Raw genomic sequence first — 56284 nt, forward strand, 5'->3', positions numbered from 1 at the left:
GCCACGCACCGCTCTCGCGGCCAGAAGTCGTGGCCCATCATGAAGCAGGTGAGCACCTCCACCTTCTCCAGGCGGGGGTCCGGGGCCAGATCGCGTACGTCCGCCTTCTCGCGTGGGCGATCAGTTCTCAAAGACCAGCGGCAGGTGTGCCGGGCCACGCATGATCAAAGACGGTGCGAACAGGACACCGCTCCGGGGGACGGCCAGCGACATCCTCGAAAACCGGTCCAGTGTCCTGCTGACGACGATCTTCGCCTCCAGGCGTGCCAGCTGTGCTCCCACGCAGCGATGAATTCCGTGCCCGAACGCCAGGTGGCGCTTGTCCTCCCGCGATATGTCGAAACTGTCGGGAGACGGATAGTGGGCGGGGTCCCGGTGCGCCGATCCGACCAGCAGCAGGATCGGCTCACGCGCCGGTATCGTGACCCCCGCGATCTCCACGTCGGTGGTGGGAAAACGCCACATGGGCGACGCGGTGGGACCGTCGTACCTGAGCACCTCCTCGATCGCGGAATCGATGAGCGTGGGATCCCGACGTAGCAGCGAACGCTGTTCCGGGTGGTCCAGCAGGGCCAGGAAGGTGCTTCCGACCAGGCGTATGGACGTTTCGTATCCGGCCACGATGATCCCGAACACCGTGGTGAGCAGCTCGTCCTCGTCGAGCGCCCCGGGAGTCCGGCTCGCCCGTATCAGATCGGACAGCAGGTCGGCGCCCAGGTTGTCCTTCTTCCGAAGGATGAGGTCGCCGGTGTACTCGAGCATGGACTCGATGGCGCCGTGCGCCAGGTGACGTTCGGCCGGGTCGGCCGTGAACATCAGGTCTCCCCATTCCCGCAGCCTCGCGCGGTCGCCGGGCGGGGCGCCCACGACATCGCAGATCAGCCCGACCGAGAGCGGGGTGGCGAGGTGGTTCATGACGTCCACGGGCTCGCCCGTCGGCACGGTGCCCAGGAGGGTGTCCGTCATCTTCTCGATGGCCGCCTCCCACTGGGCGACCCTCCGGCCGCTGAAGGCCGCGGTCGCCGGCTTCCGCAGCCTCGTGTGGTCCGGTGGGTCCAGATTGACCATGGAGCGTTCCGCGACCGTCCCTGAGCCGAAGGCCAGCGAGGCCTCGGTGAAAGCGGGGGACGCGTTTCGGTAGTCGCTGCTGAGGCGGGCGTCCGTGAAACCCTCCCTGACGTCCTCGTACCTGCTGACCAGCCACACGCCGACATCGGTGAACGGAATGGTCGTCCGGAAAACGGGATGGTTCTCTCTGAGCCATCTGTAGGTGGGATAAGGATTCTGGAAGAAATCCGGTGTGAAAACAGGGGGTGTGGTCATCCTGCCGGGTCTTTTCTATACGGTCGTGCGGTACGGGATTTTCGCGACGAACGCTCGATATGAAGCCGTGCCGATCAACCGGAAATGGCCGAGGGTTCGGCCGGTCGGCCTCGAATCGTGCGGGGAGTTTTGTTCGTCAGGGCTTCCGGAGGGATTATCCGCTGCTCCGGCTGGAGCGGCGAGACGCATCATCTCACCCTGCGCCGCCTTTGTGTCAATCCCTTGACTTCGAATACGGCCTATGTCGCGACGGGGTCGTCAACGCTGATTTCTTCCCCTTCGGGGCCTGGCTGGAGGATGCCAAGACATTTTTAAGTCGATGCCAACTTTGAGCCCGGACCATGTTGCCCATATATGAGAAGGCGGCGCCTGGAAAGGAAACCGCGGAAAGGCCGCTAACTCGATTCGCCGTGTCCCGCCGGCCGCCGCGCCGGCGTGCCCTGTCGGCCGCCGGCGCCGAGCGTCCCCGTCGGCCGGGAGTGTGCTCAGTCCTGACCGAGCCAGAGGTCGGGGCCGAAGACCTCGTAGTGGACGTCGCGGGCGGGCACCCCGTGGCGGAGCAGGTCCGCGCGCACGTCGCGCATGAACGGCAGCGGGCCGCACAGGTAGGCGACGAGGCCGTCGGGCAGGTCGATCGCGGAGAGGTCGGCGTACCCGATACGGGGCGCGGGGTCGCAGGAGCACGCGCCCGCCTTCTCGTACCAGCGGTGCAGGGTCGCGCCGGGCAGCTCGGCGACCAGCCGGACGAGCTCCTCGCGGTGGGCGTGGTCGGCGGGGCTCCGGTCGGCGTGGACGACGACCACCTGGCGGGTGGAGCCGGTGGCCACGAGGTGGTCGAGCATCGACAGTATGGGGGTGATCCCGATCCCGGCGGAGGCGAGCAGCAGCGGGGCGTCACCCGGGGCCAGGGTCAGGTCGCCGTACGGCGCCGAGATGGTGAGCTCGTCCCCGGCCTGGACGTTGGCGTGCAGCCACCCGGAGACCTCGCCGTCGGGCCCCGAGCCGCGGACCCACCTGACGGTGATCCGCCAGTCGTCGCGCTCGGGGGCGCACGACAGGCTGTACTGCCGGATCTGCCGTGCCCCGTCGGGCAGGGGGACCGCGACGCTGACGTACTGCCCGGGGGCGAAGGTGAGCGGGATCGAGGGGGCGAGGGTGAAGGAGACGGTGTCCGGTGTTTGGCGCCGCCGCTCCAGGACCGTCGCGCGCAGCCAGGGGTCGCCGGGCTCGCGCAGCAGCCGCGCCTCCAGCGCGATCAGCGCATTGGCCATCAGCCAGTAGACCTCGTCCCAGGCCGCCGCGACCTCGGGGGTGACGGCGTCGCCGAGCACGTCGACGATGGCGGCGAGGAGGTACTTGTGCACGATCTGGTACTGGTCGGGGGTGATCCCGACCGAGGCGTGCTTGTGCGCGATGCGGGCGAGCATCGCGTCGGGCCGCTCGTCGGGCCGGTCGAGCAGCAGGGTGGCGAAGGCGGCGATCGACCCGGCCAGTGCCTGGCGCTGTACCCCGCTGGCCTGGTTGCCCCGGTTGAAGAGGTTCTTCAGCAGGTCCGGGTTGTCGGCGAACATCGTCGTGTAGAACCGCCCGGTGATCTCCCCCAGGGCCTGATGGACGGCGGGCAGGGTGGCCCGGACCGTCGCCGCCGATTCAACAGAGAGCATGTCTCCTCCAAATTGGTAAATGATCTTCGTATTAAAGTGCGTGATGACGGAAGGGGTTCGGGAGGGAGTGGTCAGGAGAGAGTGACCAGCACGGGACCGGTCGGCGAGCGGACCAGGTCGTCCACGGTGAGCGGGTCGAGCGCCGCGTAGAAGGCCCGCTGGGCCTCGCGCAGCGCGCCGCGCAGGCGGCAGGCCGCCCGCAGCGGACACGGTGTGTCGCCCTCGCAGGCAACCACCTCCTCCTCGCCCTCCAGCTCGCGGACCAGCCATCCCAGCGAGGCCTTACGCCCGAAACCGGTCATTTCCAGCCCGCCGCCGCGCCCTCGGCGGGCGTCCACCACACCCAGATGCTGCAGGCGTGCGATGGCCTTGGCCGTGTGGGTGTAGGGGATGGCCATGGCGTCGGCCACCTGTCTGGTGGTGAGGACCGTCCCGGGTTCGGCGACCGCCAGCCGCATGGTCACCCGGAGTGCCAGATCCGTGAACTTCGTCAATCGCACATTAGGACCGTAACAAACATGAATCTCAGGTACCAATTCAGGGGGCGCCTAGGAGGGGGCGGCCCGCAGGGGAGAACGGTCGTACGGTCTGTGCCCGGCCGGCATTCCCCCCACGGCCAGGTGTCTCCGACTTCCAAGTGAGGCACAAGTGGGCCCTGTGATCCTGAACATTTGGCGTTGAGCCCGCATGAGATCTCACGTGGGTGCCCGTGACGTGAAGGAGGATGTCGTCATGCCGGACCTTGCGTCCCTGCGGCCCGGGGACCCAGAGAAGGTGCGGGAGTACCGGCTCACCGCGCGCCTGGGCGAGGGCGGTCAGGGGACGGTGTACCTGGGTGTCGCCCCCACCGGGGCCGAGGTCGCGGTCAAGCTGCTCCGTCGTGACCTGGCCCAGAACAGGGAGGCACTGGAGCGCTTCGTGCGTGAGGTCGACACGGCCCGGCGGGTGGCGCCGTTCTGCACCGCCGCGGTGATCGAGACCGGGGTGGACGAGCAGCGGCCCTACATCGTCAGTGAGTACGTCAAGGGGCCGACGCTCGACCATGTCGTCGGCGCCGAGGGCCCCCGCGAGGGCGCGTCCCTGCAGCGGCTGGCGATCGGCACGGTGACCGCGCTGGTGGCGATCCATCAGGCCGAGATCGTGCATCGCGACTTCAAGCCGACCAACGTGCTGCTGGCCGCCGACGGCCCCCGGGTGATCGACTTCGGCATCGCCAAGGCACTGGACCGCACCTCCTCCCTGACCTCGACGGCGATCGGCACGCCCGCCTACATGACTCCCGAGCAGCTCGCGGGGCGGGCCGCGGGTCCGGCCGCCGACATGTTCGCCTGGGCGGGCACGATGGTCTTCGCGGCCACCGGGCAGCCGCCGTTCGGCGCCGACAGCCTGCCCGCGATCTTCAACCGGATTCTCAACGTCGATCCGGACCTGTCGGGGATCGCCGATCCGGCGCTGCGCGACCTGGTGGGGCGGTGTCTGGCCAAGGACGAGAGCCTGCGGCCGACGGCGGGTGAGGCGCTGATGCGCCTGCTGGGCCACGCCGGCACGGGCGCGCAGGACGGACTGGGCGGTCCGGGCGCGTCGCCTCTCGCCTCGGCCCGGGGCATGCTCGCCGAGGGCGTGGCCGTCGCGGCCCAGCAGACCGATCCCGAGCATCATCCCTACCCGGGCGGACCACAGACCGGGGCGCCGCACCGGACGGGCCCTGAAGGCCACCCACCCCACCAGGCCGGACCGGGCGGGTACGCGCCGCACTGGACCAGTCCGGGCGGACAGCCGCACCAGGTCGATCCAGCCGGATATCCCCCGCACCAAACCAGACCAGGCGGGTACGCGGCTCACCATGCCGGGCCGGGCGGATACCCGTACCAGGCCGGACCGACCGGGTACCCGCCGCCGTACGGGACCACGCCTCAGGGAGCGGTCCCTCCGGCCGCGCCGGGGGCGCAGCCGCTCCCCGGCCGGAAAAGGCGGGTGCGCCGGGTCTGGGTCGTGTCCGGCGCCGGGCTCGCGCTCACGCTCGTCGCGGTGACGATCACAGTGGTGGTCTGGAACGGAACCACCCCCGGAACGGGCACCGGCTCGCGGGCGGCCGCCACTCCCAACGCCACTCCCACCGTCACTCCCGGTGTCACTCCCGCCCAGGCCCTTTCCGTGGTCCCGCCCGCGGACCGGAAGATCAAACTGCCGGTCAGCTCCATCACGATCCACGAGAGCGACAAGGACCCGATCAAGCTCACCTCCTACCACGTGTGGAAGGGGGACGTGCGCCATGACTACACGCGCAAGGCCGGTACCGACGAGTTCGTCGAAAACGAACTGCACGCCTACTACAGGCTGAACCCCTCGGGCACCCACGCCCTCGCCATGAAGCGGTACTACAGCTCGGACGACTACGAGGTCGCCTCGATCATCGACCACAAGACCGGGGCGAAGAGCGATATAAAGATCGTCAAGAGTCCCAGCATCGGGCTCTACCCGCGTTGGTCACCGGACGGCACCAAGGGGCTGGTCACCCTGTACGGGCCGAGCAAGGGCGAAACCGCTTCGCGGGTCTACGGTTACGCGATCATCGACATCGCCACGAAGAAGGCCTCGGTCGTCCGGGTGAAGGAGAAGGACATCGGGACTTGGGGCTACTTCTGGCGGAGTGACAGCCGGGCGGTCGGCAGCTGGGCGGTCACCGAGGACACCGGTCGCATCCGCTTCTACGACCTACAGGGCACCGTACTGCAGACCCTTGCGGACGCGGGCGATCCGGTCTGGGTCGAGGGTGACCATGTCAGCCCGTCCGGCACGCTGATGATCACGTACTGCGCGGAGACCGCGGAGGTCTGTCTCCGGTCCACCGCCGCCGACGCGAAGCTGGAGGTTCGGATCCCGTTCGCGACCGATCGGGTCCTCGGCTGGTACGACGACCAGCACGTCGTGGCCTGGCGGAAGCAGAGCTTCGGCTACGAGGCGTTGGTGGTCGACTTCAAGGGCAAGGTGAAACGGGTGCTCGCCGCCAGCACCGACGACGAGGAGTACAAGGACCAGTCGCTGAGCTACACCATGGCCGGCGGCTGATCGGACGGACGCCGCGCCTGGACGCTCGCCGGGCGCGGTCGGCTGCCCGGCCCGAAGGTCAATGGAAGCGCCGGCACCTGGGAAAGAGGAAGGGGCACGGCCCGCGCCATAGGCGGGCGCGGGCCGTGCGTCCTGGTCACGCGGGCAGGGATCTCAGGGGTTGGGCACGGTGTCGACCCAGGAGGTGGAGGCGGAGCGGTAGCCGTTGACCCGGTTCAGCACCTCGGCGGGAGCGACGACCTCGTTCTCGGCGTGGTAGAACCAGTCGACCTGCTGGACGTAGTCGCGCGGGGTCGAAGCGCCGACCAGTCCGCCGCTGATGAACCAGAGGTTGAAGTTGACCGACTGCACCGTCTCCGGGTAGTAGACGCCGCCGTGCTCGGCGAAGAGGGCGCCGTCGATGTAGTACCTGATCTGGCCGCCGGAGACCTGGAGGACCAGGTCGTGCCAGCCAGCGTAGCTCTGCCTGACCTCGGTGTGCACGTTCACCGCCTCCCAGGGCTCGTTGCGGTACGTCTCCCACGACGTGGTGTACATGATGTTGCCGGGCTCGCCCCAGCCGCCGTTGGGCAGGTACTCGAAGTCCTGCTCGCTGTAGTCGGGGTCCATGTCGAAGGCCAGCGGCGTGATCGTGAAGAAGGTCTGCACGACGTGGTCACCGTCGGGGCCGCTGACCGGGGCGTCGGAGAACTTCACCCGGGCCGCGTAGGTGCCTTCGAGGAACTTGCGCTGGTGCAGCACCTCCGACTGCCGGGTGCCCGCACCGGTACCGTCGGTGACCGCCTTGAGCTGCAGCGCCTTGTTCGTGCCGGAGACCGTGGGGAAGGTCACGTTCTGCTTGGGCCAGCTCGCGCCGGGCACGCCGGGACCGCCGCTGTTGGTGCGCACCGTCCAGTTGTGCGCGGTGAGGCTGGGATCGTCGGCGTCGCCGTACGAGAAGTCGTCGAACACCACCCCGCCGCCCCCGGGGTTGGTGGGCGTGACCGACGGGGTCGGTGACGGGTCGCCGCCCGTGGGAGAGGTGCCCCAGACCAGGGCGCCGTTCTGGTGGACGGTCACCTTGGTCCAGTCGCCGTAGGTGGTGCGGGCCGGGCCGAAGGAGTAGTCGTCGCTCTGGGTGATCCGCTGCCAGTCGGACCGGTAGAAGCGCAGCTGCAGGTCACCGGTCTGCGCCCCGACCGCGAGGTTCCCCGAGGTGAAGCCCACCTCCAGGTAGCGGTCGGCGGTCGCCGCTGGGGCTGAGAGCGTGCCGAAGGCCCCGGTGACCGTGGAGCAGGAGACCACGGCCCACGAGCACGCGAAGCGGTACTGCGTCGCCCCCGGGTCCGCCTTGAAGTAGTAGCGGATCTTCACGCCGCTCAGCGGCACGGCCGAGGTGCCGCTGTTGACCAGGTTGAACCACGGCTCGACCTGGTCGGCGGCCGCGCCGGTGGCACTCGTCTTGTACTGGAGCCTGAGGGACTGCTGGGCGCTGGCCGGGTTCGCCGCGACGCCCACCAGGGCGAGCAGCACGGCGGACACGAGCCCGCCGAGTAACAGCTTTCTGCGCACGTGTTTTCCTTTCCTGGTGCTTTCTGGGGCCTGGGGGGTTTCCAGGATCGAGGTGTTCCGGGGCCGCTGGACGCCGGTGTCCCGCGGGGGTCAGGGGATGAGCGGCCCGCCCCGGACGCCCTGGGCGCTGAGCCGGGCGAGGTGCGGGCCGAGCCGCCGGAGGAAGTCGGGGTAGTCGCCGGGCGAGCCCCAGGCGACCTCGGCGAAGGCGCACATCCTGGGCAGGGCCATGAACTCGACCCGCTCGGGCGTGGGCATGTACTCGGTCCACAACTGGCACTGCACGCCCCGCGCGGCCGGGTCGGGTGCGAACGCGTAGGTGTCGGCCAGGGTGAGGACCCGCTCCTGGGCCGTCGGTGAGTCCGACCCGGCCGGCTGCTCGTCGAAGGGGGCGGCCGAGGGGCGGTAGTCGAAGTACGTCCGGGTGTGCGGTGCCAGGATGATCTCGTTGTCACCGCGGTCGGCCTGTTCGTCCCGCCAGACCATGACCGTCGTGCCGGGCGTCGGCGCGCGGTCGGGCTCGTCCCAGCAGACCAGCCTGCGCGAGTGTTTCTCCAGGTGGGCGGCCATCCGGCCGATGAACCAGGCACACGCGTCCCGCGGCCCGGCCAGCCCCAGCTCGGCCAGCCGCCGCCGCGCCGCGGGACTGCGCTCCCACTCGACGGTGGGGCACTCGTCCCCGCCGACGTGCACGTACGTGCTGGGGAAGAGGTCGCAGACCTCGTCGAGCACGTCCTGGCAGAAGCGGACCGTGGACTCCTCCAGGTTGAGGACGTGCTCGCTGATCCCCCACTCCGACCAGACCTCCAGCTGGCGGGACGGGTCGTTGCCCAGCCTGGGGTAGGCGGCGATGGCGGCCTGGGCGTGGCCGGGCATCTCGATCTCGGGCACCACCGTGACGAAGCGCTCCGCCGCGTAGGCGACGATCTCCCGGATGTCCTGTCGCGTGTAGAACCCCCCGCGCCGGGCGCCGACCTCGGTGAGCCTGGGATGGCGCTTGATCTCCAGCCGCCACCCCTGGTCGTCGGTCAGGTGCAGGTGCAGCACGTTGAGCTTGTGCTCGGCGAGCAGGTCGACGAGGCGCAGCACGAACGCCTTGGGCATGAAGTGCCGGGCGACGTCCAGCATCACCCCGCGCCAGGCGAACCTCGGCCGGTCCTCGATCGTCCCGTACGGTACCTCGGGCCCCAGTTGGGCGAGGGTCCGCGAGCCGTAGAAGCGGCCGGCCGGGCCGCCGGCGGTGAGCTCGACGCCCGAGGGGGAGACGTCGAGGCGGTAGCCCTCCTCATCGAGGGACGGATCGTCGGGCATCAGCCGCAGCAGGTCCCGCCGGAACGCGCCGGAGCCCCCGTCGACGGCCACCTGCCGCGGCCTCGGAATGATCACGTTGGTCTTCCCTTCACGGCACCCCTTGAGGGCGCGCCTGTGGACGGACGGTGGGACCTATCCCTTGACGGCGCCGGCGATCATCCCTGAGGTGACCCTGCGCTGCAGGACGAGGAAGATCAGCAGCACCGGCAGCATGAAGAGGGTCGAGGCGGCCATGGTGGCGCCCCAGTCGGTGCCGAAGACGTTGCCGAAGGAGGAGAGCCAGACGGGCAGCGTCCGGTCGTCCTGGTTCTTGATGATCAGCGCGTTGGCGAAGGCGAACTCGTTCCACGCGGTGATGAAGCCGAACAGGGAGGTGGACATCAGGCCGGGGGCGAGCAGCGGCAGGACCACTTTGCGGAAGGCGGCCGCCCTGCCGCACCCGTCCATCAGCGCCGCCTCCTCCAACTCGGGAGGGATCGAGGCGAGGAACCCGCGCAGGGTCACGATGGTGAACGGCAGCGTCGTCATGAAGTAGATCAAGGTGAGCATCGACAGCCTGTCGAGCATCCCGGTGTCGCGGGCGATGATGAACATCGACACCAGCAGCGCCTCCCAGGGAGCCATCTGGGCGATGAAGACCATCAGGACGAACGCCCTGCGCCCGCGCCAGCGCATCCGGGCCACCGCGAACGCGGCGAGCAGCGCGACCACCAGCGCCAGCAGCACCGCGCTCGCGGTGACGGTGAGACTGTTGCCGCAGAACGTCCAGAAACCGTCGGCGCTCACCGCGGTCGCGAAGTGCTCCAGGGTGGGGTGGGCGGGCCAGAAGGTCGGGGTCTGCGACTGGATGTCCCTGGTGGGCTTGAACGCGGTCAGTACCATCCAGTAGACAGGGAAGATCGAGACGGCCAGCGCGGCCAGGGCCGCGAGGTTCAGCGGTACGCGGCGCAGCGGGACGGTCACAGGTGCTCTCCCTCGTGCTTGAGCATCCGCCGGAGATGGGTGATCAGGAGGGCGACCAGGATCAGCACGGTCAGGCTGGAGATCGCCGAACCGAGGTCGTACCTGTGCAGTGACTGCGCGACCTGGAACGCGTAGACGGGCAGGGTGGTGGTGGCCTCCTCCGGGCCGCCCCTGCTGATCGCCCAGATCTGGGCGAAGCACTTGAACACCCAGATCACCTCCAGCGAGGTGATCAGGCCGAAGAGCGGCCGCAGGATGGGGAAGGTGACGGTGGTGAAGACCTGCCGCCCGCTCGCGCCGTCGATCCGCGCGGCCTCGTACAGCTCGGCGGGGACGGTGGTCAGGCCCGCGTACAGGGTGAGCGCGGCGAACGGCACGGACTGCCAGACGACCAGGGCGACCAGGATGGCGAAGGTGGAGGTGCCGTGGGCGAACCAGGTGTAGTCCCTGAAGGACTCTAGGCCCACGGTGACCAGCAGCCAGTTGACCACCCCCAACCGCGACTGGAAGAGCCACTGGAAGATCGTGGTGGCGGCGAGGACGGGGGTCGCCCAGGTGAGCACCAGGCCGCCCATCACGGCCAGCCGCATCCTGCGGCCCAACCGGGCGATCATCAGTGCCACCGCGGTGGAGACGACCATGATCAGGACGACGTTGACGGCGGTCCAGAGCAGGGTCCTGCGCACCACGGCCCAGAACTCCGCCCCGCCGAGCACCCGCGCGTAGTTGTCCAGGCCGACGAACGCCGCTCCGCCGCGGATCAGCTCGCCGGTCCTGAAGTGCTGGAAGGAGATGACGACGCTGCGGACCAGCGGGTAGAGCAGCAGGTAGGCGGTGCCCGCCAGGGTCGGCGTGATCAGCAGGTAGGGCCAGAGGCCGTTCAACCGGGACGGCCGCGCGCCGGGTCGTGACGCGGGCGGCGCGGGCGCGGTGGTGTCCCGGTCACGGGCACGCCGCCGGGGCGGGGCCTGGGAGGCAGCGGGCATGGCACTCCTCGGAACGGAGGGTACGGGGGGCGGTACGGGGCTTGCGCGGACCGGCACGGGGCGCGTGGGCGGTGCGGGGAAAGCCGGGTGGCCCGCGCGGGGGAAGTCGGGTGGCCCGCGCGGGGGAAGCGCCCCGCGCTCGATCGGTCCGCCGGGCGGGTGTCAGGACGTGGTGTTGAGGATCTCGGCGATGTCCTGGTCCACCTTGGCGGCCTCGACGGCGGCGTCACCCCCGGTGAGCACCCTGGTCAGATACTCCTTGATCAGGTTCTTGGCCTCGACCGCGGCCCAGTTGGGGGAGTTGGGGGTGGCGTGTCCGCCCGCGGCGCCCGCCGCCATCGCGGCCGTCGCCTCGTTGCCGCTCAGCGCGCCCGCGAGGGAGACGCGGTTGGGCACGTAGCTCATCTCCTTGGCCATGTCGACCTGGAACCTCTCGCCCGCCAGCGCCTTGACCACCTGGTAGGCCGCCTCGTGGTTCTTCGAGGCCTCGGGGATGACCAGGTCGGAGCCGCCGGTGAACACCGCGCCCGGCCTGTCGGCGGTCTTGCCCGGGATCGGGAAGAACCCGAGCTTGCCCTTCAGCTCCGGATTGGCCTTCTCGATCGCCACCGCGCCACCGGGCGCGGAGATGAGCTGGGCGACGTCGCCCTTGGCGAAGACGTCGACCTGCGGCGGCCTGGCCTCGTCGGAGTCCTTGGGGCCCTTGCCCAGCGCCTGGAGGTTCCGGTAGAACTCGACGCCGGCCAGCGCCTGGGGGGTGCCGAGGCCGCCCTTCCAGGTGCCGCCCTCGTTGACCGCGAGGTCGCCGCCCTCGTCCCAGATGAATCCCGCCAGGGTGTACCAGTTCTGGCCGGGCAGGTAGATGCCCTGGTCACCGCCCTTGTTGAGGTTGGCCGTGATCTCCAGCCACTCCTGCCTCGTCTTCGGCGGGGCGGTGATGGACGCCTTGGCGAACAGATCCTTGTTGTAGATCACTACCCGGTTGGCGGCGTACCACGGGATGCCGTACTGGCGCCCGTCGATCCTGCCCGGTTCGGCCAGACCGGGCAGCCAGTCGCCGCCGCCCAGGTCGGCGACCTTGTCGGTGAGATCCTTCACCCCGCCGCTGGCGGCGTACTCGGCGACCTGGGTGTTTCCGACCTCGATGACGTCCGGGGCGTCATTGCTGGCCAGGGCGCTGGTCACCTTCTGCCCGATGCCGTCCCACTCCTGGACCTGGATGTCGAGGGTGACGCCCGGATGGGCCGCCAGGTAGTCGGTGCGGAAGCGGTCGAGCAGGGCGTCGGAGAAGCTGTCCCGCATGACCCACACGGTCAGGTTCGTGGCGCCCTGCCCGGCGCCGGCCGAGCCGGGCGAGTCCGCGGAGGGGGACGGCTCGGAGGAGCCGCATGCGGTGAGGCCGGCGGCGAGTGTCAGCACTGCCGCGGTGGCGCGGAGGCGGTACCCCATCGGTACTCCCAGAGGTCATGTATTGGTAAGTAATTGGCCTGCTTCGCATAGGGTGGCCCTTACCAGTTCCGTCGTCAAGGCTTGTTTTTTCTCGGATGACTGGTAACAAATAGGTAATATCTAGGTAAGGTAGGGGCGTGACGCTAAACATGAGGTCCGGGCTCAAGCGCGACCGGGTGCGCGATGTCCTGCTCGACTTCATCGCCGACATGAAGCCGGGCGAGGCGATCCCCTCGGAGCGGGATCTCTGCAGGGAGCTCGGAGTCTCCCGGCCCACGGTGCGCGCGGCGATCGACGACCTGGTCAGGTCGGGGCTGCTCGTCCGCGAGCGGGGGCGGGGCACCTTCACCGGGCCGCACCGGGTCACCCAGGCGCTGGCGTCGACGACGGGCAACTCGTTCTACGCGCCACCGGCCGAGGGCAACTGGCTCAGCCGCATCCTGGAGTTCGGCTCCGCCCCCGCGGGCGCGCGGCTCGCCGCCCGGCTCCAGCTCTCTCCCGCCGACCCCGTCCTGAGGGTCGTCCGGCTGCGCGTCGTCGACGACGAGCCCATGGCCATCGAGCGCATCCACCTGCCGCACGCCCTGGTCGACGGCCTCGTCCCGGCCGACATGGAGTCGGGGTCGTTCTACCGGTTCCTCCGGGAACGTTTCAACGTCGACGTCCGCACCGCGGTGCAGACGATAGAGCCCACGGTCACCGACGAGACCGAGGCCGAGCTGCTGCACGTCCCCCAGTACGCCCCGGCCCTGCTCTTCGAGCGCACCACCCGCGACGTCGGCGGCCGGATCGTCGAGTTCACCCGCTCGATCTACCGGGGCGACCGCTACCGGGTGACCTCCGAACTCTCCTTCAACGCCGACTCCGGCTGACTCCGGCGGTTCTTCCGCTGGAGGCCGGGAGGCGGCTCGGCTAGGTTCGGGGAGGTGACCTCCCTCGACGACCTCGCCGCGCGGGCCCGCTCCCTCGTACGGGAGGGGCACCGCGCGCTGCTGGGCATCACCGGCGGCCCGGGGGCCGGCAAGACCACCCTCGCCGAGCACCTGGTCGCGATGCTGCGCCCGACGCCTCCCGAGGGACTGCCGGCGCGGGAGTGGGTGGCGCACGTGCCGATGGACGGCTTCCACCTCGCCGACGTCGAGCTCGACAGGCTCGGGCGCCGCGACCGCAAGGGGGCGCCCGACACCTTCGACGCCGCCGGCTACGCGGCACTCCTCCGCCGGCTGCGCGAGGACGAGGACGACGTGATCTACGCGCCCGCGTTCGAGCGTGACCTGGAGCAACCGGTCGCCGGCAGCATCCCGGTCCCGCGCGCCGCCAGGCTCGTCGTCACCGAGGGGAACTACCTGCTGCTCGACCAGGGTGACTGGTCGCGCGTGCGGCCGCGTCTGCACGAGGTCTGGTACTGCGACCTCGGCCCCGAGGAGCGGGTGCGCCGCCTCGTCTCCCGCCACGAGCACTTCGGCAAGGACCGCGACGACGCCGTCGCCTGGGTGCTGGGCACCGACCAGCGCAACGCCGACCTCGTCGCCACCACCCGCTCCCGCGCCGACCTCGTCATCCCCGACGCCGTCATCCGCTCGGTCGGCGCCTCCGGGGAGACGTCCGGCTGACCACGCCGCTCACCGCCCGAACCGAAACGATCGGGCGGCGCGTGAGCCTGGGCGTACCGCGTCGGAGCGGACAGCTGAACCGAACGCGACTCGGTCAAAGTCTTGATCATCGATGTGGTTCGTTTTTCCTGAGATAAGGCGATATCTCCGCCATATCATCTGCGCATTCTGGGAGAACACATGTCCGTTACCCGCTGTTTTGTCACCGCCATTCTCGCCGTCTCGGCGGTGGCGCTCGCCGCGCCGGCCGCGTCCGCCGACCCTGGCCCCGCTCCCGGCGCGATCCCGCCCTGGTCTCCGCTGTCCGAAGACTACGAGCCCTCCGGGACGCTGACCGTCAGTAACGGCGACCGCACGGAGACCTGGACGTGGGAGCCCGGTCATCAGAGTTACCAGAGCTCCGAGAGCAGTTCCAGGCAGTCCAGGCAGAGGGAGTGACGGGGCCCCTCAGGACGTGCGGCATCCGGGTCTCGGCGGTCGGGAGACGCGGCTCCTGACCAGGCGGTTGAGCGCTCACGCGCCCGCCCGGTCCGCTTCCAGGTCGGCTTTCACGAGATCGAGTCACCGTTCCGTGCCGGTGGGCAGGTGGTAGGAGATGGGCTCGGACCACCGCTCGTCCTGCAGAAGGTGCGCGCGGGCGGTGGCGCGGTAGAGCCGTCCGGTTGTTCTGTGCTCGACGGTGATCGCGGGCCATACCGCCCGGCGGCACGTCGCGAGGGAGCCCGGTCCGTTGAGACGGTGTTGCGCGGAGAGCTGTTCCATCCGGAGGGTGTGGTGCTCCGCGCGCGGGTGGTCGAGACACTCCAGTGCCTGCCGTGCCAGGATCAGGTGGGCCAGGATCTCGACGATCACCATGCCGTGGGCCTGGGCGAGCTGCAGCAGCTCGGTTCCGATCCTCAGCCGGTCGGCGGCGCCGTCGCCGTCACCGCGGAAGGTGTACAGGTGACGGGCGTTGAGCGCCCCCGCCAGAGCCTCCGGGTCCTTCAGCCGCCTGGCCATGGCCAGCGCCTCGTCGGCCGCCTCGGCCCCCCTCCTCGCCTCCTCGCCCTCGAAGCCCACGAGCTCGAAGGCGAGTGAGGTGAGCAGCGAGCACCGTGCCGCGCGGTCGCCCTCGGGCAGCCGGGAGAGCGTCTCCTCGATCACCCGGACGACCTCGGGAGAGTCCTCGCCGCCCCCCTCTGTGCCGTATGCCGTCGGCACGTCCAGGGCGCCGACGACCCGTGCGGTCAGCTCGGGGTCGGCGTGCGGAAGGGCCAGCTGGATCGCCTGTTTCCGCAGCTTCCTGGCCTCGTCCAGCTTGTTGCAGAGCGCCAGGGCCCTGACCCGTCCCACGAGCAGTTCCGGATCCTTCTCGTCCGTGAGCTCGATGGCCTGCCCCCAGAAGGAAGCCGCCTCGCGGTACGCGAAGCGCTGCTCGGCCCGCTCGGCGGCGAGCACGCAGTGGCGCGCGGCGGCTGAGGGCTCCCCGCCCGCGACGAAGTGGTGGACCAGGGCGGAGACCTCGCGCGGACGGAGCCGTTCGAGAGACGCGGCGACCCTGCCGTGGATGCGGATCTGCCGCATGCGGGACATGTCATCGTAAAGCGCGTCCCGGGTGAGGGCATGGGTGAAGCGGAGCCCGCCGCCTTCGGGCTCGGCGAGCAATCCGGCCGCCAGGGCCGTCTCGACCGCTTCCACGACGGTTTCCTCGCCGTTGCCGTTCAGATCTATCAGCACGTCGATGTCGAAGTCCCTGCCGATGACCGCCGCCTCGCTCAGCACCCCCCGCATGGACGCGGGCAGGCGGGCGAACCTGCGCCGGAGCACGTCACGCACTCCCGGGGGGACGGTCGACAGGGCGGCGTCCTCGCCCTCCGCGGCGATCAGGCGGGCGGTCTCGCGCAGGAAGAAGGGGTTGCCGCCGGTGCGGCCGGTCACGGCGGCGAGCGTGCCCGACGTCACCGTCGTGCCCGAGACGGCGGCCAGCAGGCTGCCGGCCGCGTCCTGGTCGAGCCCGTTCAGGACGATGCGGACCGGCTCGTGGCGGGCCAGCGCGGCCAGCGTCTCGGCCAGTCCGTCCGCCTCCTCCTCGCGGAAGGTGCCGGCGATGAGGACTTCGGTGTTTCTCAGCTCGGAGGCCAGGTCCACGAGGGTGGCCAGCGTCTCATCGTCGGCGCGATGTAAATCGTCGAGGACGAGCAGCAACGGCGAGACCCGGGCCGCGTCCGCGAAGTACGCCGCGAGGTCGCGGCGGAGCCGGAACCGCTCGGAGGTGAGGTCCGCGTCGCCGTGGGCGGAGCGCGGAGCGTCCGGATCGGCGAGCAGCCGCCGGATCTGCGCGGCCACCCTGTCAGCGGGGGCCACCTGAGCGGTGAGGAGACGCAGAATCTCCACCCACGCCCATCCGGCCGGAGCCCCGCCGGTCTCCGGGCACCGGCCGACGGCGACCTGCCAGCCCAGGCGCGAGTATCCGGCCATGGCCGCCTTCACCAGGGCGGACTTTCCTATGCCCGCCTCACCGCTGATCAGCGCGATGCCCCGGGACATTCCGGAGAGCAGGCCCAGTTCTCTCTCCCTGCCGAAGATCTGGTCGCCGGCCTCCGGATCCGCCACGCCCTTCGCCTCGCCGGCCCTCTCCGGCGGGGACCACGCGGTGGCGGAGGTCACGCGCTCCGGCGATTCGTTCGCGGCGGCCGGTCGCGCTATCGCGGAGGACTGCGAGAGGATGTCGGCTTCCAACTGTTGCAGCCTCGGGCTCGGGTCGATGCCGAGTTCCTCGACCAGGGTGTGGCGGGCCTGCCTGAGCGCGACGAGCGCGTCCCCCTGCCGGCCCTGGTTGTAGAGGGCGATCGCGAGCAGCCGCCACCCCTCCTCCCGCAGCGGGTGTTCGGCGAGGTGGGCGCGTAGGTCGGCGACCACGGCACCCGGCGAGTCGAGCGCGATCGCGGCGTTCGCGCGGTGCTCGACGGCCATGGCGTGCAACTCGTCCAGGCGGGTGATCTCGGGCAGCGCCCAGTCGGACGTGGCGAACTCGGCGTACGCCGGTCCCCGCCAGATCCCGAGCGCCACGTCGAATTCGCGCAGGGCCGCGCGGGCGTCTCCGGCACCCAGGAACGCGGTTCCCCTGCGCACCATGTCCTCGAACCGCCAGGCGTCGACATCCTCGCTCCGGATGGCGTAACCGGGAGAGACGGTGACCAGTACCCGGGGCGGGACGCCCGTCGCGCGGCCCGATTCCAGGACGCGCCGTAGGTTGGAGATGTAGGAGTGCACCGAGGCGACGGCGCTTCCCGGAGGATGGTCGCCCCACAGGTCGTCGATCATGCGCGCGGTCGGCACGACCCGGCCGCGGGCGACCAGCAGCCGCCCGAGAACCGAGCGCTGTCGTGGTGCGCCGAGGTTCACCGGCCCGTCGGCGCCGACCACTTCGAACGCTCCAAGAATCCGAAACGCCACCATTAATTCCAACCCAGCATTGAGCGTCGGCAGGTCTGAACCTGGCACGTGCCATTTCCGGAGTTCGGACGCGGCGATGCCGGGGACTGCCGCGCGGGTGTGTCCACACCGGCCCGCCGCGGATCAGGACGACTCGCGAGCGTACCGGCAACGGGGTTTCCGGTAGATTCCACGACCGCGGTCATCGGGCACCGGGCAGGACATGCCGGGATCGGTGCCCCCGCGCGGTGCGGTGGGGGAAGAAGGAGGGGGCGATGGCGACCGCGGGCGCGGCATCGTCACGAGGACCGGCGTCCGCCGAGAATGTCGTTCATCGCTTCGCGTGACTGCCTCAGAACATCATTTTGGAGAGGTTCTTGGCGGGGGCGGCTCGTCGTAGTGGATGGACAGGCCAAGGTCGGGCTGACGTGACATGGGTGTCTTCCTATGAGCACGGCTTGGTTCTGGAGGGCGACCCAAGCGGTTATAACGCCGCCAGGATCGCCGATCATCCTTGAGGCGAGCTTGGAATCCACTGCAAAGCGCTGGTAGCGGGCCTGCGGCCAGGGCGGTTCCATCCACTCCCGGGCGCGTTCCGGTACCGGTCCGCTGTGCGTCGCCGCTTCACCGGGCTTTTGGTGAGCTCGTCGACCGACGGCAGGCGCCGAGGTTTTCGAGGCAGGCCAGCCGGACGGGGTGGTCCCGTTCCACCATGCCGTCGAGCAGGTTCAGCGCCCGCTCCAGGAGCGTCACGGCTTCCTTGGGCCGGCCGCTCGCGCGCAGGGTCGCCGCGAGATTGTTCAGGGTCAGGGCCAGCTCGGGATGGCCCTCGCCCAGGAGCCCTTCCTTGATCGTGAGCACCCTGCGATAGGTCGCCTCGGCCGTTCCCAGGTCCCCCCTGGCGTACTGGAACGCGGCGAGGTTGTTCAGAGTCGACGCGACCTCGTAGTGCTCCGGCCCGAAGTACTCCTCGAAGACGGCGAGGGCGTCGCGCAGCAGCCGCTCGGCCTCCTCGTCCTCGCCGAGTTCGCGCAGGATCGCGGCGAGCGCCACCTGGTCGCCGGAGACCTCGGGGTGGGCGGGGCCGCGTACCAGCAGCCGGATCTCCACCGCGCGGCGGGCGAAGGGCTCGCCGAGCGCGTGGGTGCCGCGTGCGTGGTTCAGCCCGCCGAGATTGTGGTTGATGTCGGCGAGGTAGGGATGGTCCGTGCCGTGCAGGGCTTCGACGATACGCAGAGCGCGCTGGTACGCCCGCTCGGACTCGTCGAACCGACCGGTGTACTTGTGAAGTACCCCCAGGCTGTTGCAGACCTGGACGACCGCGAGGGAGTCAGGGCCGCAGGACTCCTCCGCCAGGGCCAGCGCGTCCCCGAGCATCACGTCGGCGTCGCCGTAGTGCCCTCTGGCCCGCAGCAGATCGGCGTGGTCCACCATCACCCGTAGCCGGATCTCCGGATCGCCCGTCCGGGTGATGTCGGCCGCGTGTGCGAGGTGGCGCTGTGCCTCCTCGTGGCGCCCGAGGCGCTGACACAGCCGACTCGCGAGCATCAGGGCGTCGGCGAGGTCGTCACCGCCGCCCGCGCGGTCCGCGCGGGCGGCGCCGGTGAGATCGTGGACGGCGACCATGACGCCGTCGTACGCCTCCGCGTAGCGGCCTGCCCGCTCGTGCTCGTGGGCGAGTTCGAGGTTCGTCATGGTGGCCTCCTCAGCCGTCATGCGAGCCGCGCCCCTGTGCCGCGCCGATCGTCTCGGTGGCGGCCGCCGTCTCGGTGCCGGCCGCTTCGGAGAAGACTCCGTTCACCGAGGGGGGAAGGAGGCGTTCGAGCCGGATCGCCTGGACGGCCACCAGGGCGAGCGCCCCCACCAGCACCACGAAGTACACCGAACCGTGGCCGGCGCCGAGCACCATGCCCGCCAGTCCGGGGCCGATGACGTAACCACTGGTCCATGCGAGGGTGTACGCCCCGTTGTACCGTCCCCTGTTCGAGTCGGTGGCGAGGTCGTTGATGATCGGCGGGACGGTCGGGGCGAGGAAGGCGTCCCCGACGGCGAACAACATCAGCGCGATCGTGAATCCGGCCAGGACGAGTCCTCCGTCTCCCAGCAGGGGAGTGGCCAGTACCGTCACCCACGCCGCGGCCATCAGCACGGCGCAGAGCGCGAACCCGCGAGTCCTGCGTCGGCCGGTCATGAGACGGAGAACGAAGAGCTGGGCGACCACGATCGTGCACGTCTGCGCGATGAAGGTGAAGCGCAGGGCTCCGGCGTCGAGCCCGCCGACCTCGGTGGCGTAGATCGGATAGGCGGTGTAGTACGCCGCGAACCCGCACACGACCACGGCCACCACCAGGATCCAGATCCTCCGCAGGAGCCGGTTCGAAACCACCTCGCGATAGCCGCCCGCGACGGCGGTGATCGACGTCTTCTGGGGCTGGGAGGGATTACGAGTGAACCGGCCGATCAGTGCGGCGAAGATCAGGAACGTCGCCGCGTCCAGCAGGTAGAGGATCACGAAGCTCCGCAGCGACGAGAAGCTCACCACGAACGCGGACACCAGCCCGCCGACGCTGGAGCCGACGTTGATGGCGGCCTGCCGGACCGCGAAGGCCTGCGCACGCAGCTCCGCGGGCACCGAGCCGCCGAGAAGTGACTGGAAGGCCGGCGCCGTGATCGCGATGCCGAGCCCGTACACCCCGGCCGCGAGGAAGCCCTGCCAGGCCGACTGGATGACCGCCAGCCCCGCGGTTCCGGCGGAGACGATGACAAGGCCCGACACGGTGGTCTGTTTCGCACCGAAGCGATCCGCGAGCAGGCCGCCGAGGGGATTCCCGACGAGTCCGGCGACCGCGATCATCGAGAAGATCGGCCCTGCCACGGCGAGGTCGATGTCTCGCATGCGGTGTAGATAGATGAGGAAGAAGGGCAGCGTCATCCCCGTACCGAGCGCGGACACGGCGTCGCCGCTGAGAATGAGCCATGTCTGTCGTGGAAGACGCGGCACTAATCCGCGCACCGGCATCTGTTTTCACCTGTCCAGCTTGTCGTCTGCGGTAATCCGTGGGTTCGGAAGGACCGTTGGTGACCTCCCTGAACCCGCCGTTCCTCGTCGGAGCGTTTCCGACGAGGAACGGCGCTCTGCGGCCGACTGTCCTAGAGGACGGTCTCGTTGTGGTTGGTGGACAGGCCGTCTCCGAGGAGGGTCTCGTTGTGGTTGGTGGACAGGCCGCGTGCGATGACGGTCTCGTTGTGGTTGGTGGACAGGCCGTCCCCGAGGACGGTCTCGCTGTGGTTGGTGGACAGGCCGTCCCCGAGGACGGTCTCGCTGTGGTTGGTCGACAGGCCGTCCCCGAGGACGGTCTCGCTGTGGTTGGTCGACAGGCCACGTGCCATGAAAGCTCTCCTTAGGGAAGGGCCCCGCCCTGGTGAGCGGGGCCGGAAGGGGAATTACCGCCAGGCTGACCGACGCTCCTTGGCGGAAGCTTGGCGTCCCGCGCACCGTTGTCTTGGCCCACAGCTTCCGAGGGCGGCGGACCGGCCGAGACCTCGCTCGCTCACGCCGGGCGCCAAGCTCTCGCCAAGCGGAATCGGTCCAACGAGGCTCGGCTCCGGGGCACCCGACGGGATGTCCGGATGACCGGGTCGCCTCCGTCGGCGATCAGGCTTTCGGGGATACCCGCCAACCGGTGTCGGTGACCGTGCGCGGCGAGATGTTCATGAGGCGGGCCGGTGGCCGTCCACCGGCCGGCGCGGATGTCGCTCGCCGGTGCCGCGATCGCCCCGGGCATGTGGCCGCGTATGGTTTGTCAGCAAAGATCCACGATCTTACGGATTTCCCATATCCTTTCCAGAGGCGAGAAAGGGTGAGGGTATGGCTGAGCAAGAGGCTGTTCCGGCGGGTATCGACCCGAATATTCCAAGTGTTGCTCGAATGTACGATTACTACCTCGGAGGCAAGGACAACTTCGCCTCCGATCGGGCGGCCGCGGAACAGTTCATGCAGGTGGTGCCCGGCATCCGCGAGATAACCCGGGCGAACCGGCTGTTCCTCTCGCGAGTCGTCGAACTGCTCACGGGTCAGGGCGTGCGGCAGTTCCTCGACATCGGGTCGGGGCTGCCGACGCAGGACAACGTGCACCAGGTTGCCCATCGCATCGCGCCCGACACCCGGGTGGTCTATGTCGACAACGACCCCATCGTCCTGGCGCACGGCCGAGCGCTCCTGGCGGACAACAACCTCACCTCTGTCGTCCAGGGCGACATGCGGGAACCCGAGAAGCTCCTGACGGACCCGCAGATCACGGGCGCCATCGACTTCACCCAGCCCGTCGCCGTGCTGCTGATCTCGATGCTGCACTTCATCCCCGACGACGCACTGGTCACCCACATCATCACCGCGATCCGCGAACGTCTCGTCCCGGGTAGCTATCTGATCGTCACGCACGCCTTCGAGGCCGAGGTCAGCGCCGAGGTGCACGAGGCCGGGCAGCAGGTCTACCGCTCGACCAGCGCGGGGGCTCTCACCTCGCGCGGCCCGAAACAGCTGGCCGAGCTGCTGAACGGAATGGATCTGCTGGAGCCGGGGATCGTCCCGGTCGAGGCGTGGCGTTCCGAGTACAACGAGTACGGAGAGAAGGTCACCGTCGACTTCAGCAAGCCCGGCATCCTCGGCGTCGTCGGACGTAGCTGACCGCCTCCATCGGCTCCGGCCAGGTCCCAGGGATCTCGGGCCGGAGGCGACGAGGAGGTTCCCTCGGTGACGGCGTACTCGGCGGGGCCGAGAATCGGTTGTGGCGAGCAGGACGAAGAGCGTCAGTCAGAGCGGCGGGTCTGTGGGCGGCGGGGCGGTAGCAGGGCGCAGTCACCGCACATGCCGCCGCCGGGCAGGCGGTAGTACAGGCAGCAGCTGCGACGGACGAAGAAGGGACGGCCGGGTACGGGCTCGGCCGGTTCGCCCGTGCCGCGCAGGAGATCCCGGTCCAGCAGTTCGCGGCCCAGCCGCACGGTCTTCGCGGTGAGATCGGGCCGTCGACGGGTGACGGCGCCGACGGTTCCGACCAGTGCGGAGGCCGCATTGCCCCACAACAGCCCCGGCGCGATCTTCACGATCCGCCGGACCGCCGCCGCGAGCGGTTCCAGCATCTCGGTCATGATGGCGCGGTAGACCGGTTCGGCGATCCGCGCGGGGTCGCGGATGTCCCAGCCGGACAGCCGGGTGGCCCGCAGCGGCAGCGGGTCGGGGGCCGGCCGCCAGTACAGGTGCCCGGGGGCCAGGTCGATGAGCAGGTCGTGCGCGACCACCGCACCGATGCACGGTGACCACAGGCGGGCGGCCAGGCCCTGGAACAGGATCGAGGCGGCCACCCGGTGCTCGGCGGTGCCCAGCCGTCCGGCCATGTCGTGGATTCTCGCCTCCAGGACGCCCGGATCGGTCCACAGATCGGTGAACGGTCGCCATCCGGCCTCTGCCTCGGCCGTCTCGACCTCGAAGTAGCCGCCGATGGCGCGGACCTCGACGATCGCTCCGAAGACCGCGGCCGGGGCGGCGGGCAGCAGTCCGGGCGGAGCACCGGCACGTGAGTCACACGGCATGGCGACGGCCTTCCTCTCTTGGGGAGTGTTCGAACGGGCGGGCGGCAGGGTGCTCGCGGTGAGCGAGAAGGATCTCAGCGTCCTGCGGCCGATCCCTCACTCGGGCACCTACCGATGGAGCCTTCCTGCTTCCGAGGACGAACCCCAACTCGCGATCGTGCTGTGACCGGTGGCTCCGCACCCCGAGGACGAAACAAGTTCAATGATCCACAACCGGGTCGCAAGTCCCCGTCGCTACCGTGATCGCCGGTCACATCCTGCTGACGGGCAAGGAGAAAACAAGGTGGTAGCGGTGAATCACGCGCTTCGGACCGCTCGGCGGCGGATGAACACCTACCTGCGCGAGGGATCTGACACGTTGAACCTGTCGGGTCTCGGCCTGGTCCAGGTGCCCGAGGAGGTGGCCGAGCTTCCCGGTCTGCGGGTGCTGTGCCTGGAATCCAACTGGTTGACCGAGCTTCCCCGGTTCCTGACCGACCTGCCCGCGCTGGCCGAGCTCGACCTCGGGCACAACCGTACGCTGACCGCCCTGCCCGAGTGGATGGGCGAGCTGACCGGACTGGTCCGCCTCGATGTCGGGGTGACCGGGCTGCGCCGCCTTCCCGACTCGATGCGCGAGCTCACCGGTCTCACGGAACTCGACCTGAACAACCTCCATGACCTGGAGGTGCCCGAGTGGATCGGCGACCTCACCCGGCTCACCAGGCTCAGTATGTGGTACGCCGGGCCGGACTGTTTCCCGGCGTCGATGGCCCGCCTCACCGCCCTCACCCGGTTGGACCTGGCATACAGCCGGCCCGCCGACCTCTCTCCGTGGCTGGGCGAGCTGACCGCTCTGGAGCGTCTCGACATGCAATCCGTCCCACTGACCGGCCTGCCGGAGTCGATCGGAAACCTCACCGCCCTCACCTCTCTCAGCCTGTGGAACACCGGGCTGACCGAGCTGCCGGAGTCGATCGGCAGGCTCACCGCCCTCAGGTCCCTCAGCCTGGGTGTGAACAAGCTGACCGCTCTTCCCGAGACGATGCGGACCCTCACCTCCCTGACCAGGCTCGATCTGCAGAGAAACCGGCTGGCCGAGCTGCCGGAGTGGCTGGGTGAGCTGACCGCGCTCACCGAACTGCGCCTGGACAGCAACGATCCCAGGCCCCAGGTCCCGGCCTCGCTGCGAGCACTCGCGCGAACCAACCCGGAATGGCGCCGCTTCCTGGCCAGCCGCACCCGCTGAGCCTTGAGGATGCCGCCCGGATCGGGGCGGCATCCCGTGAACCTCTTGTCGATCCTCGCGATGAGAACCCATTAGAGGCCGAAGGCGCGTCGACTCAGGGACACAGCGGACCTGAGGAGACGGGCGGCGGACCTCAGCCGGGAGTGCCCGGGGTGCTCGGCGGCGGCGGGGGCGGCGGGGGCGGCGGCGGGGGCGGTGGGGGAAGCGGGGTGCCACCTCCACCTAAACCTCCGTGCTCTGGTTCGCCACAGTCGTGGATGGGGTTGCACACGGGGGGCATGGCGAAGGCGGAACCGGCGGTGAGCGCCTGCGCGCCGCCGAGTGCGAAGAACATCGCGATGACCGCGACGGCCTTGTGTTTTCTGTTCATGAGAGGTCCTCCTTTCGTCGTTGAGAATGATCGATGGTCTTTCGATCGGCTTGAAGACGTCTTGGAGGCGGCTGCAATAGGCTCGGGACCAGCGCGTTCCGGACTGGAACGCCGCCGGGCGGGCATCGGCGGACCTGGTCCCACGAGGGCACAGCGGCCCGTTCTCCTCGCGCCGGCGGGGACCTCCGGCGGCGGAAGGTCAGGAGAGGCGGCCGACGTAGGCGAGGGCCTGCTTCAGCAGGGTGCCCTGGCCGCCGAGCATCTCCTGTTGCACCAGTGGTGACGAGGCCTCCTCGGGAGTGAACCAGACGAGGTCGAGGGCGTCCTGCCGGGGGCGGCAGTCACCCGCGACCGGGACGACGTAGGCGAGGGAGACCGCGTGCTGCCGGGGGTCGTGGTAGGGCGTGACGCCCTGCGTCGGGAAGTACTCGGCGATGGTGAACGGCTGCGGAGAGGCGGGGATGTTGGGCAGCGCGGTCGGGCCGAGGTCCTTCTCCAGATGGCGGATGAGCGCGTCGCGGACCCGCTCGTGGTGCAGCACCCGGCCGGAGACGAGGGCGCGGCTGACCGTTCCGTCCGCTCCGATGCGCAGCAGCAGGCCGACATGCGTGACCGTTCCGGCGTCGTCGACTCGCACCGGCACGGCGTCGACGTAGAGGATCGGCATTCGTGCGCGGGTCGACTCCAGCTCGTCGGGAGAGAGCCAGCCGGGCGTGGTTTCGGTCATTTCGGTCATTGATCGATCGTACTTCGCGGCGGGCTCGGAAACGCGTTTCGCCCCTGGCGACCTGCCGAAAGTCGGGGCCGGGGGCCGTCGATCGGCGGGTGCGCGCCAGGGAGCCCGCGCGCCCTGCCGCCGTACGCGAGCGGCTCGGCCCGACGCGCTCAGGACGGACCGGATGCCCAGGACCGGCGGGGGCCGATCACGTTTCCGGCCGGTTGGGAACCCGCCCGGTCCCGTCGGCCGCGGGATCGTCGGCGGGGCGGGCGGCCGAGGCGAACACCTCCGTGGGACGGGGCCGGACGTGCCGTCGGCGCCGCGCCCGCCACTAGACTTGATCCCGTGGACGACGAGCCCGAGGTAGAGATCGGTGCACCGCTCCCCGCCACCGCCTACACGGTTCTGGGCGTTCTGTCGGTCCTCGACGAGGAGCTGTCCGCCGCCGAGATCAAGGTCCGGTGCGACTACACGCTGCGCTGGTTCTACTGGTCCCCCGCCATCAGCCACATCCGCCGGGAGCTGCGGAGACTGGGGGATCTGGGGCTGGTGACCGAGCGCGAGGTGACGATCGGCAGGGTCAGGCGGAGCACCCTGTACCAGACCACGGAGCGCGGTGAGGAGGTGCTCCGGCAGTGGGTCTCCAGCCCGCCGGTCGACGAGCCGGTGATGCTGAAGAACCCCGCGCTGCTCCGGGTCTACCTCGGCAGGTTCACCGAGCCCTACGAGCTCGTCAAGATCCTCGACGACCGGCTGGAGCAGCTGGAGGAGCAGATCAAGGACCTCGTCTGGGGCAAGAGGCGCAGCCACGAACTCGGCCTCGACGAGGAGGAGCGTGTCCAGTACGGGAGCGCGCTCGGCGACTACCTGCTGCGCGCCGCCCACTTCGAGTACGGCAACGTGCGCCAGCTGCGCGATCGCATCGCCGACTACGACCCCGACCATCCGGAGCTGAAGGTCACCCGCCCGAAGGGTCTGCTCCGGCGCCGCCTGCGCCAGCAGGACGAGCCGCCGGAGGACCTGCCCGACCAGTGACGTGGCGGATATGACGGCGGGCACACCGGTATGACGCGCGACCGGAGGACGCGCCGGTGGACCGGTGCGGCGGACGGTCAGTTCTCCTCCGAGACCACCCCCAGGTACGTCCCGTAGACACCGAGCCGCTCGCCGTCACGCTCGATCTCTCCGAGCAGCCGGCTGCGCGGGGAGTTCTCGCCGCCCAGCGGGAGCACGCTGAACCGGACGTGGACGGGCCGGGAGGTCTCGGGGTCGGTGATGTCGACCCAGACCGCGACGGTGCCCTTCACCTCGTCCCGCTCGACCTTCGTCACGCGGTGCCGCGAGGTCAGTTCGAGGAAGGTGTGCTCGCCGGTCAGGTCGAACCGGACGGGCGCGCACAGCTCCCCCTGCCGCGGCGGAATGCACAGACTGATCGCCATCACTCGGCTCCTTCATCATCTTGGTCGCGCAGGAAACGGGTCACCGCGTCGGCGAGGCCGCGGGGGTTGCCGGTCTGGATGGTGTGCCCGGCGTCGGGAACCCGTTCCCAGCGGGCTCCGGGGATGAGCGCGGCGAGTTCCGCCGCCCCTTCGTCGCCGAACACCCGGCTGCGCTCGCCGCGCAGCACCAGGGTGGGGCAGGTGATCCGCGCGGCGGCCCGTCGCAACTCGTCCGGAGAGGCGATTCGCCCCATACCCGGCTGGAACTGCGTCGTGTCGTGCTTCCAGGTGAGCAGGCCGTCATCGGTCCAGGTCAGGTTCTGCGCCACCCCGGACGTGGCGGCCTCCCGGGTACGCGGCAGCACGCCGGAGAGGAAGGCGTCGGCCTCGTCGAGGTCGGCGAAGAGCGGGCGCCGGGAGATCAGCTCGTTGACGGACCGGCCCGCCGCGGCGTCGATGTCGGGGCCGACGTCGACCACGACCAGCCCGGCCAGCACCGCCGGGCGCCGGGCGGCCCAGACCAGAGCCGCCATGCCGCCCATCGAGTGCCCGACCAGGACGACCCGCCGGGCACCGAACCTCGTGGTCACCGTGTCGAGGTCCGCGGCGACGGCGTCGGTGCCGTACCCGCCCGGCCCCGCCCAGTCGCTCTCCCCGTGCCCGCGCAGGTCGAGCGCGACGCAGCGGCCGAGCCGCCGCAGCAGCAGCCCGACAGCGTCGAAGGAGTGCGCGTGCAACCCGCCCCCGTGCAGGAACAGCAGCAACGGTTCGGTGGCCGGGCCGGGCCACTCCAGGTAGTGCAGTCGCACCCCGTCATCGGCCCGTACGATGCCCTCGGCGGGGAGCACCACGTCGGCGGGGTCGATCCCGGCGGCCGAGGCGAGCGCGGTGAGCCGGTTGAACTCGCTGGTGAAGGAGTGCATCCGCAGCGTGCGCACCGAGGGCCGCCGCCCCGGTGAAACGGCCATCCCGCTCACAGGCCCGCCGGCCGGGTACCGATCACCTTCTCCTCGGCCAGGACCCGGATCTCGTCGGAGCTCATCCCGAGGATGCCGGTGAGGATCTCCTCGTTGTGCTGGCCCAGCAGGGGCGCCGGGGTGCGGAACCACGGCTCGGCGACACTGGCGAGACGGAACGGCAGCCCGGCGGTCAGGAACTCCCCGGTCGTCGGATGTGCCGACGGCTCCCAGAACCCGCGGGCGGTGAGCTGCGCGTCGGTCAGCAGGTCGGCGGCGGGACTCACCCGCGCGGCGGCGACCCCGGCCGCTCGGAGCCGGTCCACCGCGTCGCCAACGTCGACGCGCGCGCTCCACGAGCCGATCGCCTCGTCCAGCTCGTCGCCGGCCGCCTGACGGCCCGGCTCGTGGGCGAGGTCGGCGCGGTCGGCCAGGTCGTCCCGGCCGAGGAGCCGGGCGAGCGCGGGCCACGCGTCGTCGCCGAGTACGGCCAGGGCCACCCACTCGTCGTCCCCGGCGCAGCGGTAGACCCCCTGTGGGCCGGCGCCCGGGCCGCGGTTGCCGTCGCGCCGCGGTTCCCGGCCGTTGGCGCTCGCCTCCAGCAGCGCCTCGGCCGCGACGTTGAGCGCCGCCTCGACCATCGTCGACTCGACCTGCATGCCGGCTCCGGTGGCGTCGCGGACCTCGAACGCGGCGATCGAGGCGAACGCGGCGTGCAGGCCGGCGAGGGGGTCGCACACGCCGCGGGGGATCAGCGGCGGACCTTCGGCCGCGCCGGTCATCCACGCCATGCCGCTGGCCTGCTCCATCGTCTGGGCGAAGCCCACCCGGTCGCGCCACGGCCCGTCGAGGCCGAAGGCGGGCATCCGGATCATCGTGGCGCGCGGGTTGGCCGCCCTGACCGCGTCCCACTCCAGCCCGAGGTTGCCCATCACCCGGGGGGAGAAGTTCTCGATGACCATGTCGGCGGTGGAGATCAGGCGCAACGCCACCTCGCGGGCCTGGGGCAGGCTCAGCTCCAGGGTGAGGTCGAGCTTGTCGCTGTTGTTGCAGAGGAAGAACAGGCCCCACTCCCACCACTGGTCGACGGTTGGGGGACGGCCGCCGGAGAAACGCATCCCGTCGGGGCGGCGCAGCCCCTCGACCTTGATGACCTCGGCACCCAGCGCGGCGAGGGTCTGGGTGGCCGAGGGACCGGCCCAGAAGGCGGTGAAGTCCACGACCCGCAGCCCCGCGAGCGGACGGGCCGACGCGTCGGCCGCGTTCTCGGCCGCCGGGGCGCGGTCCCGGGCCGGCCAGCTCACCTGGCCGTCGTGCGCGCCGGGGGCCGGCACCTCGCCGGGGCCGACGGTGTCGAACGCGCCGCTGCGGTAGGGAACCCGTGGCTGCAGGCTGCCGCTCGCGTTCTTGACGAAGACGCCGCGCTCGCGGAAGTGGTCGATCTCGGTGATCGTGGTCGGGGTGCCGATGGGCGCGACGGGAATGCGCAGCGCGGAGGCGAACTCCACGATCTCGGCCGTGGTGCGGGTGGCGGCCCAGCCCGCCACCATCTCGGCGAACTCCTCCCGCCGCCGCAGGCGGCCGGCGAAGGAGGCCAGGTCGGCGTCCTCGACCAGGTCGGTCCGGTCGATCAGCACCAGGAAGTCGGCGAACTGCTGGGCGGTGATGGTGCAGAACCCGACCAGGCCGTCGGCGGTGGGGACGATCGAGGGCAGTTCGAGGTTCCTCGGCGGCAGGCCCTGGCCCCCGTCGGGGAGGCCGGCCGCTACCGCGGACAGGCCGCCCATCGTGATGACCATGGCCTCGAACGTCGACACGTCGACGATGTCGCCCTGTCCGGTCCGCCTGCTCCGGCGCAGCGCGGCGGCGGCGGCGACGGCGGCGTAGGAGCCGGCCACCCACTCACCGATCCGCCCTCCGGCCTGCAGCGGCATCTCGCCGGGCCAGCCTCGGCCGCCGATGGACCCGCACATCGCCTGCAGTACGAATTCGTTGACCGGCAGGCCGGCCTCGGCGTAGGGCCCGTCGAGGCCGAAGGGGGTGATCGAGACGACCACCGTCGTGGAGCCGGGGGGCAGCAGCCGGCGTACCGCGTCGACGTCCCAGCCCGCCGACCCGTCGGTGACGACGAGATCGACGTCGGAGAACAGTTCCGTGGCGCCGGACAGCACGGACTTCTTGCCCGCGTTGAGATAGCCGAACAGCGCGCCGCTCTCGCCGTCGGCGGCGGGCCGGAAGCCCGACACGCTCCACCGGCGCATCGGATCACCTTCCGGTGGCTCGATCTTGACCACCTCGGCGCCGGCGTCGGCGAACATCTTTCCGCAGTAGGAGGCGGCGATGCCCGCCGAGATCTCCAGGACTCTGAGTTCGGCGTAGGGGGTGCGCTGCGTCATCTCTACCTCGCGTGGTGAAGTCGGGGGGATACGGCGCCCGCCCGCGGGAGGAGGCGGGCGGGCGGCCGATCAGTGGGGGTCAGGCGTCCTGGCGGGTGCGGGCCTGACCGAACCGGGTCATCCGGGCCCAGGCGTCGCGGTCGCGCTGGCTGGCCTCGCGGCCGACATGGGTGACCACGTCGACGTCGGTGGCCTGCGACCGGAGGTATCCGGCGGTCGCCTGCTCCCGGGGGATGTGCTTGAAGGGGTCGAAGGAGTAGGCCTTCATCGCGTTCTCATGGGTGATCTTGTTGATCACCGAGTCGGGCAGGTGGCCCATCGTCTCGATGACGTCCTCGGGCGCGAAGGGCCAGTTGCTGTCCGAGTGCGGGTAGTCCGACTCCCAGAACACGTGGTTCTCGTTGAAGTGGTCGATCAGCTGGGGGCCGACCTTGTCGGTGATGAAGCAGGTGTAGAGGTGCTTCTTGAACACGTCGGTCGGCCCAGTGTAGCCCTCGGGGAAGGTGGCGTTGGTCCAGCCGGAGTGGCGGTTGAGCACGTGCTCGGAGCGCCAGAGGAAGTAGGGGATCCAGCCGATGTCGCCCTCGGTGAGGGAGAACCTCAGGTTGGGGAACCTACCCCAGAACTCTGCCCAGATCAGCTCAAGAAGGGTGTACGTGCTCATCATCGACGAGATGGACATCGCCACGCTCGGCGGCGCGTCGGTGGAGATCATCGGCATCCGCGAGGACGAACCGACGTGGCAGCAGAGCACCGTGTTGTTGTCCGAGGCCGCCTTGAACAGCGGGTACCAGTAGTCGGTGTGGATGCTGGGCATGTTCAGCGCCTCGGGGTTCTCCGAGAACGTGACGGCGTGGCAGCCCTTGTCGGCCAGCCGCCTGATCTCCTTGGCCGCCTCCTCCACGTCGAACAGCGGCAGGATCCCGCACGGGATGAAACGGCCGGGGTGGGCACCGCACCACTCGTCGACGTGCCAGTCGTTGTACGCCTTGATCATGATCAGGTTGAGGTCGCGATCCGGGCCCTGGTTCAGCACCTGCCCGGAGAACCCGGTCCAGTTCGGGAAGTTCAGGCCCGCGAGCTGGCCGCCCGCGTTCATGTCCCGGACCCGCTCGTCGACGTTGAAGCAGCCAGGACGCATCTCGTCGTAGCTGCTGGCGTCGATGTTGTACATCTCGCGGGGCTTGCCGGCCACCGCGTTGAGGCCCATGTTCCGGCCGCGCAGGTCGCCGTAGTACCACTGCTGGACCCCGTCGTCCTCGATGATCACCTTGGGGGCCTGGTCCTTGTACCGCTGGGGGACATGGGCGTGGAACATGTCCGCGGGCTCGGCGATGTGGTCGTCGACGCTGATCAGGATCAGATCGTCCTTGTTCATTTCAACCTCCGTTGGCTGGCCCTGCCTGGCAGGACGGATGAGGGGACACGGCCTGGACGCTTTTTCCGGGTACGGGCCTTCGGGCGCGCGCCGGGATCGATCGGGAGACGAGGGCGGGACGGCCGAGGGCTCAGGCCCGGTCCCGTACCGGCCGCCACGTCGCGAGGAGCAGGACGGCCGCGCCACCCACGCCGACGAGAAGGGCGACCGCCAGCCCGACCCATCCGTCGGCGAGGGCGTCGATTCCCAGCACCGCGTCGAGCGAGGCTCCGCCCGGACCGGCGAGGGCGACCGCGAGGCAGGTCACCGCGAGCAGCAGTACGTACTCGTAGCCGTCCTTGAACACGAAGAAGCCGTTGCGGGCGTGGGCGGCGAGCCCGGCGACGACCGCGACACCGACCAGCGCGCCCGCCGCCACCGGTGTCAGCAGTCCGATCGCGAGCGCCGTGCCCGCCGCGACCTCCACCGCGACCGACATGACGGCCTGCAGCCTGGGATGGCGCATGCCCAGGCCCGCGAACCAGCGGGCCGTTCCGGCGAGCTTCCCGCCGCCGAAGGCGTGGTTGAGACCGTGCACGATGAAGATCGCTCCGACCGCGACCCGGATGAGGAGGACGGCACCGTCCGTGGTCCCCATCAGTCGCTGGCCGGGAGTGGCTTGGCCTCTTTGAGGACGAGGTCGGTCTCGCCGTCCGACAGCGAGCCCGCACCGCCCACGGTCACCAGCACCTCGACGGCGTCGTCGCCGGGGTGGGTGTAGCGCTTGCCGAGCAGTGACCCGCGCATCCGCTCGGCGACCGGTGTCGTCTCCGCCGCGCCGGACGCGTCACGCCCGAGCATCGGGACGCCGCCGCAGCAGAGTGACAGCGGGCGCGTTCCCGGCCGGATGACGATGACCTCGGTGGCGCACACCTGGCTTTTCAGGCGCAGCCCGGCGCGGAGGCCGACGGCCTCGGTACTCATGATCGACTCCTTCGTTGAATGGGTGCCCGCGCGGCTCTCCACGGGTTCGGGGAGTGGCTCAGCCCGCCACGGGAGGGCTGAGCCAGGCGACGAGATGGCGGCGGATGATCTTTCCCGTCGGCGTGTAGGGAAGCTCGTCACGGAAGACGACCTCGTCGGGTGTCCGGGAACCGCGCAGCAGGCCGCGGACGTGCGCGCGCAGCTCCGCGGCATCGGCTTTCGCGTCCTCGCGCCGGACGACGACCGCGACGAGCCGCTGCCCCCACTCGTCGTCGGGCACGCCGACGACCGCGGCCTCCGCCACCGCCGGGTGGGTCAGCAGCGCGTCCTCCACCTCCGCGGGCGCGATGTTCTCTCCGCCCCGGATGACGGTGTCGTCGTTGCGGCCGCTCAGGAACAGGTAGCCGTCCTCGTCGAGGCGGGCGAGGTCGCGGGTGGGGAACCAGCCGTCGGCGTCCAGCACCGAGCCCGCTCCCCGGTACTCCCCGGACACCTGCTCGCCGCGGACCCACAGCTCACCGGTCGCCCCAGGGCCGAGGACCGATCCGTCGTCCGCCCGGATCTGCGTCTCGATGCCGGGCACGACCTGGCCGGCCGAGCCGAGCCTGGCCCGGACGACCGGGTCGTCGGACTCGATCGCCTTGCGGTGGTCCTCGGGTCCGAGCACGGCGATGGTGGAACTGGTCTCGGTCAGACCGTAGGCGTTGGCGAATCCGGTCTCCGGGAAGGCGCGCAGGGCCTGTTCGAGCACCGGCAGCGGCATGCGCGCGCCCCCGTAGGCGAGCGAGGCGAGCGCCGGGCAGTCCGCGTTCGCTCCGCCGAGGTGCTCGACGACGCGCGCCAGCATGGTGGGCACGACCATCGCGCCGGTCACCCCCTCCGAGCGCACGAGTTCCAGCCAGCGGGCGGGGTCGAAGTCCGGCAGGTAGACCATCCTGCGGCCCGCGTAGACGTTGGTCAGGGCCGAGCCGATCCCGGCCACGTGGTACGGCGGAACGCTGACCAGGGCGCAGTCGCGCTCTTCCGCCGACGCGAACTCCACGGTGCCCAGGACATAGGAGAGCAGGTGGGAATGGCGCAGCACGACGCACTTGGGATCGGCGGTGGTGCCGCTGGTGAACAGCAGGACCGCGGCGGAACCGGGGTCGGCCTCGGGGCCGGGCACCGGCTCGGTCCGCCTGGCGGCGGACAGCCACTCCTCGGCCGCGATGACGCGGTGACCGGTGCTCCTGGCGATCTCGACGTACCGGGAGTCCGCGACGACCACCGGTGCGTCCAGCCGATCGAGCAGGCCGCGCAGCACATCGCGAGGCAGCCGATAGTTCAGCGGGACCAGCGGGAGTCCGGCGGCGGCACCGGCGAACAGCAGGGTGGGCAGCAGCGGTGAGTTCTGGCCGATGAAGGCGACCGAACCCGCGGCGTCCTCCCGGAGCAGGGTGGCCCCGGCGTTCGCGTCCCGCTCAAGGCCGGAGAAGGTGATGCCGTCCGCTCTGCGCCCGAGGGCGACGCGGTCCGCGAAAGCGGCCGCCGCCATGGAGAGAAGCATGGAGATGCTCACAGGGCCTCCGTGGTCCGTGGCGAATTGCGACCAGTACAACTCGGACCTTTAGTCCTGTCAACCCTGCATTTTGGAACCGTCCATCATCGAATAAATTAGGTTTACCTAAGTTGATCTTGCTTGTGATATGCCTGTTCTGTCGGGTTTTTCAGGGGGATGTATCGGACTATCGGTGCGAGATCGTGTGGAGTTTGCACAGTCCCGCCTATTGACGTAGTGAGAAACGGTGAATCTAATAGACCCAGAGTCTTGTGGTGCGGATCACTTCCTGAGGTGGTTGTACATGCGTGTGAGACAGCGAGTCGGAACCCTGCCGCGAAAGGCGGGCCGGTGAGCGCCGGCCGCGCGGTGATCGCCGGGGTGTACAACACCCCGCAGGCGCGACGCCTGGAGGACTGGACGACCCGGAAGCTGATCGCGTCGGCCGCCCTGGGCGCCCTGCGCGACGCCGGGCTCACGCTCGCCGACGTCGACGGGGTGATCACGGAGGGAGATTCGTCCGCGCTCATCTACGACCTGCGACTCGGCCCCGCCTGGCAGGGGCGGGGATTCGGCCTCGACGCCGTCGTCGAGGCGGCCAACGCGATCGAGGGAGGTCAGGCCGACGTCGTCCTCATCGTCGCGGCCGCGGCCGGCGTGTACGTCGACCGGGACGCGACCGCGCCGTGGACCCGGCCGGAGAACGAGTTCGTGGCGCCCTGGGGACTCTTCACCGCCGCGGAGTTCGCCCTGATCGCCCGGCGGCACATGACGACCTACGGGACGACCCCCGAGCAGCTGGCCACGGTCGCCGCGACCATCCGCAACAACGGGCACCAGAACCCCGAGGCGGTGTACTTCGGACGTGGCCCGTTCAAGCCCGAGGACATCCTCGCCTCCCGGATGATCGCCGACCCGTTCCACCTGCTGGACTGCTCGATGACCTCCGAGGGCGGGTGCGCGCTGGTCCTGGTCGCCGCCGACCGGCTGGCCGACATCCCCGCCAAGCCCGTCCACGTGCTGGGCGGCGGCGCGGACTACTACGGCCCCGCCTACCAGTTCCCGCCCAGCTGGGACCTGGCCGGCCGTCGCGGCGGCCCGGTCAACGGCCGGATCGGCGGGCGGGCGGCGGACCGGGCGTTCCGGCACGCCGGCCTGGAACGTTCCGACGTCGACGTCCTCGAACTGTACGACCCGTTCTCGTTCGAGATCATCCGCCAGCTGGAGGCGTTCGGCTTCTGCGAGCCGGGCGAGGGCGGTCCGTTCGTCGAGGACGGGCACATCGCCGTCACCGGCAGCCACCCGGTCACCACGGACGGCGGAACGATGTCGTTCAGCCACGCGGGCGGGTCACCGCAGATGTTCCAGCGCGTCATCCGCGGTGTCCAGCAACTTCGCGGCGAGGCGGGACCGCTGCAGGTACCCGGCGCCGAGGTGGCGCTGTGCAGCGGCGCCGGAGCCGGAGCCCTGTTCAACTCGGTCGTTCTGCTCGGCACGGAGGCGTCGTCATGAGCACACCCCTGGCTCCCCAGCACGGTGAGTTGCCGCACGCCGAGCCCACCGGGCTGAGCGCCCCGTTCTGGAACCGCTGCGCGGAGGGAACGCTGACCTTCCAGCGCTGCGCGGCCTGCCGGTCGATCAACTTCCCGCCGGTCGAGGTCTGCCGCGAGTGCCTGGACACCGACCTCGGCTGGGAGGAGAGCTCGGGCCGCGGCACCCTCTACAGCTGGACGGTCGTGCACCGGCCGGTCACCGCCGCCTTCACCCCGCCCTACGCGCCCGCCATCGTCGACCTGGACGAGGGCTACCAGATGGTCACGGACCTGATCGGAATCGCACCCGAGGAGATCACCGCCGGGATGCCGGTCGAGGTCGACTTCCACGAGGTGAGCCCCGGACTGCACCTGCCCTACTTCCGGCCGCGCTCCGGCTAGCCCCTGCCTCGCGAGCCTCGCGACAGGGCCCCGCCGGCCTCCCTCCGACAGGCGTCCGTGCCTGTCCTCCTCCCCATGGCATCGCGTACCGGCGCGCATGAACGGCCGTACGCGACGTGAGCCGGAACGCCCCGCTCCGCCGAGCGCCGGCGTGCCCGTTCACCTTCGTCTCCGCACCCCCACCCCCCGCCGCAGTGCTCCCGGATGCGAGGAGAAACCAGAATGTCATCACCCTCCGGTACGTCAGCCGCCAACCTGCCACCTCGGTCGATTCCGGTCGTCATCGCGGTGCTGCTCATCGCCGAGATCGTCAGCGCCTTCGAGACGACCATGGTCTACAACGCCCTGCCCCGGTTCATCACGGCGTTCCAGAGCAACGCCGCGGACGTCAGCTGGAGCGTGACGGCCTTCCTCCTCGTCGCGGCCGCGTCCGCCGCGCTGTGCGGCCGTCTCGGTGACGTCTACGGGCGGCGGAAGCTCCTGATCATCGTGCTGCTGCTCTCGGCGGTGGGTTCGCTGATCAGTCTCTCCACCGGCACGCTGACCGGCGTGATCGTCGGCCGGGCGATCCAGGGAGCCGCCGGGGCGATCCTGCCGCTCTGCTTCGGCCTCGCCCGCGAGATGCTGCCGGCCAAGCGGGTACCGGTCGCGGTCGCGGTCATCGCGGGCGCGGCGCTCATCGCCGGAGCGTCGGGCAACCTCGTCTCCGGCCTGCTGCTCGACCTGGCGGACTGGCACCTCATCTTCGTCTTCGCCGCCGCCCTGGCGCTCGTCGCCGCCGCGGCCTGCCTGGCCCTGCGACCCTCGACCGTCGTCGCGCGAGTGCAGAAGATCGACTATGTGGGCGGCGTGCTCTTCGCCCCCGCCATCGCGCTGGTGCTGTTCGGGGTCACCCAGTCCCGTAGCTGGAGCTGGGGGGACGCCAGGACGATCGGTTTCATCCTCGCCGGGCTGGTGATCCTCATGGTCTGGGCGTGGTGGGAGCTGCGGGTCGAGGACCCCATGATCAATATCCGGTTGTTCTTCCAGCACAAGCTGGCGCTGACGATGCTCGCCACCGCGGTCCTCGCGCTCGGTCCGCTCGGTATCAGCGGATTCCTCTTCCCCCTGATGATGCAGACGCCGGAGACGGCACCGGTGGGTCTCGGGCTGAGCCCGAGCGTCGCGGGGATGCTGGCCTTCTCCACCTCCATCATCGGCTTCGTGCTCACCCCGGTCAGCGGGCGCGTCTCGGCGGCCGCGGGAGCCCGGCTCTCACTGATGATCGGCGCCGCCGTCGGCGTGGCAGGCGTCGTGATGCTCGCGGTGCTGCACAAGAGCGTCGTCGGCCTGGTCGCGAGCACTCTCGTCCTCGGCATCTCGACGGCGTTCGTCTACACCGCGCTGCCCAACCTGGTGGTCGAGGCGGTCCCCGCCGAGAACACCAGCGAGGCGACCGGTGTCAACGTCGTCACCCGTACCGCGTTCCAGGGCGTCGCCACCTCGGTCGGGGCGGTGCTGCTCGCCTCCTCCACCGTGCCCGGTACGACGTTCGGAACCGAGGCGGCCTACTTCAAGGTGTTCGCCCTGATGGGGGTCTGCTGCCTGATCACCTTCGTGATCGGCATGGTCATCAAGCCCGGACGGGAGACGGCACGGTCCGCGACACCCGAGGTCGCGACCCCCGTGGCGGCGCACGACTGACCGCCGGCACCGGGTCGGGGGCCCGGGACGACGGCGTCCCGGGTCCCCTGGCGGTGCGGCTGTACGCCGGAATTGTCGTACCCCTGTGCCACACTCGCTCGGCATGAGCGGCGATGTGCGGTTGAGAGAAGTCGAAGAAGCCGATCTGGAGCTGTTCTTCGAGCATGAGCACGATCCCGAGACGGTCCGGCGGTCGAAGTTCGTCCCCCGGGATCGGGAGCGATTCATGACCCACTGGACCACCAGGGTCCTGGGAGATCCCACGGCCCTGGTGCGGACGGTCACCGTGGACGGCAAGGTGGCCGGCAATGTCGTGTCCTGGTGGGACGAGGAGAAGCGCTTCCTCGGGTACGTGTTCGGCCAGGAGTTCTGGGGCCGGGGCGTCGGCACCCGGGCGGTGGCGCTCCACCTGCGACAGGAGCCGACCCGCCCGCTCTACGCCGACCCCTACAGCGGGAACATCGGCTCGGTGCGGGTGCTGGAGAAATGCGGCTTCCGGCACGTCGAGAAGGTCCAGTACGGCGAGCACGAGCACCTCATGCTGGTACTGGACGCCTCCTCGACACCCGCCTGATTCCGGACGCGTCCGCACAGGTGGTCGGGTGAGCATCCGGACCCGGGGGCCGGTCGCGTTCGAAGAGCGCAGCGAGGGCATGCGCCCGGCGGGAGCCGCTTTCAGCAGGTGACGGTTCTTTCGTACTTCGCGAACGCGGCTTGGGGGGCGAACGCCCAGAATCTCCGCTGATTCTTCTTCATGGTGAAGCACCAGCTGTCCTTGCCTCGCTTGACGAGCACCTTCACCCTCATCGTCCTGCCGCACCTGTTCGTCAGCATGACCCCCTGGCGAATGATCAATTGGCGCTTGACGCAGGACGGGGCGGTGCCGGCCGACGCGGACGCCGACCCCGCACCGGCGGTCGTCGCCGGTGCCGCGTCGGCCGCGCCCGCAGGCGCCAGGGCGAGGGTCGCCGAAACGACGACGGCGGCGGCGGAGATCTTCAGCGTGCTGAGCATGGGGACTGTCTCCCGGTGTCGGCTCTCTCTACGAGAACGGTGTTCGAGACTTGGGACAGCGATCCGCGGACGCGGTCACCGGGGGCCCGTGCCGTCTCGGCGGACGGCACGGGGAAACGGCTTGCCGTGCGGATCCGGGGGCCGTCAAGCCCGGGGAACCTTGTCAGCACCAGACGGAGAAGAGGCAGTAGAAGTACCTCTTGTGGTTCCAGAGCAAGGACCTGAAGATCCTGGGGAGCGAGTTGAACGCCGCGGAGTAGCTGGCCCATCCCTTCTTCGCCTCCTTCTCCAGCTTCCCCCACACCCACGCGCCGCCCGCCTTCATCACGGCGTGGCAGGCCAGCCGCTGCTTCCAGCCCTTCACCCGGCTGCATGAGAACTTCTTCGCCGCTACCGCGGTCGCCGGAGTGACCACTCCCGGTGTGGGAGCGAGGTTCTCCGACGCCGTCTGCACGACCATGACGTGCGCGGAGCGCGCCACGGGGGCCGCATGGGCCGGCGCCGTAGTGGCCAGGGTCATGACCGCGGTACTCGAGGCCAGGGCCAGTCCTGCTTTTTGGCGCATGTTCATGCTTGCCGTCCTTCCTCTGGTCCGGTCGGCGGCACTCTGCCGCCGGCCGATGCGCCATCGGGCGAAACGCGGGCCTGTATCGCACTCGCTGTCGTCCGACGGCCTTCGAGACCCGAAGTTATGCGGCGCCTGTTTGTTCGGCAGCCCTGTTCAGAGCCCCAAACAAAACAGATCGAGGGTGCGGTCGGCGACCTCGCCGGCCGGCGGCAGGCGGACCCGTGCGTGTGCCATCGGCTTGCCCGTCGGACGTCGCGTGCCAGATGTCACCCCCGCGGGAAATCGGCCGAGAAAGTCGCGCCAGTGCGGACGATTAGGTAGTTTCGTTTTCTCTAGCGACCTTTGCCGTCCAGTGGGTGGAGCGCCTGAACAGTGGGTCGTCGCGAAAGACCGCTGGATCCCGCGGGGGGACCTGTTCCGGGCTTCGCCTACGCACTGCGGAAACTTCGTCAGGAGGCCGGTGGCCTCACCTACCGGGACATGGCGCGGCGCGTGGGTTGTTCGGTCACCACCCTGTCCCAGGCGGCCGCCGGCGAACGTCTGCCCTCGCTGCAGACCGTCCTCGCCTACGTGGAAGCGTGCGGTGGCGACCTGGCGGAATGGGAGACCCGCTGGCGCGACGTGACCGCGGAACTGGCGCGTGAAATGCGGGACGACGACGGGGCTGTGCCGTCCTACCTGGGCCTGGCCTCCTACGACGCCGAGGACGCGGCCCGTTTCTTCGGGCGCGAACGGTTGGTTCGGGAAGTAGTGGACCTGCTGGAACTGCGTCGCTTCGTGGCGGTTTTCGGGCCGTCCGGCAGCGGCAAGTCCTCCCTGCTGCGGGCCGGGGTCGTGCCGGCCCTGCGGGCGTCGTCGTCCGCACCGCCGAAGGTGGTGGTCATCACCCCGGGCGACCACCCGATGCGTCACGCCGACCTGCTGCGCGCCGATGAGTCCGCCGGCGGATCACCGGTAGTGGTGGTGGACCAGTTCGAGGAGGTGTTCGCGCTCTGCCGCGACCGGCGCGAGCGTGCGGAGTTCGTGGACATGCTCGTCGGCGTACGGCGTCCGGCGAGCGCACTGCGGGTGATCATAGCCGTCCGGGCCGATTTCTACGGGCGCTGCAGCGAGCACCGCGAGCTCGCCGAATCCCTGCGCGACACCGGCCTGCTGGTCGGGGCCATGACCAGGGACGAGCTGCGGGAGGCGATCGTGCGGCCGGCCATGGCCGACGGCCTCACGGTCGAACGCGCGCTGACCGCGGCGATCATCACGGACGTCGCCGACGAGCCCGGCGCGCTGCCGCTGATGTCGCACGCGCTGCGTGAGATTTGGCGGCGCCGCCGGGGCAAGATGCTGACGCTCGACGCCTACGAGAGTGTGGGCGGGGTGCAGGGGGCGATCAGTCACACCGCCGAGGAGCTGTACGGGCGCCTCTCCCCGGCCCAGGCCAGAATCGCCAGGCGCGTCCTGCTCCGGATGATCAACCCTGGAGAGCAGGCCGAGGACACCCGCCGTCCGGTCTCCCGCGCGGAACTGGATCCTCTGGGAGACGTCGACACGGGACTCGTCATCGAGCTACTGGCCGGCGCCCGGCTGCTGACGCTGCATCAGGACACCGTGGAGGTGGCCCACGAGGCCCTCATCGGGGCGTGGCCACGGCTGCGGGGCTGGGTCGACGAGGGTCGCGATCGTCTGCGCGCGCACCGGCAGCTGTCCCAGGCGGCCGCGTCCTGGGCCGAGCACGGCCACGATGCCGGCGCCCTGTATCGGGGCGCGCGTCTGACCGTCGCCGAGAAACTGCTCGCCGAGTCGGAACACCGCGACGATCTCACGCCCCTGGAGAACGACTTCCTCCAGGCGAGCGCGGCCCGTGCCCGACGTGCCTCGCGCCTGCGGTCCGGCATCGTGGCCGCCCTGGCCGTGCTGCTGATCATCTCCGTGGCCGCGTCGGTGGGCGCCGTACGGCAGGCCGACCTCGCCCGGGGGCGGCTGGAGGAGACGACGGCCCGGCTGGTGGCGCAACGCGCCGCGACCCTGCGCCTGACCGATCCGGGGCTGGCCCGCCGGCTGAGCGCCGCGGCGTGGCGAATCTCCCCCGTCTCCGAGGCCAGGGGAGAGCTGGTCGACTCGATGGCGAGCCCGATGGTCGACGCCTTCACCGACCCGTACGGCACCGCGGGGTCGCTGTACACGCTGAGCTCCGACGGAGCCGAACTGGCGTCCTACACTCCCGGCCGGACGGGCGAGCCGGGCACCCTTCGCGTCCACGACCTTGCCCGGAAGAAGCAGGTCGCCGATGTGCGCTGGGAGCGGGAGGTCATGGCTCTGGCGTTCAGACCCGGAACGCGCACCGTGGCGGTGGCGGACCTCTCCGGGGTGTGGCTGTGGTCGGTCCACGGCCCGGCGCCGAGCGGCTCACCACTCGTCTCCTGGCAGGATCCGGACCTGCCCGACATGTGGTTCAGCCCCAGTGGCCGTTTCCTGACCATCTCGCGAGTGGACGCCACGGAGACGTGGGACGTCGAGAGGCACACCCGGGCACTGTCCGAAGAAGTCGTTCACATCAGTCCGGACGACCGGCTCGCGTTGGTGATCCCTCCCCGGGCTCGGGACCTGGTCGCGGAGGTGACATCCGGCTCGGACGCCACGGCCACCGATGGTTCGCGGCCTGCCCGTCGCCTTGAGCTGTGGGACCCCGTACGTGGCGAACGCGTCGACGCACCCTGGTTGCCGTCCAATGCCGCCACTGGCGCGTTCAGCCCGGATGGCCGGCTGCTCGCCGTCTCCGCCCGCGAGGACGGCGTCCTGCTGTTCGACATCTCGACCGGCAAGGAGACGACAGGGGCGCCCATGTACGCGCCCGCCGAACGGCTGGAGTTCAGCGGCGACGGCCGTTTCCTCACCGGGACGGACATCGAGGATCGGGTGAACCTGTGGAGCGTACGCAAGGACATGTCCGGCGGCACGCTGCTGACGAGTCTCCCGCTCCCCCCGGGGACACCGGCTCCGCTTCATCGGATCTCCCACGACGGGCACCTCCTCCGGGTGGCGGACCCGTTCGGGACGGTGCAAACGTACGATCTCTCAGCGCACACCACCGCGCTCGGCACGTTCGCCCCGGGAAACGACGACGAGCGGTGCTTCAGCCCCGACGGCCGCTTACTGGCCGTGGCGACCGGCAAGCAGGAGGGCTGGGAGGTCAAGGTCTGGGACGCCGCCACCCGGAAACCCCTCGGCGCCGCGATCCAGCCGGACGACCCGCCTCTTCCGGGGGACCCACCTCTCCCCGAGGCGGGGCCGTACTCGCCGGTGTTCAGCCCCGACGGACGCACGCTGGCGCTCATCCACGCCCAGTCGACCGTGGTGACGTTCTGGGACGTCGCGACGAGGGCCCGCACAGGCGACTTCACCGTGAGGCGTCGGTCGGCGGACGGAGTACGCGATCTGGTCTTCTCCCCCGACGGAAGGACCGTGGCGGTGAGCTCCTTCTCCGACGGCCAGGACGACGTCGACGAACTCGAACTGTGGGATGTCGGGAGCCGGACGTGGCTCAGGAGCATCGGGGTGGACGCCGCGGGCGTGACCTTCCTGCCCGACGGACGGCGATTGCTGGCCCGTGAGGGATCCTTCCTCACCGATACGCGCCGGTCGCCCGGAACCGAGGGAGCAGTGCTGGACCTCGTCACCGGGAAGGTGTCGCCGTACCAGGCCGACGCCCGCGTTCGGGGAGAGGTGATCCTGTCGCGGAACGCGGCCGCGACCGGTGACGCGTCCGGTCGTGTGACGTTCTGGACCGGAGGGTTGCGCGAGCAACTCGCCCCGCCGCAGGTCGCGCACACGATGGCCGTCTCCGCTCTCGTGCCCTACCCGCCGGGCGACATGTTCGCGTCCATCTCCGACAAGGACGTCATGCTGTGGGAGTGGCACGGGCGCCGGCAGATCGGTTCCAGGATCGAACTCACCTCCGACCTCGTCGCCACCGTGGCATTCAACCGGACGGCGCTGCTCATCTCCCATCAGGATGGAAGGCTGCTGGAGATCACCGTCGACCCGAATGCCGCCGCTGCGGCGATCTGCGCCAAGAATGGGACGCTGTCGCGCGCTGAATGGGATGTCCATATCCCTGAGCTGCCTTACCTGGACACCTGTCGAGAGGGCCACCGATAGCACTTCAGCCGCCCGATCCTCCCGCATCTCATGTAGCGAACCCTCCCCATTGACCTAGGTGAGGGGAGGATTTGGTGCATGAAGCCATGAGCCGACCCAAAACCGGGCTTTGGGTCGGACCGAAATTTTACAGGATCTGTAAATTTCCTTAGTCTGCTTTGGTTACCTTGCCCAAATGGTGGCCACGCGCAAAAGGAACTCGACGCAGATGAGCGCCGACGCCGACTGACGCCGGAACTCAGGCGCAGGCCAGGAAACTTCAAACGTGAACGGCACGACTCGGCAGTTGACTGGAGGTCGCGTGGAACACCCGGACATCGCCGGTAAGGGCATCACGAAGGATCCCGAACGACCTGGCGAAGGGGCCGCGACCGCGACGACAACCGTTGCGGACCTCACGTTCGACTCGCGCAGGCGCACTGCTGATCGTATGTTCTACGCGGCATTCGCCTACACGAGCGTCTTGACGATCTTATGGCTCTACATGCTGCTGAGCGGGGGTGAAGGCGGCGGGGTCCCCCGAAGCGAATACGAAGTCAATGGGGAAAGTCTGTCCCGGGTCCTCTTCACGTTCCTGTTCTTCACCGTCATCTGGGGCTGGATCTGGTACGGTGTGAAAATTTTACTCCTGCGTTCATTCGTGGGCATGACGAAGGAGGACAGGCGGCTCAGCTTCACATCCCGCATGCGCGAGCCGTACGAACTCGAATCGCTCCTCGCTCGTTACTCGGAGCGCCGCATACGGATCACCGACATGATCGGCCGGCGGGGACGCAGTGCGCTGATCGCCGCTACCGGCTTCGCGTTCGTCTATATGGCGATGGTGCAAGATCCTGGCGGAAATCCGGCCCAGCCCACGCAGGACAATCTGTTCGACGCGATGATCTTCAGCTGGGTGTCCCTTGCCCTCTACTATTCGAGTGGGTTCCTGGCCCGAGTGCACTACGGAGCCCAGTCGCGCATCATGGACGGCACTCTCGCCCGCGCCAACCTGCTCATGAGCAGCGTGCTGTGGAGTTTGTTTAAATTCGTCATGGTCCCTATCGGCACCCAGTTGGGATCGCTGTTCCCGCCGGACCTCTTCCCGGTCCTCTTCGTGCTCATCTGGGGGACCTACATCGTCAGTGACTCGATGGCAGAGATCGTCGGGTCCCTCTTCGGCAAGCAGAAGCTCCGGGTATGGGGCCTGGGCGAGGTCAACCGCAAGTCGGTGGCGGGCACGTGGGCCACCTTCATCAGCGCGCTCCTGTTCTCTGTCGGCGTCGTGCTGGTCAACGGCCTCGCCGGGCCCTGGCTGCTCCTGGCGGTCGCCATCGCCGTGTCCAGCACCGTTTTTGAGCTCTTCTCGCCGAGAAGCACCGACGACTTCACCATGGCGACCGCGAACGCCCTCATCTGCTGGGGATTCGGGCTGTGGATCTTCTGAGTGTCACCGGCACCACCGGCAACGGTTGCGCTGGATCTCGTTTGGCGAGTGGTGCGACGATCAGCGGTTTCTGTGCGTGGTGCGGGGGCGGTCGGAACCGGCGGGTTCGACGTGGCGGGACTGGACGTGCTCGTAGACCAGCGTGATCTGCACATCCGCGCATGTGGAATCGGTGGATCATGACACCGCGCCCGCCCTCCGGGCGGACGCGGCGGGAACGGGAGCCGGCTAGACGGTGGAGCGGATGGTGCCGGTCCAGAGGTTGGCGGCCTTCTGGTAGACCGTGAGCAACTCACGGTCGAAGTACGGCGAGACGCCGGTGTCGTACCGGTTGTCGCCGTCGGTGTCGGAAACGCTGATCGTGACGCCGTTGAGATAGCCGGTGCGGCTGTCGTCCGTGTACTGGGTCAGCCAGGAGGAACCGAGAGAGCCCTCACCGGTGAACGGGGAGTCCACCCCGACGGGCCGGTCCGCGGGGAGGCCCGTGACCTTCATGGCGAACGTCGATCCGGTCGACCGTTCGAGGGTCTCGCCCGGGTAGGGCCGACTGCCGTCGGGGTTGGGGCCGGCGGGGTAGCCGAAGACGTCGACCGTGGGCGCGAGCGGCTGGTTGAACGCGACCCCCTGGCCGCCGACGTTGTCGGCCAGCCTCCCGGTATCGGTCAGCACGTCCGGAGAGGAAAGGACGACGCCGCTGTACACGTTGACGAAGGCGAGGTCGCGGTCGTAGTCGCGGATGTCGTCGAAGTCATAGTGAACGAGGCCCTGCTTCCCGACGTACAGGCCGAACGGGGCCGTGCCCTCGGAGTAGCCGGGGACGAAGACCCACTTGGCGAGCGCGCCGGCCGGGGCTTCGACGTCCAACACGCAGTGACCTGCCGTCGCCACGAGGTTCCGGTATTTCGAGTTCACGGCCGTGCCGGTGCACCAGTGCGGCTGGAGGTCGCTGCCGATGAAGAACACCTTGCCCGAGGTCGCGGGCGTCCCCCATGTCGGCATGGTCGGCTCCTCCAGTGGCGGGATGGAGACCGGGGGGCCGTCCGGGACGATGTCCGTGGACAGGCGTTCCCCGGCGACCGTGGTCCGCACGGCGTACGGCGTGGCGTTCTTCAAGTTGGCGGCCCCGTCGGCGAGCCAGAAGCTCGCGACCTGCTGAGCCGCCGTCACCATGGGAGCCAACGGGATCGTCAGCACACTCGCGGCCTGTGCCGGCCCGGTGACGACAGTGGACCCCAACACGCTCAAGCCGATCCCCAACGCGATCAGTGCACGCCTCAAGGGCGATCTCCCGTCCAGTCGTGGGGCGCCTTCGCGCCCCGTCAGCGTGGAGAGCCGGCCGATCAACATGGCCGGCGAACAGCAAGATCGTAACCTCGACCGAAGCTCTGGTCCAGAAGTTTTGGATCACGCGTTCGATACATCGGATATGTGTTCGACCGACAGTTCGAGGGGCGGGGCATCGGCACCTGGGTTGGCGCTCCCCCTCGGCAGGAGCGGACCTGCCCTACGCCGACCCCTTCGGCGGGACACCGGCTCGGTGCGAGTGCTGGAGAAATGCGACTTCCGGCGCGTCGAGACGGTCCAGCACGGCGAGCACGAGCACCTCGTGCTCGTACTGGACGAGTCCTCCTCAGCCATCTGATCCCGGGCACGTCCGCGCATGCGGAACCGGTAGACCATGGACCCTCTGGGCGGGCGCGACAGGAACGGGGTCCCCGGACGGCACGGCACCTCCGATGCGTGATCTGGCGTTATTTTCCAAACACGTTTTGTGATCTTCCTGAATGATCGATGATGTCGGTATGCGCGGACGTGTGCTGGTTTGGGCTGGGGCGGGCATTGCGGTGGCGGCACTGGCGGGGCTGGGGGTCTACCTGTCCCGGGTGGGGCTGGATGAGGCGGACAAGCTGGCCAGCGTGATCGGGTTGTTCGTCGCCGTGGCCGGGCTCGGGGTGGCGGTGTACGGCGTGGTCGCCGGCCGCAAAGGCAGCGGCGGGGGAACAGCCGAGCCGGACAGGCCGGGCGTACCGGCCTCGGGCGAGCGGCCGGTCGACGGCGGCGGGATCGTCTCCACCGGGGACGGGGCGCGGAACATTCAGATGAGGGCGGAGGCCTCCGGGTCAGGGCGGGTGTACCAGGCCGGTGGCGACCAGACCATCAACGAGTGATGAGCCCGGGACGCCGGCCGGGCGAGACGGCCCAGCAGGCCCAGGCCACGGGGCTGTCGCGCATCTATCAGGCCGCCGGGGACATGATCGTGTACGAGGGCGGCGAGCCCTACCGATGGGCGGCCTGGCCCGAGCCACCACCGGGAACGTCGGGACGGGGGACGCGGACCCAGCCCAGTGAGCTGCTGCGGGCGGCCAACGCGTTGATCGACTTCACCGGCCGCCACGACCTGCTGGCCGACCTGCGCCGCTGGCGGGAGGATCCCGTACGGGAGGGGGTGGCGGTCCATCTGATCCACGGTCCCGGCGGGCAGGGCAAGACCCGCCTGGCCGACCACCTCGCGCGGATGTGGCAGCGGGAGGGGTGGGTGGTGCTGGCCGCCCATCACCGGCGCGATCGCTCCGCCCCACAGGAGTTTCAGGTTCCCGATCTCGGCGGGGCGGCCGGGGTGCTGGTGGTGGTCGATTACGCCGAACGGTGGGACACCGCCGATCTGCTGTCGTTGCTGGCCGACACCCGCATCCGCGCCGGGCTTCCGGTACGGGTGCTGCTGCTGGCCCGCCCGGCCGGCACCTGGTGGCAGAGCCTGGAGGGCCGCATCCAGCGTGATCTGCGCCTGACGCCCACCCAGGAGGAGCTCAAGCCGCTGGAGCGGGAGACGGGCATCACCCGCGCCGGGCTGTTCACCGCGGCCCGCGACCGCTTCGCCCAGCTGCTGGAGATACCGGCCGCCGCCACCCTGGCGCCACCCCCGGAACTGGAGCGGCACGAGGCCCACCGCCTGGTGCTGAGCGTGCACATGGCCGCGCTGGCCGCCGTCTTGGCCTGTGACCACGGCGATACTGCGCCCGCCGACCCGGTGCAGGTCTCGGAGTTACTGCTGGCCCGCGAGCGGGACCACTGGGAGGCGATGTGCGCCCCGGCCCGGGACAGGCCCCTGAGGATCTCACCGGACGCGATGGGGCAGGTCGTCTACACCGCCACGGTGACCGGTCGGCTCGACTACGCGCAGGCCGGCGCCGCCGTGGAACGCGTCGGCATCGAGTCCCGGGAACATCCCGGCCAGCTCCTGAAAGATCACGCCGTCTGCTACCCGCCCGCCGGGCCGGATGGGGACCTTGGAAACCGGCGCACACTCACCGCGCTGGAGCCGTTGTATCCCGACCGGCTGGGCGAGGACTTCATCGCCCTGTCCACCCCCGGCCATCCCCACGCTTTCCCGGCCGACCCCTGGGCCGAGGACGCTCCGGCCCGTCTGCTGGCCCCGCCCGGCGACACCGTTGACGCCAGCGTGCCGATTTGGGCTCGCCACGGGCTGGTCACGTTGATCGAGGCCGCCCGCCGATGGCCGGACCTGGCCGAGACGCAGGTGTATCCGCTGCTGGCCGCCCACCCCCAGCTGGCCCTGCACATGGGTGGTGCCGCGCTGGCCACCCTGGCCGCCCTGCCGGGGATCGATCCGGTGCTGCTGGAGAGGATCGAATCGGTGTTGCCCGCGCACCGGCACATCGATCTGGACGTCGGGATCGCCGCGGTGGCCGTCCGGCTGGCCGAGCATCGGCTGACCGTGGCCACCGATCCCGCCGACCGTGCCCGTATCCACGACAAGCTGGCGCTCCGCCTGTCCTACGCCGGTCTGCACGCACGCGCCTTGGCCGAAGGTGATCAGGCCGTCCAGATCTGGCACCGGCTCGCCGGGGCCAACCAGGACGCCCACCTGCCCGACTTGGCCGGCTCGTTGAACAACCATGCGAACCTGCTGGCGGAGGTCGGGCGGCGGGCCGAGGCGGTGCCGGTCAGCGAGGAAGCCGTCCGTCTGCGCCGGGAGTTGGTCGCTCTCAACCGGGACGCCTACCTGCCCGACCTGGCGGTGTCGTTGAACAACTATGCGAACCTGCTGGCGGGGATCGGGCGGCGGGTTGAGGCGGTGCCGGTCAGCGAGGAAGCCGTCCGTCTGTACCGGGAGTTGGTCGCTCTCAACCGGGACGCCTACCTGCCCGACCTGGCGGTGTCGTTGAACAACTATGCGAACCTGCTGGCGGAGGTCGGGCGGCGGGTTGAGGCGGTGCCGGTGAGTGAGGAAGCCGTCGGTCTGTGCCGGGAGTTGGTCGCTCTCAACCGGGACGCCTACCTGCCCGACCTGGCGATGTCGTTGAACAACTATGCGAGCCTGCTGGCGGAGGTCGGGCGGCGGGTTGAGGCGGTGCCGGTCAGTGAGGAAGCCGTCCGTCTGTACCGGGAGCTGGTCGCTCTCAACCGGGACGCCTACCTGTCCGACCTGACCGGCTCGTTGAACAACCATGCGAACCGGCTGGCGGGGATCGGGCGGCGGGTTGAGGCGGTGCCGGTGAGTGAGGAAGCCGTCCGGCTGCGCCGGGAGTTGGTCGCTCTCAACCGGGACGCCTACCTGCCTGACCTGGCGGTGTCGTTGAACAACTATGCGAACCGGCTGGCGGGGATCGGGTGTTGGGCCGAGGCGGTGCCGGTGAGTGAGGAAGCCGTCGGTCTGTACCGGGAGTTGGTCGCTCTCAACCGGGACGCCTACCTGCCCAACCTGGCGGTGTCGTTGAACAACCATATGAACCTGCTGGCGGGGATCGGGCGGCGGGTTGAGGCGGTGCCGGTGAGTGAGGAAGCCGTCGGTCTGTGCCGGGAGTTGGTCGCTCTCAACCGGGATGCCTACCTGCCCAACCTGGCGGTGTCGTTGAACAACCGTGCGAGCCTGCTGGCGGAGGTCGGGCGGCGGGTTGAGGCGGTGCCGGTGAGTGAGGAAGCCGTCGGTCTGTACCGGGAGTTGGTCGCTCTCAACCGGGATGCCTACCTGCCCAACTACGCCAAGATTCTCACGGATCATGGGTATGTGCTGGTGGAAGGCCGCCTGTTTCGTGAGGCGATCGCCCCGCTGGCCGAGGCGTTGCTGGTGTCGCTGGAACTGCCCGAGTACGCCCAGGACAATGTCGGGTCGATCGTCGACCTGTTGCGTCGTGCCCATGCCGGGGACGCCAGCGTGGCAGAAGAGTTCCGCGTTGTCACTGGCCAGGACGTCCCCGCCTGGATGAAGGAACCCCCCTCCGTCACCGAGGGCTGAACGAAGGCGACGTCAACGGCTTCCGTCGAATTCTCCTGAGGGGACCGTCGCCCCCAGGCCACGGGGGAACAAGGGGCAGGCGGACCGCTCGACCGTCGTCTGCAACAACCGGGTCACCCTCACCGACATCCCGGAAGAGGCGTACCGCTACCAGCTCGGTGCCCGCTCCGCGATTGAGTGGATCATCGACCGGTACCAGATAAAGGTCGACAAGGACTCCGGCATCATCAACGACCCCAACGACTGGTCCGACGACCCGCGCTACATCATCGACCTTCTCAAGCGAATCGTGACGGTCAGCCTGGAAACAATGAAGATCGTGGACCAGCTCCCACCTTTGGAGATCCTGGAGTAGGGACCCACCACGGGTCGGCACCCACCGATCCTCGGCTCGCGTTGTCGCGCGGCCAGACTGCTTCACAGCGGTTCTGGCCGCGCGGCACTTGTGGCTGGGTTAGATTTCTCCGCTGCGGATGTCCTTCAGGAAGTTGTTCCAGGCTGTCGGGGAGAAAGTCAGCATCGGGCCGGATGGGTTCTTGCTGTCGCGTACGGCGATGAGGCCGAGCAGGTTGGTGGCTACCTCCACGCAGTTGTCTCCGCCGCCGCTAAGGCTGGACTTGTGGAACTCGGCAGCAGATAGATCAGGGGAGATCATGGTCGCTCCTCACCGCAGCGATGACCGCTGCGGACTCCTTGGGGGACAGGCAAACGCGGGCAAGTCGTTCAAACGACAGTTTAAGATTTCGCACTTGGTCCGGGGCCTCCACGTAGATCTCTCCTCCCAGACATCCGATGTAGCCCGCGTCCAGATCTTCATCATCGAATGACAGTAGAGAGAAAGCACCTTCAAGGCCCGGATGTGCCCCGACATGGAGCGGTAGGACCTGAATCACGATAGTAGGTCGGTCTACGAGCTGAAGAATGTCGTCGAGTTGGCGAGCCATGACACCAGGTGACCCAACGGGACGGCGCAGAGCGGAGACGTCGATAAGAGCGTGCAGCCTTGGCGCACGTGCGCCGAGCAGGTTGATCTTCCGTGCCATTCGGGCGTCTACTCGCCGGTCCAACTCAATGCTGGCGAGTTCTGGGTGCACAGCGTGGATGATCTCGCGAGCGTACTCCTCGCTCTGGAGAATGCCTGGCACCAAGAGCGGCTCCCAGGTGTGGATGGTCGTCGCCTCGGCCTCCAAGCCGACATAGGCGCTGGCGAACACATCGCTGTAGGCGGTCCACCAACCACGTCGACCGGCATCCTGACCGAGTTGGATCAACCCAGCCTTCGTCGGCGGGTCCACAGCGTACAGATCGCAGAGGTCAGCCACGTCCGTGCCGCTGGGCATGGTCCGGGCGTTCTCGATGCGGCTTAGCTTGGCCGTAGACCAGCGGAGCGGCGTGGCCACCTCTTCCAGAGTGAGGTTCGCCTTCTCGCGGAGTCTTCGCAGCTCACGGCCGAGGCGGCGGTGTCGAACGGTGGGACTCGCAGAAGCCATGCCGACAAGCATGCCTGATCGCCGTCGTCGTGCGCTGAGCAAAGTTATACAAGGCGCTTGTGATCATGCAAGTTGCACGCCACACTGTAAGGAGTCGCTTAATTACTAAGAGTGATGGTGAGGCAAGGGTGTCCATGCGACACTGCCGCCATCGCTGGCCGCCTACGGTCTGGTTGGTTAACTCAGGGTGAGGATGCCGTGACATCTGTGGACCGCTCTAGTACGCAAGTTCTCGACAGACAGGCGGTCGGCGGTTGCGGTTGTTTCGCCGATGCTCCGCCGATGCCGATGGGGTGTGCCACCTGCGGGCATGCCCCCTACGCGCACGGCTGTCCCGATCGGCCCGCCGATCATGAGTACGTCCAGCCCTCCGGTGACCTGCTGGACATCCGGCTGCGGGTCCGTCGGACCGGGGACCGTTCCCTGCCATGCTTCGAGTCGCCCGCCCCCGGGGCCCCGGCCGGGGCGATCCCCGCGCAGCGTCGTCCCGAGCGGAGGTTGGTCGTCGAGCCGTCCGTACCGGCGTCGCCGTCTCGGCGGATGCCCTGTCGTCCGCGTCCGGCGGCCAGGTCCGATCTCACCGGGCCGCCCCGGCTGGGCTACCGGCGTCGCCTCGCGTCCCGCCCGAGGCGAAGAACCACCTGCGCACTGAACCGCTCGGCGGTCGTCCCGTCTTCGTACCGGCCACCCGGCCGGTACGGCGAACCCCTCCAGATCCTTCCCCGCTTCATGAGGCAGGCCCGTCCACCGCTGGAAACGACCGGACGGGCCTTTGATCGGATCGAGGTCCAATCAGTGAGAGATGGTAGTTCCACCCACCCAGAGCCCACCAGCCCCAAGACGACGATTCCCGGCTGGCGGCTGATCCTCAGTGACGCCGGACGGCTGTGGGCCAGCCGGGAGCGGCCCTTCTCCCCGGTGGCCACCCACGCCGGGGCCGAACGGACCGTCGACGCCGACAGCCTGGGGGCGCTGCGCGCTGAGACCGACCGGCAGGAGACCTTCGCCCGCGAAGCGGAGGAGCAGGCGGAGCAGGCGGCGCGCGAACAGGAGACGCGGCAGGCTCCTGCTTCGGAGGAGCGGGAGATGCGAGAGCAGCAGACGCGGGAGGCTCCTGCCCCGGAAGAGCGGGAGCTGCCGGAGCGGAAGCAGGAGATACGAGAGCGGGAAACTCCGGAGCGGGAGCAGGCTGGGCAGGTGATCGCATGATCCGCCGCTGTCTGGCCACCGCCCGGGGTCGTCACCGCGACGGCCACGCCGCCGCCCCGGTCCCGCAGTACACCTGGGACCACGAGGCCCGTGCCGAGGCCGCGATGCTGGAGATCACCTGGCCCGGCTGGGCCGTGCTGTACGGCACCGGCAGCCGTCTCTTCCACGCCATCGCCACCTGGCCCACCCCGGAACCACTGATCATCTGTGACCGGACCGTCGAGGGCCTGAAGACCCAGATGCGCGAGGCCGAGACGACCGCGCTCCTGCACCGCTGGGCGCTCACCTCCGGCTCGGCCACCCTCGGCCACTTCTGATGAGCGGGCACGACGGCCCCATCCCTTCCCCGGTCTGGGACCGCCGTGCCGTCCAAGACGTACCGCGTGAAGGTGAAACGCGGTGCGTGGCGCGGGCGGGCCGCCCACCCGGCCCGCCCGTGTCATCCAGACAGGAGTCCCCGCGATGAACCCCTCGAAACAGGACCCGCTCGCCGTACTGCGGCAGGCATTCCCCGGCTGGTACATCGACCACGACACCGTCCTCGGCCGCTGGATCGCGATGCGCTACCGCCCCTTCACCGCCCAGGAGGCCAAGGCCGGCGCCAAGTACTTCCTCCAACACGCCTGCCCCGAACGACTCGGCGCCGCCCTGACCGGCCAGAAGGAACTCGCCCGCCGCACCCGTACCGTCCCCTGAACCGATGCGGCCGGTACGGTCCGCCCCGTGACGTACTCGCCGCGCCATCTCACTTGTGGAGGAATCGTTCGAGCACGTACTCGACCATGACCTCGTCAGTGGATCTGCCCTCACGGCGAGCCAGGGCGCGCAGGTCGTTGTACACCTGTCCGGCGACGTCAGCGCGGGGTGGGTTGGGCATCAGGCCAGCACCGCCTCGACCGCGGGACGGATCACGGGCATCGCGTTCAGCCTCTCGGCCATGTCCTGAAGGTCACTGACCGCCGAACCGCCGCGGGTGCGCAGGTACCGGCCGAGCGCGGAAAGCGCCAAGCCCTCTCCGATCCGATGACGATGTCGCATCGCGTCGACCACACTCCGAGGTGCGCTGTACACAGGAATCCTCTCTCCAGGAGCGGCCTGGAACTCTTCGCGGCCGAGGTCGAATGTGCTGACTGTGTACTGGGACACCACGACAGGTGGATAGGAGATCGACGGGCGATGACTGCCGCGCGCCACTGCGATGTGAACAGCGAGGGGTATGTCGTCGATGAGCTCGTGAAGAGCAAGAGCTGATTCTTCGCAGACGATCGCGCGGGGGACCCGCGTACACACGGCAAGCAGATCAAGATGTGCTGTCTCCGGAGCGCTCGCGTGGCGGTAGACCCCTCGCGACAGCTCGTCGAGCTTTCCGTCCGTGACCAGTTGGGAAAGATCACGGGAGGAGATTCCAGTACGACGCGCCTGAGCAGCGGTGAATGTGGGTGGCAGGGTCGCCAATCGCCCCTCAGACGCCTGATCCCCCCTCGTCCTCATGTATCAAATCCTACCCATCAGCCTAGGTAAGGGGGAGGGTTTGATACATGAGGACGTGTTTCAGAAACGTCAGGAGTTCGACGCGGCATGCTTCGAACCTCCCGAAGCAGGACCCGCTCAGCACTGCGCCAGACCTTCCCCGGCTGGTACATCGACCACGACACCGTCCTCGGCCGCTGGATCGCGATGCGCTACCGCCCCCTCACCGCCCAGGAGGCCAAGGCCGGCGCCAAGTACTTCCTCCAACGGGCCTGCTCCGAACGGCTCGGCGTCGCCCTGGCCGACCAGACGGAACTCGCCCGCCGCACCCGTACCGTCCCCTGAACCGGCGCGGCGAGTACGGCCCACCCCCGTGACGTACTCGCCGCGCCTTCGCCTCCGTGACCACCGGCGGTCCCGGCCTTGCCTGTGGAAGCACCGCGGAGCAACCAGCACCGGCTCCTTGCTCGTGGTGCGGGTGCATACCTGTGGCGTGCCGGTCGGCCTGGTGTCCCGAGTCAGCTGTTCGCCGTCAAGGCGGCGCGTGCGGTGGTGAGGATCTCCTCGGAGAGGGGGGAGCCCTTGGTGGCCCGGGACAGGACGAGTGCGCCGAGCATGGTGCACAGCCGGGTGATGCCGTCCTGGTCCTCGGTGGCGAGCCACTCGGCGAAGTCGCTCACGCCCCTGGCGTAGACGCGGTGGGCCTCGTGATCACCGAGTTCCCGTGCCATGTCGGTGGCGAGCCCGGCGACGGGGCAGCCGTCCGCCGGGTTGTCGCGGTGCTCGACGGAGAGGTAGGTGTCGATCGCCACTCGCTGTTCCAGTCCTGCCGCGCGACGTTGGGCGAACTCGTCGAAGGCGTGGGCGGTGGCCTCGTCGACGAGCGCCTCCTTGGAGGCGAACTGCTTGTAGAAGCCGCCATGGGTCAGTCCGCACTCCTTCATGAGGTCGGCGACGCTGACCTGTGTGCCCCGCTCGCGGAACAACCGGGAGGCGGCCTCCACGACCCGCTTGCGGTTCTCCTGCGCTTGCGCCTGCGACACGCGGCCCATCGGCCACCTCTCAAGTTGGATGTCGGTTGACATCTATCTTACCCTTCGGTTTAGATTATTGATGTAATCTAATTGTCGGGTCCGGTCATCCGAACCGCCCGCGAGGCTGGGAGCAAGCATGGAACTGAAGGACGCGGTCGCGGTGGTCACCGGCGCCAACCGGGGGTTGGGCCGCCGGCTGGCCATCCAGCTTCTGGAGCGCGGAGCGAAGGTGTACGCGGCGGCACGCCGTCCCGGGAGCGTGGACGTGGCCGGCGTCATCCCGCTCCACCTGGATGTGACCGACGAAGAGTCGATCCGGGCCGCGGCCCTCGTCGCCTCCGACGCGACGCTGCTGGTGAACAATGCCGGGATCTTCACCGGCACCCCTCTGGTCGCCGGCGATCCGGACTCGGTGCGGCTGGAGATGGACACGAACTTCTTCGGACCGCTCGCCGTGACGCGGGCCTTCGCCCCGGTCATCGAGGGCAACGGCGGCGGCGCCGTGCTCAATGTCCTGTCCGTGCTGTCCTGGCTGCACCCGGCCGGTTCCGGGTCCTATTCGGCGGCCAAGGCCGCCGCGTGGGCACAGACCAACGCGATCCGCGAGGAACTGGCACCTCGCGGCATCACCGTCTCGGCGCTGCACGTCGGGTACATGGACACCGACATGGCCGCCGGCGTTCCCGCCGAGCGGAAGGTCGATCCCGCCGAGGTCGCGGCCCAGGCCCTGGACGGCATCGAGAAGGGCCTCCCCGAAATCCTCGCCGACGACATCACCCGGCACGTCAAGCGGAACCTGGCCGCGACGCCGAACCCGGTGTGAGGCGCACTCCGCGGCGTCCGTTGTACGTTGTCCCCGGTGGCGTCGACCCGAGTCGGGACTTCTCGCCAGGCGCGGTTAGGGCCCACGTCGAGCCCGCGCACTAGGCGGAGACCTGGACTGCTGAGGTCGCCTGGCGCGGTGGCCACCGCGGACGCCGCCCAGCGGCAGACCGAAGAGATGGGCGCCGGAGGCCGTACCCTCCGCTCTCCTGCCGGCGGTCAGCCGGCCAGGCGGCGGACCATGCGGACCAGCGCCTCGCGCCTCGACCGAATGCTGTCATCGGCGACCCCGGCCATGAGCATGCGCA

At 69.5% G+C, this 56284-nt stretch carries 52 protein-coding genes and 1 pseudogene (1 of these 53 cut by a window edge); 22 read left to right on the top strand and 31 right to left on the bottom strand.

Going from position 1 to position 56284, the window contains the following annotated elements:
- Positions 1 to 120: 120 nt before the first annotated feature.
- From AB0J58_RS23800 to AB0J58_RS23810, 3 genes are all read right to left on the bottom strand, one after another.
- A complete protein-coding gene (locus AB0J58_RS23800; RefSeq protein WP_364218833.1) occupies positions 121 to 1206 on the bottom strand; it encodes a cytochrome P450 in 1086 nt (361 codons plus the stop codon).
- Between the two features lie 602 nt (positions 1207 to 1808).
- Complete coding sequence (locus tag AB0J58_RS23805; protein WP_364218835.1) at positions 1809 to 2987, bottom strand: globin domain-containing protein; 1179 nt, start codon at positions 2985 to 2987, stop codon at positions 1809 to 1811.
- A 71-nt stretch (positions 2988 to 3058) separates the two neighbouring features.
- On the bottom strand, positions 3059 to 3487 hold the full coding sequence (locus AB0J58_RS23810; protein WP_364218837.1) for an Rrf2 family transcriptional regulator: 429 nt from the start codon (positions 3485 to 3487) through the stop codon (positions 3059 to 3061).
- Positions 3488 to 3719: 232 nt separating this feature from the next.
- Here AB0J58_RS23810 and AB0J58_RS23815 point away from each other — a divergent pair, with 232 nt between their 5' ends.
- Positions 3720 to 6056, top strand: a complete 2337-nt coding sequence (locus AB0J58_RS23815; protein ID WP_364218839.1) for a protein kinase — start codon at positions 3720 to 3722, stop codon at positions 6054 to 6056.
- A gap of 153 nt (positions 6057 to 6209) precedes the next feature.
- Here the strand turns inward: AB0J58_RS23815 and AB0J58_RS23820 are convergent, their stop codons facing one another.
- The 5 genes from AB0J58_RS23820 to AB0J58_RS23840 form a co-directional block, all read right to left on the bottom strand.
- Complete coding sequence (locus AB0J58_RS23820; RefSeq protein ID WP_364218841.1) at positions 6210 to 7607, bottom strand: cellulose binding domain-containing protein; 1398 nt, start codon at positions 7605 to 7607, stop codon at positions 6210 to 6212.
- Between the two features lie 90 nt (positions 7608 to 7697).
- Entirely contained in the window at positions 7698 to 8993 is a 1296-nt protein-coding gene (locus AB0J58_RS23825; protein ID WP_364218843.1) for a beta-N-acetylhexosaminidase, read from the bottom strand.
- A 57-nt stretch (positions 8994 to 9050) separates the two neighbouring features.
- On the bottom strand, positions 9051 to 9881 hold the full coding sequence (locus AB0J58_RS23830) for a carbohydrate ABC transporter permease (protein ID WP_364218845.1): 831 nt from the start codon (positions 9879 to 9881) through the stop codon (positions 9051 to 9053).
- The gene (locus tag AB0J58_RS23835) at positions 9878 to 10867 is read right to left on the bottom strand and encodes a sugar ABC transporter permease (RefSeq protein WP_364218847.1); all 990 of its coding nucleotides are present in this window, start codon (positions 10865 to 10867) and stop codon (positions 9878 to 9880) included. Before AB0J58_RS23835 ends, AB0J58_RS23830 begins: the two co-directional genes overlap by 4 nt.
- 162 nt (positions 10868 to 11029) lie before the next feature.
- A complete protein-coding gene (locus AB0J58_RS23840) occupies positions 11030 to 12316 on the bottom strand; it encodes an extracellular solute-binding protein (protein WP_364218849.1) in 1287 nt (428 codons plus the stop codon).
- A 137-nt stretch (positions 12317 to 12453) separates the two neighbouring features.
- Between AB0J58_RS23840 and AB0J58_RS23845 the strand changes: the two genes are divergently transcribed.
- From AB0J58_RS23845 to AB0J58_RS23855, 3 genes are all read left to right on the top strand, one after another.
- Positions 12454 to 13188, top strand: a complete 735-nt coding sequence (locus AB0J58_RS23845; RefSeq protein WP_343962372.1) for a GntR family transcriptional regulator — start codon at positions 12454 to 12456, stop codon at positions 13186 to 13188.
- Between the two features lie 54 nt (positions 13189 to 13242).
- Positions 13243 to 13929: a nucleoside/nucleotide kinase family protein gene (locus tag AB0J58_RS23850; RefSeq protein ID WP_364218851.1), complete on the top strand. Its 687-nt coding sequence runs from the start codon at positions 13243 to 13245 to the stop codon at positions 13927 to 13929.
- 180 nt (positions 13930 to 14109) lie between these two features.
- On the top strand, positions 14110 to 14367 hold the full coding sequence (locus AB0J58_RS23855) for a hypothetical protein (RefSeq protein ID WP_364218853.1): 258 nt from the start codon (positions 14110 to 14112) through the stop codon (positions 14365 to 14367).
- 123 nt (positions 14368 to 14490) lie between these two features.
- Here the strand turns inward: AB0J58_RS23855 and AB0J58_RS23860 are convergent, their stop codons facing one another.
- The 4 genes from AB0J58_RS23860 to AB0J58_RS23875 form a co-directional block, all read right to left on the bottom strand.
- Positions 14491 to 17334: a BTAD domain-containing putative transcriptional regulator gene (locus tag AB0J58_RS23860; RefSeq protein ID WP_364218855.1), complete on the bottom strand. Its 2844-nt coding sequence runs from the start codon at positions 17332 to 17334 to the stop codon at positions 14491 to 14493.
- A 633-nt stretch (positions 17335 to 17967) separates the two neighbouring features.
- The gene (locus AB0J58_RS23865) at positions 17968 to 19038 is read right to left on the bottom strand and encodes a tetratricopeptide repeat protein (protein ID WP_364218857.1); all 1071 of its coding nucleotides are present in this window, start codon (positions 19036 to 19038) and stop codon (positions 17968 to 17970) included.
- 10 nt (positions 19039 to 19048) lie between these two features.
- Positions 19049 to 20362, bottom strand: coding sequence for an MFS transporter (locus tag AB0J58_RS23870; protein WP_364218859.1), 1314 nt, complete (start codon positions 20360 to 20362; stop codon positions 19049 to 19051).
- Positions 20363 to 20493: 131 nt separating this feature from the next.
- Complete coding sequence (locus AB0J58_RS23875; RefSeq protein ID WP_364218861.1) at positions 20494 to 20733, bottom strand: hypothetical protein; 240 nt, start codon at positions 20731 to 20733, stop codon at positions 20494 to 20496.
- A gap of 478 nt (positions 20734 to 21211) precedes the next feature.
- Here AB0J58_RS23875 and AB0J58_RS23880 point away from each other — a divergent pair, with 478 nt between their 5' ends.
- A complete protein-coding gene (locus tag AB0J58_RS23880) occupies positions 21212 to 22030 on the top strand; it encodes an SAM-dependent methyltransferase (protein WP_364218863.1) in 819 nt (272 codons plus the stop codon).
- 122 nt (positions 22031 to 22152) lie between these two features.
- Here the strand turns inward: AB0J58_RS23880 and AB0J58_RS23885 are convergent, their stop codons facing one another.
- The gene (locus tag AB0J58_RS23885) at positions 22153 to 22932 is read right to left on the bottom strand and encodes a (2Fe-2S)-binding protein (protein ID WP_364218865.1); all 780 of its coding nucleotides are present in this window, start codon (positions 22930 to 22932) and stop codon (positions 22153 to 22155) included.
- Here AB0J58_RS23885 and AB0J58_RS23890 point away from each other — a divergent pair.
- Both AB0J58_RS23890 and AB0J58_RS23895 read left to right on the top strand, forming a co-directional pair.
- Positions 22931 to 23098: a hypothetical protein gene (locus tag AB0J58_RS23890; protein WP_364218867.1), complete on the top strand. Its 168-nt coding sequence runs from the start codon at positions 22931 to 22933 to the stop codon at positions 23096 to 23098. The genes AB0J58_RS23885 and AB0J58_RS23890 overlap by 2 nt on opposite strands.
- A gap of 126 nt (positions 23099 to 23224) precedes the next feature.
- Positions 23225 to 24160 (top strand): leucine-rich repeat domain-containing protein, encoded by a 936-nt coding sequence (locus tag AB0J58_RS23895; protein ID WP_364218869.1) that lies wholly within the window; start codon positions 23225 to 23227, stop codon positions 24158 to 24160.
- Between the two features lie 133 nt (positions 24161 to 24293).
- Here AB0J58_RS23895 and AB0J58_RS23900 read toward each other — a convergent pair whose 3' ends face one another.
- Together AB0J58_RS23900 and AB0J58_RS23905 are read right to left on the bottom strand one after the other, a co-directional pair.
- Entirely contained in the window at positions 24294 to 24530 is a 237-nt protein-coding gene (locus AB0J58_RS23900; RefSeq protein WP_364218871.1) for a hypothetical protein, read from the bottom strand.
- A 199-nt stretch (positions 24531 to 24729) separates the two neighbouring features.
- Positions 24730 to 25266, bottom strand: coding sequence for an NUDIX hydrolase family protein (locus AB0J58_RS23905; protein ID WP_364218873.1), 537 nt, complete (start codon positions 25264 to 25266; stop codon positions 24730 to 24732).
- A 327-nt stretch (positions 25267 to 25593) separates the two neighbouring features.
- Here AB0J58_RS23905 and AB0J58_RS23910 point away from each other — a divergent pair, with 327 nt between their 5' ends.
- The gene (locus AB0J58_RS23910; protein ID WP_364218875.1) at positions 25594 to 26283 is read left to right on the top strand and encodes a hypothetical protein; all 690 of its coding nucleotides are present in this window, start codon (positions 25594 to 25596) and stop codon (positions 26281 to 26283) included.
- A 77-nt stretch (positions 26284 to 26360) separates the two neighbouring features.
- Here the strand turns inward: AB0J58_RS23910 and AB0J58_RS23915 are convergent, their stop codons facing one another.
- The 7 genes from AB0J58_RS23915 to AB0J58_RS23945 form a co-directional block, all read right to left on the bottom strand.
- Positions 26361 to 26687, bottom strand: coding sequence for a hypothetical protein (locus AB0J58_RS23915; RefSeq protein ID WP_364218877.1), 327 nt, complete (start codon positions 26685 to 26687; stop codon positions 26361 to 26363).
- The gene (locus tag AB0J58_RS23920) at positions 26687 to 27655 is read right to left on the bottom strand and encodes an alpha/beta hydrolase (RefSeq protein ID WP_364218879.1); all 969 of its coding nucleotides are present in this window, start codon (positions 27653 to 27655) and stop codon (positions 26687 to 26689) included. The genes AB0J58_RS23915 and AB0J58_RS23920 overlap by 1 nt, the downstream gene beginning before the upstream one ends.
- A gap of 5 nt (positions 27656 to 27660) precedes the next feature.
- The gene (locus AB0J58_RS23925; protein WP_364218881.1) at positions 27661 to 30039 is read right to left on the bottom strand and encodes a CoA transferase; all 2379 of its coding nucleotides are present in this window, start codon (positions 30037 to 30039) and stop codon (positions 27661 to 27663) included.
- A gap of 79 nt (positions 30040 to 30118) precedes the next feature.
- Positions 30119 to 31417, bottom strand: a complete 1299-nt coding sequence (locus tag AB0J58_RS23930) for an amidohydrolase family protein (RefSeq protein ID WP_364218883.1) — start codon at positions 31415 to 31417, stop codon at positions 30119 to 30121.
- A 130-nt stretch (positions 31418 to 31547) separates the two neighbouring features.
- A complete protein-coding gene (locus AB0J58_RS23935) occupies positions 31548 to 32054 on the bottom strand; it encodes a DoxX family protein (protein WP_364218885.1) in 507 nt (168 codons plus the stop codon).
- Positions 32054 to 32380 (bottom strand): hypothetical protein, encoded by a 327-nt coding sequence (locus AB0J58_RS23940; RefSeq protein ID WP_343962417.1) that lies wholly within the window; start codon positions 32378 to 32380, stop codon positions 32054 to 32056. Before AB0J58_RS23940 ends, AB0J58_RS23935 begins: the two co-directional genes overlap by 1 nt.
- A gap of 58 nt (positions 32381 to 32438) precedes the next feature.
- Positions 32439 to 33938 carry a class I adenylate-forming enzyme family protein gene (locus AB0J58_RS23945; RefSeq protein WP_364218887.1) on the bottom strand — a complete coding sequence of 500 codons (1500 nt, stop codon included), beginning with the start codon at positions 33936 to 33938 and terminating at the stop codon, positions 32439 to 32441.
- Positions 33939 to 34268: 330 nt separating this feature from the next.
- On the opposite strand from AB0J58_RS23945, the gene AB0J58_RS23950 reads away from it, so the two are divergent.
- From AB0J58_RS23950 to AB0J58_RS23965, 4 genes are all read left to right on the top strand, one after another.
- Positions 34269 to 35429 (top strand): thiolase family protein, encoded by a 1161-nt coding sequence (locus AB0J58_RS23950; RefSeq protein WP_364218889.1) that lies wholly within the window; start codon positions 34269 to 34271, stop codon positions 35427 to 35429.
- Entirely contained in the window at positions 35426 to 35851 is a 426-nt protein-coding gene (locus AB0J58_RS23955) for an OB-fold domain-containing protein (RefSeq protein ID WP_364218891.1), read from the top strand. The genes AB0J58_RS23950 and AB0J58_RS23955 overlap by 4 nt, the downstream gene beginning before the upstream one ends.
- Before the next feature lie 222 nt (positions 35852 to 36073).
- Complete coding sequence (locus AB0J58_RS23960) at positions 36074 to 37534, top strand: MFS transporter (RefSeq protein WP_364218893.1); 1461 nt, start codon at positions 36074 to 36076, stop codon at positions 37532 to 37534.
- 103 nt (positions 37535 to 37637) lie between these two features.
- Positions 37638 to 38108, top strand: a complete 471-nt coding sequence (locus tag AB0J58_RS23965; RefSeq protein ID WP_364218895.1) for a GNAT family N-acetyltransferase — start codon at positions 37638 to 37640, stop codon at positions 38106 to 38108.
- 101 nt (positions 38109 to 38209) lie between these two features.
- Here AB0J58_RS23965 and AB0J58_RS23970 read toward each other — a convergent pair whose 3' ends face one another.
- Positions 38210 to 38548: a hypothetical protein gene (locus tag AB0J58_RS23970; RefSeq protein ID WP_364218897.1), complete on the bottom strand. Its 339-nt coding sequence runs from the start codon at positions 38546 to 38548 to the stop codon at positions 38210 to 38212.
- 163 nt (positions 38549 to 38711) lie between these two features.
- The gene (locus AB0J58_RS23975) at positions 38712 to 39119 is read right to left on the bottom strand and encodes a hypothetical protein (RefSeq protein ID WP_364218899.1); all 408 of its coding nucleotides are present in this window, start codon (positions 39117 to 39119) and stop codon (positions 38712 to 38714) included.
- Positions 39120 to 39488: 369 nt separating this feature from the next.
- Between AB0J58_RS23975 and AB0J58_RS23980 the strand changes: the two genes are divergently transcribed.
- Positions 39489 to 43268 (top strand): helix-turn-helix domain-containing protein, encoded by a 3780-nt coding sequence (locus AB0J58_RS23980; RefSeq protein ID WP_364218901.1) that lies wholly within the window; start codon positions 39489 to 39491, stop codon positions 43266 to 43268.
- 265 nt (positions 43269 to 43533) lie between these two features.
- Positions 43534 to 44694 carry a hypothetical protein gene (locus tag AB0J58_RS23985; protein ID WP_364218903.1) on the top strand — a complete coding sequence of 387 codons (1161 nt, stop codon included), beginning with the start codon at positions 43534 to 43536 and terminating at the stop codon, positions 44692 to 44694.
- Positions 44695 to 44922: 228 nt separating this feature from the next.
- On the opposite strand, the gene AB0J58_RS23990 is transcribed toward AB0J58_RS23985, so the two are convergent.
- On the bottom strand, positions 44923 to 45933 hold the full coding sequence (locus AB0J58_RS23990; protein WP_364218905.1) for a hypothetical protein: 1011 nt from the start codon (positions 45931 to 45933) through the stop codon (positions 44923 to 44925).
- A gap of 563 nt (positions 45934 to 46496) precedes the next feature.
- On the opposite strand from AB0J58_RS23990, the gene AB0J58_RS23995 reads away from it, so the two are divergent.
- The 3 genes and pseudogenes from AB0J58_RS23995 to AB0J58_RS24005 all read left to right on the top strand — a co-directional run.
- Positions 46497 to 46862 carry a hypothetical protein gene (locus tag AB0J58_RS23995; RefSeq protein WP_364218907.1) on the top strand — a complete coding sequence of 122 codons (366 nt, stop codon included), beginning with the start codon at positions 46497 to 46499 and terminating at the stop codon, positions 46860 to 46862.
- Positions 46862 to 49951, top strand: coding sequence for a tetratricopeptide repeat protein (locus AB0J58_RS24000; RefSeq protein ID WP_364218909.1), 3090 nt, complete (start codon positions 46862 to 46864; stop codon positions 49949 to 49951). Before AB0J58_RS23995 ends, AB0J58_RS24000 begins: the two co-directional genes overlap by 1 nt.
- An 82-nt stretch (positions 49952 to 50033) precedes the next feature.
- Positions 50034 to 50306: pseudogene (locus AB0J58_RS24005) on the top strand (type ISP restriction/modification enzyme); the annotation flags it as partial.
- 99 nt (positions 50307 to 50405) lie between these two features.
- Here AB0J58_RS24005 and AB0J58_RS24010 read toward each other — a convergent pair.
- Positions 50406 to 50606 carry a DUF397 domain-containing protein gene (locus AB0J58_RS24010; protein WP_364218911.1) on the bottom strand — a complete coding sequence of 67 codons (201 nt, stop codon included), beginning with the start codon at positions 50604 to 50606 and terminating at the stop codon, positions 50406 to 50408.
- Positions 50593 to 51441 carry a helix-turn-helix transcriptional regulator gene (locus tag AB0J58_RS24015; protein WP_364218913.1) on the bottom strand — a complete coding sequence of 283 codons (849 nt, stop codon included), beginning with the start codon at positions 51439 to 51441 and terminating at the stop codon, positions 50593 to 50595. The genes AB0J58_RS24010 and AB0J58_RS24015 overlap by 14 nt, the downstream gene beginning before the upstream one ends.
- A 795-nt stretch (positions 51442 to 52236) precedes the next feature.
- Between AB0J58_RS24015 and AB0J58_RS24020 the strand changes: the two genes are divergently transcribed.
- The 3 genes from AB0J58_RS24020 (at position 52237) to AB0J58_RS24030 (ending at position 53346) form a co-directional block, all read left to right on the top strand.
- A complete protein-coding gene (locus AB0J58_RS24020) occupies positions 52237 to 52650 on the top strand; it encodes a hypothetical protein (RefSeq protein ID WP_364218914.1) in 414 nt (137 codons plus the stop codon).
- Entirely contained in the window at positions 52647 to 52967 is a 321-nt protein-coding gene (locus AB0J58_RS24025; protein WP_364218916.1) for a hypothetical protein, read from the top strand. Before AB0J58_RS24020 ends, AB0J58_RS24025 begins: the two co-directional genes overlap by 4 nt.
- Positions 52968 to 53112: 145 nt before the next feature.
- Positions 53113 to 53346, top strand: coding sequence for a hypothetical protein (locus AB0J58_RS24030; RefSeq protein ID WP_364218918.1), 234 nt, complete (start codon positions 53113 to 53115; stop codon positions 53344 to 53346).
- A 49-nt stretch (positions 53347 to 53395) separates the two neighbouring features.
- Here the strand turns inward: AB0J58_RS24030 and AB0J58_RS24035 are convergent, their stop codons facing one another.
- Together AB0J58_RS24035 and AB0J58_RS24040 are read right to left on the bottom strand one after the other, a co-directional pair.
- Complete coding sequence (locus AB0J58_RS24035; RefSeq protein ID WP_364218920.1) at positions 53396 to 53527, bottom strand: hypothetical protein; 132 nt, start codon at positions 53525 to 53527, stop codon at positions 53396 to 53398.
- On the bottom strand, positions 53527 to 54105 hold the full coding sequence (locus tag AB0J58_RS24040) for a type IV toxin-antitoxin system AbiEi family antitoxin domain-containing protein (RefSeq protein ID WP_364218922.1): 579 nt from the start codon (positions 54103 to 54105) through the stop codon (positions 53527 to 53529). The genes AB0J58_RS24035 and AB0J58_RS24040 overlap by 1 nt, the downstream gene beginning before the upstream one ends.
- A 123-nt stretch (positions 54106 to 54228) precedes the next feature.
- Between AB0J58_RS24040 and AB0J58_RS24045 the strand changes: the two genes are divergently transcribed.
- Positions 54229 to 54465 (top strand): hypothetical protein, encoded by a 237-nt coding sequence (locus AB0J58_RS24045; protein WP_364218925.1) that lies wholly within the window; start codon positions 54229 to 54231, stop codon positions 54463 to 54465.
- Positions 54466 to 54638: 173 nt separating this feature from the next.
- Here the strand turns inward: AB0J58_RS24045 and AB0J58_RS24050 are convergent, their stop codons facing one another.
- Positions 54639 to 55172 (bottom strand): TetR family transcriptional regulator, encoded by a 534-nt coding sequence (locus AB0J58_RS24050; RefSeq protein WP_364218971.1) that lies wholly within the window; start codon positions 55170 to 55172, stop codon positions 54639 to 54641.
- A gap of 118 nt (positions 55173 to 55290) precedes the next feature.
- On the opposite strand from AB0J58_RS24050, the gene AB0J58_RS24055 reads away from it, so the two are divergent.
- Positions 55291 to 55977, top strand: a complete 687-nt coding sequence (locus AB0J58_RS24055) for an SDR family oxidoreductase (RefSeq protein WP_364218928.1) — start codon at positions 55291 to 55293, stop codon at positions 55975 to 55977.
- A 218-nt stretch (positions 55978 to 56195) separates the two neighbouring features.
- On the opposite strand, the gene AB0J58_RS24060 is transcribed toward AB0J58_RS24055, so the two are convergent.
- Positions 56196 to 56284 carry the final stretch of a TetR family transcriptional regulator gene (locus AB0J58_RS24060; RefSeq protein WP_364218931.1) on the bottom strand. It continues 496 nt past the right edge of the window, so 89 of the gene's 585 nt are visible here — the last part of the coding sequence; the start codon falls outside the window, past its right edge; it ends in the stop codon at positions 56196 to 56198.

Source organism: Streptosporangium sp. NPDC049644 (genome assembly GCF_040675205.1).
Lineage (GTDB): Bacteria > Actinomycetota > Actinomycetes > Streptosporangiales > Streptosporangiaceae > Streptosporangium > Streptosporangium fukuiense.

Excerpts from the sequence above, each read along its gene's own strand:
- AB0J58_RS24055 (WP_364218928.1), top strand. The coding sequence starts at position 55,291 with ATGGAACTGAAGGACGCGGTCGCGGTGGTCACCGGCGCCAACCGGGGG.
- AB0J58_RS23920 (WP_364218879.1), bottom strand. The coding sequence starts at position 27,655 with ATGGCCGTTTCACCGGGGCGGCGGCCCTCGGTGCGCACGCTGCGGATG.
- AB0J58_RS24010 (WP_364218911.1), bottom strand. The coding sequence starts at position 50,606 with ATGATCTCCCCTGATCTATCTGCTGCCGAGTTCCACAAGTCCAGCCTT.
- AB0J58_RS23925 (WP_364218881.1), bottom strand. The coding sequence starts at position 30,039 with ATGACGCAGCGCACCCCCTACGCCGAACTCAGAGTCCTGGAGATCTCG.
- AB0J58_RS24035 (WP_364218920.1), bottom strand. The coding sequence starts at position 53,527 with ATGCCCAACCCACCCCGCGCTGACGTCGCCGGACAGGTGTACAACGAC.
- AB0J58_RS23995 (WP_364218907.1), top strand. The coding sequence starts at position 46,497 with ATGCGCGGACGTGTGCTGGTTTGGGCTGGGGCGGGCATTGCGGTGGCG.
- AB0J58_RS23870 (WP_364218859.1), bottom strand. The coding sequence starts at position 20,362 with ATGCCGGTGCGCGGATTAGTGCCGCGTCTTCCACGACAGACATGGCTC.
- AB0J58_RS23915 (WP_364218877.1), bottom strand. The coding sequence starts at position 26,687 with ATGGCGATCAGTCTGTGCATTCCGCCGCGGCAGGGGGAGCTGTGCGCG.
- AB0J58_RS23935 (WP_364218885.1), bottom strand. The coding sequence starts at position 32,054 with ATGGGGACCACGGACGGTGCCGTCCTCCTCATCCGGGTCGCGGTCGGA.
- AB0J58_RS23930 (WP_364218883.1), bottom strand. The coding sequence starts at position 31,417 with ATGAACAAGGACGATCTGATCCTGATCAGCGTCGACGACCACATCGCC.
- AB0J58_RS23955 (WP_364218891.1), top strand. The coding sequence starts at position 35,426 with ATGAGCACACCCCTGGCTCCCCAGCACGGTGAGTTGCCGCACGCCGAG.
- AB0J58_RS23890 (WP_364218867.1), top strand. The coding sequence starts at position 22,931 with ATGGCGACGGCCTTCCTCTCTTGGGGAGTGTTCGAACGGGCGGGCGGC.
- AB0J58_RS23960 (WP_364218893.1), top strand. The coding sequence starts at position 36,074 with ATGTCATCACCCTCCGGTACGTCAGCCGCCAACCTGCCACCTCGGTCG.
- AB0J58_RS23970 (WP_364218897.1), bottom strand. The coding sequence starts at position 38,548 with ATGCTCAGCACGCTGAAGATCTCCGCCGCCGCCGTCGTCGTTTCGGCG.
- AB0J58_RS24025 (WP_364218916.1), top strand. The coding sequence starts at position 52,647 with ATGATCCGCCGCTGTCTGGCCACCGCCCGGGGTCGTCACCGCGACGGC.
- AB0J58_RS23840 (WP_364218849.1), bottom strand. The coding sequence starts at position 12,316 with ATGGGGTACCGCCTCCGCGCCACCGCGGCAGTGCTGACACTCGCCGCC.
- AB0J58_RS24030 (WP_364218918.1), top strand. The coding sequence starts at position 53,113 with ATGAACCCCTCGAAACAGGACCCGCTCGCCGTACTGCGGCAGGCATTC.
- AB0J58_RS24015 (WP_364218913.1), bottom strand. The coding sequence starts at position 51,441 with ATGGCTTCTGCGAGTCCCACCGTTCGACACCGCCGCCTCGGCCGTGAG.
- AB0J58_RS23940 (WP_343962417.1), bottom strand. The coding sequence starts at position 32,380 with ATGAGTACCGAGGCCGTCGGCCTCCGCGCCGGGCTGCGCCTGAAAAGC.
- AB0J58_RS23805 (WP_364218835.1), bottom strand. The coding sequence starts at position 2,987 with ATGCTCTCTGTTGAATCGGCGGCGACGGTCCGGGCCACCCTGCCCGCC.
- AB0J58_RS23875 (WP_364218861.1), bottom strand. The coding sequence starts at position 20,733 with ATGGCACGTGGCCTGTCGACCAACCACAGCGAGACCGTCCTCGGGGAC.
- AB0J58_RS24000 (WP_364218909.1), top strand. The coding sequence starts at position 46,862 with ATGAGCCCGGGACGCCGGCCGGGCGAGACGGCCCAGCAGGCCCAGGCC.
- AB0J58_RS24045 (WP_364218925.1), top strand. The coding sequence starts at position 54,229 with ATGCTTCGAACCTCCCGAAGCAGGACCCGCTCAGCACTGCGCCAGACC.
- AB0J58_RS23975 (WP_364218899.1), bottom strand. The coding sequence starts at position 39,119 with ATGAACATGCGCCAAAAAGCAGGACTGGCCCTGGCCTCGAGTACCGCG.
- AB0J58_RS23900 (WP_364218871.1), bottom strand. The coding sequence starts at position 24,530 with ATGAACAGAAAACACAAGGCCGTCGCGGTCATCGCGATGTTCTTCGCA.
- AB0J58_RS23855 (WP_364218853.1), top strand. The coding sequence starts at position 14,110 with ATGTCCGTTACCCGCTGTTTTGTCACCGCCATTCTCGCCGTCTCGGCG.
- AB0J58_RS24050 (WP_364218971.1), bottom strand. The coding sequence starts at position 55,172 with ATGGGCCGCGTGTCGCAGGCGCAAGCGCAGGAGAACCGCAAGCGGGTC.
- AB0J58_RS23905 (WP_364218873.1), bottom strand. The coding sequence starts at position 25,266 with ATGACCGAAATGACCGAAACCACGCCCGGCTGGCTCTCTCCCGACGAG.
- AB0J58_RS23885 (WP_364218865.1), bottom strand. The coding sequence starts at position 22,932 with ATGCCGTGTGACTCACGTGCCGGTGCTCCGCCCGGACTGCTGCCCGCC.
- AB0J58_RS23815 (WP_364218839.1), top strand. The coding sequence starts at position 3,720 with ATGCCGGACCTTGCGTCCCTGCGGCCCGGGGACCCAGAGAAGGTGCGG.
- AB0J58_RS23865 (WP_364218857.1), bottom strand. The coding sequence starts at position 19,038 with ATGACGAACCTCGAACTCGCCCACGAGCACGAGCGGGCAGGCCGCTAC.
- AB0J58_RS23965 (WP_364218895.1), top strand. The coding sequence starts at position 37,638 with ATGAGCGGCGATGTGCGGTTGAGAGAAGTCGAAGAAGCCGATCTGGAG.
- AB0J58_RS23880 (WP_364218863.1), top strand. The coding sequence starts at position 21,212 with ATGGCTGAGCAAGAGGCTGTTCCGGCGGGTATCGACCCGAATATTCCA.
- AB0J58_RS23835 (WP_364218847.1), bottom strand. The coding sequence starts at position 10,867 with ATGCCCGCTGCCTCCCAGGCCCCGCCCCGGCGGCGTGCCCGTGACCGG.